Genomic DNA, 46,418 nt, shown 5'->3' on the forward strand with positions numbered 1-46,418 from the left:
AATTAAACTACACAATGGCAATTCAAATATGCAGGCATTATCTACGCCAGACATTTGTAACGATAGATGTTGAAGGTCTGATTAAGAAAGAACTATCGCCCCAAAGACCACACCGACAATATCAGCGTCGAGTAATAAAGAAACGATGGGTTAGTTTCGCATACCGTATAGGATAAAAAATTATTCAAATGAATATAGCTGGCAAAAAGCAGACTTTTAGTTTGTTTATTTGTTATGCGTAAATCTTGTGATTTTTCAAGAAAGCTAATCTGAACACTTATTACAATAATCGAAATTTTCTTAAGTTAATGCCATTACCTGAAACAGGGCTCCCTTTCCGCAATGCCAAAAACTTCCATCCTTACATCTGCTGCTTTTCCTTGTCCGCCAACGATACAGGAGCGTGTCACGCCCCTGTCCTATCGTAGTCAGAAAAGAACTACCAACGGAAATCCTCCGGTATTCCACGCCTGTCCAGATATTCCTGCCGGGCTTTTTCCCGTTCCTCCTCTGTCGGGGCAGTTTTGGATCTCGTATATAATTCCCGATCCACCATAGCATTCATTTTCTGCTCCAAACCTTTTTTTATTTTCTCAGCGCAGCTATCATCATCCAACAGATGGTAGCGAAGCAGTTTCATAAATAATTCCTGTGGAATCTGTACATTCTTCATTACTTGCTCCTTTCAAGGTGGCAAGATGCCCTGTTCTTAAGAAATAGTCATCTTGCCATCTTCCTTTTATTCTGACAACATCCAGAACCATTGATTGCCACGTTTTACAGAATCAATCTCCAGTTCCAGTTTTGCATTTCGCAGTGTTTTCTTCTTAATCCCACGCTTTTCAGCTTCTTCTTCAATCTTTCTCTGAGCCATACCACCGTTAGCCAGTATCTCCAGCAAGAACTCTTTCGCTTTCCGGCTTTTTTTCCCTCTGCTGTCACCACTGAGCAGATCATCTGCGCTGATGTCATATTCCCCGATCCATTCAAAACCCGTCTCCTTATCCAGACGGAATGCTATGGACTTTCCTTCCGGTGCAAGGGAGCTTTTCACGTGACATACCACACGGATTTCCGGTTCATCCTTAATTCGCCCCACGATTAGCACGCTTCTGGCTGCCGCCTGAAAATCTATAGAACCTAAACCACGGTAGGAAGACTTTCCGTTGCTGTTTTTGTTCATGTGCCCAATCAGAATGATTGCACAGTGATATTTCTCTGCAAGCACCGCCACACGTTTCATTAACGGGCGGATTTCATTTGCTCGGTGCATATCTACCTCTGCACCAAGAAACCCCTGTATCGGGTCTAAAACCACCAGACGGGCTTTTGTCTGCATAATAGCTTCCTCCAGTCGGATATCCAGCATAGTAAGTGGCTGCTCCCGGTCATCAATGACCATCACTCTGGAACATTCTGCACCAGCTGCCAGAAGCCTCGGCTTAATCGTATCTCCCAATCCATCCTCTGCAGTCTGGTAAATAACATTCACAGGCTCCATCGGACTTTCCGATAATTTTAAATCAGAATCAACAACCATTTCTGCTCCACTATTTTCCTCGGTTTCCTGTTCCTGCTCCGGCAGAATCTTTTCTCCTCTGGTCAATTTTGCAATGATCTGAAGCACCATCGTGGTCTTGCCTTCACCGGGATCTCCTTGAATAATCGTTACTTTTCCAAAAGGGATAAACGGATAAAACAGCCATTCAATCTGTTCCACCTCTACCGTTTCCATATTTATCAACTTTAGATCCGGCTCCATCCTTTTTGTTTCTGTTTTCTGTGTCACTAATCTGTTTGTTTCCATCCGTTCCTCCTTATTTTCCCGTTGAAAGGAACAGGAGATTTTGATAGAATACCCATAGAAAGTTTTGGTTTGAGTATTCTACCAAATCCCTGCCTTTAGGTGTTTGCCGACACTTAAAGGCTTTTTACTGTCCATCTTTCATTCCCTTCATCGTTACCGTAATTTGTTTAATCACATCCAATAAATCTTTTGGTACTTCCTCACCTCCTTTGATGCGCTGAAACTCCTCCAGAACTTTTGCCAGTTCCATTTTCAGTGCTTTATACACTCTTGGATTCCCTACTACGACAATTTCTTTTTCCTGCAGGCGCCGGACAATATATTCCTGCTTCGTAAGTCCGGATAATCTGACCAGCGTTTCAATCAATTCATCCTCTTCCGGTGATACCCGGAAAGCTACAGTCTTGTTCCTCCAACGTCCCTGACTGTCCCTGTTTTTTGCTGACATCTGTTTTCCTCCTCTACTTCGTAAATTCTTCAGTCTCAAACATTACATCCATCCGTTCCTGATCCAATCGGTCTACCATCTCTGTCTGCACGGATGGGAATAAATGTGCATACCGGTAAGTGATCTTTTCCGCAGAATGCCCTACACGTTTCCCGATTGCAAGAGCTGTAAATCCCATATTAATCAGCAGGGAAACATGGCTGTGACGGAGATCATGTACCCGGATTCTTTTTACCCCACTTTCCTTACAGCCACGATCCATCTCGTGGGAAAGATAATATTTCGTAACCGGGAAAATTCGGTCATCCGGTTGCAGGCTGTAATACTGTTTGAAAAAGTCCTGCATCTCGTCACATAAAAACTGGGGCATCTTTACAATCCGGTTGCTGTTCTTGGTCTTTGGGGTAGAGATCACATCCTCCCCCTCCAGGCGTTGATAAGACTTATTAATCCGCAGGGCTCTCTTCTCAAAATTGAAGTCCGAAGGAGAAAGGGCGAGAAGTTCGCCTTCACGGACTCCGCACCAGTAGAGCAGTTCAAATGCATAATAGGAAAGCGGTTTGTCCATCATTGCCTCGGAAAATTCTAGATACTCTTCTTTCGTCCAGAATTCCATTTCCTTACTTTCCTCTGCGCCCATTGTTCCTGCTTTATGCGCCGGATTAGCTGCCAGATCATAGAATTTCATTGCATGGTTGAAAATAGCGCTCAGCTGACCGTGAATAGTCTTCAAATACGTTGGTGAAATCGGTTTTCCTGCCTTATTTTTCAGTTTCCGAATGGTGTTCTGCCAATCAATCACATCTTTTGCAGTAATCTCTGACACTTTTCTCTGTCCTAAATAAGGAATAATCTTACTCCGAATGATCGTTTCTTTTGTCAGCCAGGTACTTCTCTTCATACCTGGCTTTACATCCTCCTCATATAATTTGCAGAAGTTTTCCATCGTCATATTGACACTTGCTCTTTTCTGGAGTTGGAACTGATTCTCCCATTCCATTGCCTCCCGCTTCGTTTTAAATCCACGCTTGCATTTCTGCTTGCGCTCTCCTGTCCAGTCCTGATACCTTGTCATAACGTACCATGTGTTATTGCTTTCATTCTTGTAAACTGCCATTCTTAGCCCCTCCCATCATATGATTTTGTTCCATAGAACTGCTGGTAAAAATACTTGCGGTCAACTCGACCGGGGATGGTCTGGCATCCCATCGCTTCCAGCTCCCTGTTCAGCCTTTTAATCAGCTTGTACGCATAGGATTCGGAAACTTCCAATGCCTCCATCACTTCATCCACTCTCATAAACATTTTTTCCATTGATAAATCCTCCTTTGTTTTTACTATACATTTCTGTATTGGTTATATGTTACTATACTTTTTTGTATTGGTCAAGCATCCGTAAATAAAAATTCTATACTTTTTTGTATCAGTTCTCCTTGTCGGCACTATACTTTTATGCTATACTTTTTCTATCAACAACAGATAGGAGCGATAGTTATGGCGATTGGTGAAAGAATCCATCATTTCAGACTTCTGCATGGGTTCACGCAGAAGTATCTTGGACAGCAGCTTGGCTTCAGCGATATGCAGGCAGATGTCCGTATTGCACAGTACGAAAAAGGGGCACGCAGCCCGAAAGAAAAATATCTCAATGCACTGGCTGATATTTTCGAGGTATCTCCCCATGCACTGGCTGTCCCGGATATTGACAGCTATGTAGGACTCATGCACACGCTGTTTGCACTAGAAGACCTCTACGGTCTGCATATCGGCGAGATTGATGGGGAACTCTGCCTGCGGCTTGATAAAACCAAGGGTACCACCTACCTTTCTATGTTTGATATGTTCCACGAATGGCAGGAACAATCTGCAAAACTGGAATCCGGGGAGATCACGAAAGAAGAATACGACCAATGGCGGTATAACTATCCCAACGTGAAAAAATAAAAAACCAGCAAAAAAAGGTCTCACCAAACTGATTTCACTCAATTCGGTAAGACCTTTTTATGTTGGTCAAAATAATATTTACCTGATAACCTTCGGCTCACGCAAGAATAAATGCATGGTTGCCAGTGTTATCATTTTGTTATCAAATAGAACCTTGATACCCCTCAAACGCCCTGTTTATGCGGGTTCGCAGATTTTTTTCATTATTCAAACTCCTCGGCGGATAATTTGCACTGGCTGCTTTTCTATGATTTTTATTGATTTTATTATTCTCATTTCTCAAAATTTCTTCTTGTATTTGTGTCAATCCAAATTTTTAGAGCCAAAAAAGAGCCAAAATATCATCAAAATTATTAAGTTTCTTCCTTTTTTTGAGCATACGCTTCCCAAAACTCACAGTCTTGTTGCAATCTATCTATTTTTTCTTTTAGCTGTTCGAGTTCTATATCACGATCTTTGCAGCATGTTGATGGAGGAATTACCTTCTTTAACCCACCATGATTTTTATCAGGATACAAATTATGCTGTGGATCAAACCAGATTACATAGAAGATATTATCGGAAAAAATCCCATGAATTCCTCCTTTACTTATGGATATTCTTATCTGCCACATATCTTCTAACAAGATATTAGGCGGAAGCTTGCATGGGGGCTTCGCATCTTCATGTCGATGAATCCGAAATGGAGATGTTTTTCCAGAATATTTCCCAGCATATATATCCTTTAGCTCTATTCCTGATACCTTTTGCATTGTATCAAATAAATCCGCAGCCCAATTTTGACATGTACCATCCAAATTAAAATATTCATTTTTTTCAACAGCTTCGAACGAAAACAAGACTTTTTCTTGCTTATTCTCTATTGCGATATTGTTTGGCGTAATTCTCGTCTCTTTTTTTGCTTTTGCCTGCGGTATTTTCTTCATTTATACCATCATCTTTCTGTAAAACGCTTTCATGCTTTCTTCAGATATCTCATTACTGCAATTTTCCCATGGTTTACAATCTCCCCTTGCCTCTATCCATGGAGTCTCTTGATGATTAATCCTTTCAAGATCATCTCCTGTTAAATGACCATAAGAAGCATATATTTCCTTTGCAAATGAAAGAAATTCCTCAGGAATTTCTTGAATATTAGTAAATTTAGGAATATCGCTATATCCATATTGTTTGTATTTTTGATATAACGCAGGTTGAACTGCTCCATGGACCCATGCTTGAAACTGCTCCGAAATCAAATTACAATCATAAAGTGCTAAATACCATGCTTTTGCATAATAACAAAGTTTTTGTAATTTTTTATTTGTCATTTTAGAAATTGACAAAAATGCTTTTGCCAATGCAAAAATATCCCCAGACTTGTTCATAGTAGTAAAGTCGTATTCCATTACATTGTTTTTCTTTTCTGTCTCTACTTGAATGTTATTATTATTTGCAGTAAACGAAAAAGAAATTTTAGGTTTCATTATTCATTTTTCCCCTTTACATAAATGCTTTTTTCTTTTAACAAATCGCCATCTACAGTTATTTTTATAGTATATTCACCAGAAACTTTTAAATTAACATTATTCCAATCCATAGCGATATTTATACCTTTATATTTTTGCGGCAAATTACTTTCTTCATTCATCGCTGGAAGTGGACTTTCTACATGTACTACATTTTCATCTGCAGGGCTTACAAAATCTACCATCAATTGATGCCCCGAAGAAGAATCAATATCCAACAAAGTAATGATAACAGAAAATGTAAACAGTCCTGGTATATATTCAGGAGTTAATGCAGTTAATATTGTCGTAGCACAGGCTCCTTGGCCTTCAATATTCGTTGCTCTAAGACAAAAAATCACATCCGATACATTTGCCATAATTTTTCCTCCATTCCTAAATATGAACTCTGCTTTAACATGGCATAGTAACAATGTTACTATAACCTTTAGTTCCGTTTTAAAACAAATTTAGTAAGTTTATATGGTAAAATATTATAATTAAAAACGTATGACGTCGCAAGTTATTAGGCCATTCTGACACATAACTTTCAATTAAATTTTTATGAAAATCTTCAACTATATATTTGTCTTTTACACTAAAAACTAACGTTTCTTATTACCCGTAATATTCATACCTTGAGAAATTTGTTTTTTAACCTCTGGCATCTTCATTGCCTCTGAAATGAGTGTATTCATCATATCACTGCCCAATTGATTTTCAAATTGTTTTTGTTGTAATTCCAGTTGATGTTTATGCTCCAACTCTAATTTATCAATTTCCAGTTTATGCTTTTCTTTTTCATTTTCCAAATCTAACTCATAAGTTTTTTCGAGTTTCCTAATATCTTCTTTACTCTGTCTTCTCGCAACTGCATAGCTTGTAAATCCAGAAATCAAAGCACAAACTACTGAAACTATGTACGGTAAATAATTTTCCATGCAAAATCACCTCGTATCACAAATATTTTTTAGAAACATAGGAACAGATATTACCTGCCCCTATGCTTCTCTTTCCTTTTCTGCTGTTTCAGTTCAAACTGCCGCTGTTTCTCTGCCTCTCGTTGTTCCCGGCTCACAGTCTTGCGCTCAGTTTTCAACTGCTCCTGTTGCAATTTCAAAGCCTGCTGCGATTTTGTACCTATTCCAGTATTCTGTACCTGTTTTCGAACTTCTCGCTGTATCCGTTTTGGATTACGCCCAGTCTCCTTTACATCAGTTGCCACAGCCGGACTAAATCTTAGCTGATAGTATTTTTTCAAGACAAAATCATATACCTCATAGTCTTTTGGTTCCGCCCCAAACGTAATCTTGCATACAGAGAGTTTTCCATCCGATATACATTCAAAAACACCTACCCAAAATGAGTCTTCAAAAAATACTGTCAATCTGCCTGATACTTTGTCCATGACAATTCCTCCTTAAATGATTGTGATGAACAAAGAACGGACGACCCTAAGGAGGGAGGGTTACTTACACCAGATGGTGCGGCCGGGCTACCTACCGACTCTATAAGAGATTATCTCTTACATTGCGTTTTTATCTTTGCCCTTTGATTTTACCACATAATCAACTTATTATCCACAAGAATCAAACCACGAAAGTACTCTAAATGTTTCTTCATCTCTCCCCTCTGTCTATCTTCCTTTTCTGCCTCTGCTTTTGCATTCTCTGTACTTCTTCCAGGCTTTTCTCCTTTTGAACAATCGATTTAACGGTATCTCGTCCTAACACCCGTTCTACCCGGTTAAAATCTCCCAGTCTTTCCTTCAGTGCCCTATTCTCATTCCAAAGTTCCTCTACACGATCTGTAAGAGAATTAACCTTACTCCATGCCCTCTCGTATGACCTCTGCATATCACTAAATCTTCTGGCAAGATCGAGGTAAGCCCGGTATATCGACCGCAGTACTGTCACAATCTTCTTAATCAGCGGCTTTGCCTTTTTCTCTCTATAGGATTTCCCCGTTTCCAGCGTTCCCGCCTCCGGCAATACCTCTTCCGGATCAGCAGTATATTTCTCTGCAAACCGCTCCATCTCTTTTACCATAGGGGCGATCTCCGTCAGCTTTTTCTCATATTGTGCCGCCATTTTCTTTGCCTGTTCTGCCTGCTTATCGGCTTTTTCACGGCTCTCCTGTGCTGAAAAGATATCTTTCTCAACGTTCTCCAACTGATCAAGATATTTTGCATTGACTTCCTGCATGATAACATTGTGCTCTTCTAACTCAGCTTTTTGTTTCTCAAGCGCAGACACTTCTTTTGCCCGTTCTTGTTTTTCAAAATCCAATAGAGACAGATGCTTTTCATGTGTGCCTTTCTGCGCCCACTCAATCCCATGCTCCAGCATAATTGAGGCAAGCTGCTGCTTTTCAGCCACCACCCACTGATTTAATTCTGTCTCACGTCTTGTTCCACCTTTAAAACCAAGGGCTGACAATGCCTGTTTCAAAGATACTCTCGTATCCAGCCCACGTTTACTTCCAGTTGTATATGGCACAAAATCTATATGCAGATGGGGCGTTGCCTCGTCCATATGGAGATGAGCCGAGAACACCCTTAATGTAGGATTTTTTCTCTGGAAATCCTGCATATATTCACCCAGTATCTTTGCCGCCAGCCGTCCTTCTTCTGTTTCCGCTCCCATTGTATCCCTATCGCCAATCTGCAGAATGATCTCATGAAATGGCTTCTCCTGTTTCCCAGCGCGGATTTTTTCATAATAGTCATCAATCCGGCGGTCGTTCCTCGTCTGTTTTTCATTATAACGGGCTAAAGCTTCATCAAATAATTCATGATAAACGTCTTTGATATTTTCATTGCAGTATTCCACATTCAGATAACTTCTCTCTGGATCTGTATTCTTCGCATGGAATTTTCTGCTGTTATGGTTGACAGAACCTTTCCCTGTCATAAAACTGATCGTTCTCTTCAATAACTCTCCTCTCTCCCTGTTCGGGTGTAATCAGCGCCGGATACGGCGCATAGGCTTTGTTACTTTCGCCGAAAGTAACGCAAAAGCACTTTTGACAGCCGTTCCGTCCATCAAAGGCTGCCTTTGCGCCCTCCGGGGGGGCAAGACGTCCGGGGGACGTCTGTTCTGCACCGACCGAAGCGGAGCGTAGACCTTTTCCGTCCTATGGACGGAGCGGCTGTTCCTGCCGCCCTGCTCCCGCTGCTATCGCTTTTCGTATTGCGGATACCACATTTGCCACTGTGCTTTCCTCCCATCCTGAAAGCCATACCAACGTCCGCATTTCTCCTTTTGTCAGTTCAATCTCTCCAAAAATTTCATTGAGCATAGCAATCTGTCTCGTCTCCATCTCATAAAATTTTTCATTGACATTCCGTGCTCCACGTTCCGGCTGGATAATCATAAAATCCCTCCTTCCGCCTTGTCCGCTATCACAGGAGCGTGCCACGCTCCTGTCTTATATCATCAAAGAAAACTTTACCAGCGGAAACTGTTCGGTATCCCCCGCCTGTCCAGATATTCCTGCCGAGCTTTCTCCCGTTCTTCCTCTGTTGGCGCAGTCTTAGACTTCCCATATAACTCACGTAACACCAGTGCATCCAGTTTTTTCTCCAATCCTATCTTTATCTCACCCTCATGGCTGTTGTCCTCCATCAGATGATAATGAATCAGTTGTACAAACAATTCCTGCGGTATCTGTACCTGTTTCATCCAAATCTCCTTTCAAGGTGGCAACATTACCCATTCCTAGAGAAATGGTAATCTTGCCATGTTGATTTATTGTTCCGGCAATACCCACGACCAGTGTCCGCCGGGTTTTATCGACTGGATGCCTAGAGCCTTCTTCGCATTCCAGAGTGTTTTCCCTTTAATGCCACGCCTTGCCGCCTCTTTAAGGATTACATTTTGTTCAACTGCCCCTTCCGCCAATATCTCCAGCAGGAACTCTTTCGCCTCTTTTATTTTCTGTCCACGGTTATTGCCGTTCAGCAGATCGTCCGCACTGATGTCATATTCCCCGCTCCACTCAAATCCGTTTTCTTTGTCCAAACGGAAGGCGATTGATTTTCCCTCTGGTGCAAGGGAGCTTTTTACATGGCAAACTACTCTTGTTTCCGGCTCGTTCTTCACACGCCCTACGATCAGAACGCTCCTTGCCGCAGCCTGAAAGTCAATGGAGCCAAGCCCCCTGTATGAAGATTTTCCGGTGCTGTTCTTGTTCATATGACCGATCAGGACAATCGCACAGTGATATTTTTCCGCCAGCACAGATACCCGTTTCATCAGTGGACGGATTTCATTTGCCCGGTGCATGTCTACTTCCGCTCCAAGAAAACTCTGAATCGGATCTAAGACTACAAGACGGGCGTCTGTCTGCTGGATTGCCTGTTCCAGACGTTCATCTAACATTGTCAACGGCTGTTCACTATCATCAATGACAAGCACTTTGGAACAGTCTGCCCCTGCCGCCAGAAGACGGGGCTTTATAGTATCTCCCAGCCCGTCTTCTGCAGTCTGGTAGATCACATTGACTGGCTCGTCTGCCTTTTCTGCGGGTTCTTCCTCTCCGTCTTTTATCGACAGCACAGGCTCGCCTTTTGTCAGCTTTGCTATGATCTGTAACACCATTGTTGTTTTCCCCTCTCCAGGATCTCCCTGTATGATTGTGACTTTCCCATACGGGATGAATGGATAGAGCAGCCATTCCACCTGCTCTACCGCTACGTTTTCCATGTTAATCAATCGTAGTTCAGTTTTTGATTTTTTATTCTGCATTTCAACCTCCCACTGTAAAAAATGATTGTCACAAATGGGAACCTCTGTTATACTCGTATTGTGATAGTTGATAACAGAAATTTCCCAGTTATCACAGCCCTAACAGTTGCCGCTGTCGGGGCTTTTTTCTTTGTCCTGCCACAGGTAACTTGCGCCATCCAGCAGCCAGATAATCGCCTTCAGCATATCCAAGCAGTCATTTTTCATGTCCTGCAATCCTTCTTCTGACAGTGTTATTTCTGCCTGTTCAAACTGATCTGTCACTTCACGAATATTTGTCTGCATAATCTTTAATTCCTCTACCAACCGATAGATCAGCTCTTTCTTTCCAACTACGCATACCCGGTTATAAATACAGGAACGTACAAAATAATCTCTTTTTGACATTCCACTTGCTAAAATCTTTGCTTCAATTTCTTCTCTTTCTCTGGTTGAAATCCGAAAGCTGATTGTCGGATACTTATGAACTCCGCTCATTCCTCGTCCTCCTTGTTATTTTCAATTTCCAGTCTGTCCGCAAGTTCTCCCTGTTTGTTGGGATATAAATGCGAATAGGTGTTTAGCGTGGTTTCAATTTTCTCATGCCCCAGCCGATCCGCAATCGCCAATGGAGTAAAGCCCATTTCCACAAGTAGAGAAGCATGTGAGTGGCGTAAATCATGCAGCCTTATCCGCTTTACACCGGAAGCCTTAATCCCTCTGATAATTTCATGTTCCATATAAGACTTTGTAAATCGGAACATTCTCTCATCCGCCATAATCCCGTATAGATGAGACATATAATCCCGTAATTCTTCTGCAAGAAATGGCGGTATCGTCACGATACGTTTGCTTTTTGGAGTCTTGGGTGGTGTGATAATATCCCTGCCGTCCAGACGCTGATATGATTTATTGATTGAAATTGTGCGTTTTTCCAAATCAATATCGTTATAGGTCAACGCAAGTAATTCTCCAATCCTCATGCCTGTCCAGTAAAGAAGTAGAAAAGCCATCCTTGCTTCCGGCTTATCTTCTACAGTTGCAAGAAATCGTTTAAACTCCTGCTTCGTCCAGAACTGTCTTTCTCCGGCGCAGCTTTTCCCTATGCTTCCAGCCTTTCTGCATGGATTATCCCGCAAATCGTAATATTTTACTGCATAGTTAAAAATAGCAGATAACTGATTGTTTACAGTTTTCAGATAGGTCTGCGAATATCCCTTTTTCATGAGAGCATTTTGCCATGCTCGTACATCCGAAGCCTTAATTTCATTCATCTTCTTATTTTTGAAATAAGGAATAATTTTCAGATCAATGATAAACTTCTTTGTCCTCATGGTATTTTCACGCAGCCGATGTTCCATATCTTCGTAATAAATCTGAACAAAGTTTTCAAAATTGATGTCCAGATTGCGCTGCTGTTGCTGAAGGAAATCTCGCTCCCATTGTTCTGCTTCCGCTTTTGTTCTAAAGCCTCTCTTGTTTTTCTTATGACTCACTCCCTGCCAGTCTTTGTAATAAAACTGACTGCGCCACATCTTACCGTCTCTTGTTGCCGGCATAAAAGACCTCCTCTCTACATTGTTACGGTCAAACCGTAAAACTTTTCTTCAAAATACTTTGTTGGAACTTTGCCGCAGATCGTCCGGTAACCTTTTTCTTTTAATTCTTCGTTTAATCCCCGTATAATCTTATAGGCATAACCTGTTGACACGCCAAGTATCTCCGCTGCTTCTTCCGCTGTTACATACATTTTTCTTGTTTTCTCCATTCAGTGTCCTCCTTATTTTTATTAGGCACATTTGTGCCTTGTTTCATCCTCATTATATAGGCTCTTTTGTGCCTTGTCAATATAGTTCCTAAATTTTTCTTCCCTATTTCGTTTGAATGTGATAGAATACAAATGTCCCTATTATTTATATTCACTCTGAAAGGAGTCACCTTATGACAGTAGGAGAAAAGATTAAAACATTCCGAAACATCCGAGGAATTTCACAGAATATGTTAGGACAACTGGCGGGCATAGACGGAACCACGATCCGTAAATATGAACTGGGCAGCCGTAATCCCAAGCCTGACCAGCTTTTAAAAATTGCAAACGCTTTAGGCGTAAGTATCAATGTTTTTACGGATTTTGATATAGAAACTGCTTCTGATGTGCTTACCTTACTTTTTAAAATGGACGATCAAATAGATATGGAGATTGACGGAGATAAAGATGAGGACGGAAATATCATTCCAGAGACAATCTATATCCGTTTTAAGCACCCGGCAATCAATGACCGACTGGCTAAATTTGCTAAAACAAAGAAATGGCAGGAAAATCTGCTTGCCTCCAAAGACGCATTTCCAAGTGAAGAAGCATTCCAGCAGGAAGTGGCACAGATGAACGAAACCTGTGAGCAAATCAAACAGCATTTAGTTGATACAAATATTGTCGTCAAAAAAGGCGTTTCTGGAATAGATGTAAAAGTATATCCTGAAAAATAATCGTCAAATTCTCTTGACTCTCACGTTGCGTGATATTGTATTCTTTTCTCAAGGAATAACAGATGTGGGCGCTCATTCCTGTTTTTCCCTGTAACGAGAGGAGCTGTTTTGATGAAAAGTATAAGTCAGGTTGCAAAGCTGACTGGCGTCAGCATACGTACACTTCAATACTATGATGAAATCGGACTGCTGAAACCAAGTGAACTCACTGCAGCCGGTTATCGAATGTATGACGATAACACATTGCAGATCTTACAACAAATCTTGTTTTTTAAGGAGCTGGGATTTCCACTAAAAGAAATAAAAGAGATTTTGGAGAAACCAGATTTTGACAGGATTGCTGCTTTTAAAAAGCAAAAAGAACTATTCCTGCTGAAACGGGATCGCCTTGACCGGCTTATACAGCTTCTCGAACGTCTTGAGAAAGGAGAACAATGTATGAGCTTTAAAGAATTTGATCTGTCGGATTACATCAACGCTTTGGAAGATTTCAAATCCAATCAGACCGAAACTGTCATTCAACACTGGGGAAGCATTGAAAATTTTGATATGTTCATCCAGAAAATCAGAGATGATGAAGAACATATGGCAAAACTCGCCATCCAGCAGTTTGGCAGTATTGAAAAATATACCGAAGAAATGAAGCATAATCTGGAGCATTTTTCTGAAATTATGGAGAACTGGTATTCACAGATACCGGAAGAAATGCGGACAGAAGACAAATTTCTTAAGCTGGCTTCTCACAAAGGGGAAGATGTAGCTTCGGAACCGGTTCAAAGCATTGTAGAGGAAATCATAGCCAACGCTCAGGCCACTGCCCCAAAACTTCTGATCGGAGGTGCAGAAAATTATTGCCGGATGATGATCGACACTTATTCTAATGATTATCTTAGCAAAGTATTTGACACAAAACATGGTGCAGGAAGCAGCGAATATATTGTGAAAGCCTTCCGCTATTATTCCGAAAATAACTGCACAGAAAACAATTAGAGCCATTTTAGAGCCAAAAGACATAAATTGACCCCGGAAATGCCCATTTTATCAGCATTTCCGGGGTTCTGTCTGTTACTCAAACTCGTCTCACAGGAGTTTAATTTCAATGCTTCTGATAGCGTTTACGCTACTTATTATCACTATATTCGCCAGATTCGCAGGCATCATTTTGACTGACATAAAAATTGTACTCAAAATGTACTCACATTAATTATCTATTGCAGCCATACTTTCCAACTGTTATAATCAGTGCATGGGTGCTACCATACAACGGTAGGCGGTTAGTCCTTCAGCAGAGGGACTGTGACCCTCTGATTACATAGAAACCCGAACGGGAATCCACTGGAAAGGAGGGCTAAGCCAATGAGTATTGTAGATTTTATAGCAGTAGTGGGCTTCGGCTTAACCTGCTTTAGTATCGGATACACATTCGGTAAGGATAATCATAAACCACAAAAATAGCCGCCCCAGTCTGGTAAACTAAGCGGCAATTTTTGTCTAACTTTATATCGGACTAACCGTCTATCGGTAGCACTCTTTTTCTATAATCATATTATCACGGTTCCATAGAAATGTCAAAATTTTTCTTTGCTTTGAGAATCATCTGCGGCTTCGATAATCTGTATTGCCTTTTTCGCTTCATCACCTTCCACCAATACATCCACACCATACATACCAAATCCCGGTGCACCATGCATAGCGACGCTTGCACTCGCTTCCTGTGAAAAAGCAGCAATTCCTTGTTCTTTTAAAAGTTCTATAATTCTTCCCGCTTCTACTATATCTTTAGCGTTGTAAATTTTTGTACTGCCTGTCTTTGTCGTTGGAATATCTCTTTGCTCCCCATTAACTGAAATCCGGCGTCTGTTCCGGTTAAAATATGATAATACTCTGAGAACAATAAATGCCACGATTGTAATTCCACCCAGAAAAAGTAAAGCGAAATATATCGTTTGCTTCTCGGTTGCCCCCATTCTTCTCAGGCAGATACCATAAAACACAGAGAAAATTCCTGCACAGATCACACTGGTAAGGAAATCTCTCCATAGTGCCTCTCTCGCAGACAAGCCTTTATCCCAAATGCCATTATGTACCATAATAAACGCATATACAATTCCGCCTACCAGAGCAATTAACGTTTCACCCAGCACCAGACGAAGATTTACTGCCAATAGAAGCTGTATGATAATAGCTCCAACACTGATCAGGAACATAGATGCAAAAGCAAGATTTCCGGCTTTTAAAGCTTTTTGCTTTACCCAATCTTCATAATCAGCTACTTTGTTTAATGTTTCTTTCATCTCTTTGTTCATGGTCGAACTCCTTTCTCCATCCAGGAGCTCTTTTATTTCAATGTCATAATAATCAGCAAGTTCAACCAATATACTTAGATCCGGCATATTCGATCCTGTCTCCCATCTGGAAACGGTTCTCGCCGATACGCCAAACTTTTCTGCAAGCTGTTCTTGTGTAAGATTTTTTTCCTTACGGCATTGTTTCAAAAAAGCTCCTATCTTTTTTGTGTCCATGTTTCTACCTCTCTTTCACCTACAGCTTACCAATTATTTCAAAAAATCCCACGACACAAACCGAGAATCACCTGATTTTCCACCAGACATTGCGTGTCTGGTACAGATTAATCCATTTCAAACAAAAAATTTTCGTAATCTTTTACGTAATATCTGATATTTTTCCGGCCTTTTTGAATAATGATATGTCCCTCTGCTTCCAGTCTTACTTTCTGTGTCTGGATACCTCCGGGATACTTTTCATTCAATTCACCATTTGCTTTCAGCGTTCTCCAGTAAGGAGTTTTATCTTTCAATCTCTGATGGCTTGCCCAGGCAGCAATAGATACAAAAATTCCGGCAGTTATAGGTTCTGTAAAATCTGCATCATTCTCTTTTGCAAAAAATTCTCTTATCTTTCCAACTGTAATCACTTTACCATATGGAATTTTTTTCATCACTTCATCATAAGCAATGGGCGGTGCAAAGTACATTTTGTTTCCACCATATTTTTCAATGCTCTTTACATCCGTGATTATCTGAAACTTTGGCATATCTTTATTATCCTGCAGCATTGCATTAAAATCCTTCTTATCTTCATTAGCCATATCCACCACCTCCTGATCTAAGAATATACATCTTTCCGATTTTATGCAATGAGACACTTTTGTAAATTTCTTATCATAACCAGAATTTATAACTCTTTCCTATGGTTTAAGTGAATGCCAATATGTCCTACCCCCAGTATTATTGTAGACACGAATAACATTGGGTTTCGTCCGTATATAGCAATCAAACAACACGCTATAACTGGAAGAGTAGCACCTGCAACAGGAATACCCATTATACTGCTATAAAAATCTTTCATCGTCTTTTCACTTTTAAAATATCGTATCCAATATAATTCATACATAATCATCAGCACAAATGCAGCAATTAACCAAATCATCCATGCTGTAATACCTTGAATATTAAAATCACTGAAAATCAGCAACAAACAAGTCACTAAAACTTCGCCGGCTCTCTCAAACAACAGCAAGATTTTGTTTTCATTATGTACATATTTTTCGTAATCCTTTGGCTGATTCTTCGTCCAATATAAGTTTGGAATCATCAACATGATAAGAAAAATCAATCCAATATATGAAAATCCCAAATGCATACATTCACCTCTTGATTCCCGATAATTTTCAGTTCTATAAACTGAATTACGATTTTTCATTTTGAAGAAAAATCTAAACAATCAATCGTTTTCTTAAATATCCGCTTTTCTTCATTCGTTCATATGTACCAAGTGTATCATTTTTATTTATAAACTCCAATGCTTCGTCATATTCCATTCCTAATATAAGTAAATTCATTCTTGCAGCATGCAAATAATTCTCGTACCATTCCCATTCTGGATTCCTAGACAATTCTCGAATTGTAGAGCGTGATACTATAGGATTTATTGCGTAATTATCTGGTTGACAAAAACTATTTACAATATTAATATTGTTCTCCATTACTTTTGTTTGTCCCACCATAGAACCACCCATACTATTCCATAGAGGAAAATGACCATACTTTCTTCGGAATGACTCAATTAATATGCCTTCTACTCTCTTTATATCATCTCGTCCTTGCTCACTTAACATATCCTCAATTGGAGAGTTCTGCTGCTTTGCAAATTTCTCATACACTTTTCTGTTTCTATGAACCAACGGTTGAGATAACGGCGATTGCACAAATATTGTGTAACCCAATCGTTCATTTCTTGAAAAATAATCTTCAATTTGTTTTTGTTTCGATCCCTCTTTAATTGGTAAAATCCCATTATGCTGTTTAAATCTTTCTGCTAGGTCGCCTGCTAATCCAATATAGAGAACTGCTTCCGCATAGTAATCCCAAAAACAATAAATTCCTGCCGAAGCCCAACCGTAGTTATCTGTCGGAGAACATAAATCATCGATAGCATCTGCCATTTCCAAGGTTTCTTCTTTTCTATACGCATCTATAATAACTGTTCCAAACATTACATATCTCCTTGCTAAACACCATCTGTCTTTTTCTCATTTTATCACACTCACATTCCAAACACCATTCTTATATTAGCAAAAGAACAGCCTTCCGACTGCTCTCTGTGCTTACTATAATGTAGCTAACTTACATATCGTTCGCATCCTATATATGTTTTTTCATATTCTCACAACTCCATTTCTTTGTGTTTGATTTTATTTTTCTTCTGCTGCATATTGTGCTCCTGGCTTCTTTCTCTGCCCCATTGCAGCCTGTCACTCAGTTTTCTCGGCATCTGCTCTTTTCGTTTTTGTTCTTCCAGTGCTTTTTCCTTCTGAATATCACGCCAAATTGCCGACTCTATAGTATCACTGCCAAATATCCGTAGTGCTCTTTTATATTTATCTGATATTACTTCCAGCTTATCTACATCATCACACAACTGATTGCACATATCCGCCACCTTATCAGCATCCTTTTCTAGATCATCATAATCTTTCTTCAACTGCTGATATTTATCTCTCCATTTTTCTGCTTCTCTGGAAAGTTCTATCACCTTTGCAGCTAATCCTGCAATATAATTCTTCATCTTAGCGAACAGAGGTTTAATCTTTTTATTGCGGTATGTAGACGCCAGTTCCAGTGCCCCGACTTCTGGCAACACTAATTTAATTTGCCCGGAATTCTTTAATTCCTTATCAATACTATTTATGATTGGCTGTAACTGATTCCGTTGCTTCTCCATATGCTTCAGTTCTTTGTCCGCCTGTTCTTTGCTTTCCCTGACTTGATCTCTGGCTTTTTCTGCATCAGCTTTTTCCTGATTAAGCGCCTTTATATCTGATTCTGTCGCTTCTACATCTGCTGTCAAATTTTCTATTTTCTGCTCCAGCTCCTTTATTTCTTTTGCACGTTCCTTCTTCTTAAAATTATACACATCCAGATGTTCTTCATGAGTTCCTTTCTGCTCCCATTCGATTTCATGCCGCTCCATAATCTCTGCCAGAACTTCTTTTTCATGATTGATCCATTGATTCAATTCTGTATCATGCTTGGCACCGCCTTGAAATCCAAGGCTTTTCAACGCCTGTTTCAACGAGACTCTTGTATCCATTCCTTTTCCCTTCCATCCGGTCACATAAGGTACAAAATCAATATGTAGATGTGGGGTAGCTTCGTCCTGATGCAGATAGCAGCAAAATACCCGGAGTGTTGGATTTCGTCTCTGAAAATCCTGCATATATTCATCCAATACTTTCACCGCAAGATCTCCCTCTGGTGTCCCGGCAGCCATATCTTTATTATTTCCAATCTGGAAAATTACTTCATGGAACAACTTCTCCTGCTTTCCATGCTGAATCTTATCATAATAATTCGTAATCTTCCGATCATTTCTTTTCCCGACATTATACCGTTCTACCGATTCATCAAACAGTTCTTTGTAAACATCCTTCAGATTTTCATCCCGGTAACAAATGTTCAGATATACTCTGTTCTGATTAACATTTTCTGCAATAAAATCCCTTCTGTTATGCGCAAGAGAACCTGTTCCTGTCATACCGCTGATTGTTCTTTTCATCATCCTATTTTTTCACCTCACATTCTCTAAATAGTGCCGGATACGGCACATAAATTGTATTCATGCCCGTTAGGGCGGTTTTGTTACTTTTGTCAAAAGTAACGCAAAGGCACTTTCGACAGCCGTACCGTCCATCAAAAGTACCCTTGCGCCCTGCCAGGAGCTTTTCTTCCCTTCGGTCGGTATGTCTGTGCCCTGTTATATCCTTGCCTGAATATATTCCAGGTCACCACGATACGGTGTGCCCACCAGATACCAGTTCCGCTCAGCATCCATTTCCATCCGGGTCTGTACCCATCTGCCATCCAGCAAAATCTGCAGGCATTCCCCACAATGCAATCCGGTATCAATCCATAAGTCCGATAACAAGATGCCATATCTTTCGCTACTACTGTTGTAACCAAGTCTTCCCTCTCTCATTGTCCAGTCTCCTTTCCAGATACATTCAAAATCCCTACCAAGGATGCCCTGAATCATGGCTTCCTTTCAGATGTCTTACAAAAACTTCCGTCCTCACATCTGCAACTTTTCCTTGTCTGCCATTTATACAGGAGCGTGCCACGCCCCTGTCATATGGCATCCAAAGAAGAATTACCATCGAAAGTCAGCCTGTATTCCTCGCCTGTCCAGATACTCCTGGCGAGCTTTTTCCCGTTCTTCCTCTGTTGGAGCGGTTTTTGATTTCGTATATAATTCACGTTCCACCATAGTGTTCATTTTCTGCTCCAATCCTTTTTTCACATCGTCGGCACAACTATCATCATCAAGCAGATGATATCGGAGCAGTTTCATAAATAATTGCTGCGGTACTTGTACATTTTTCATTCATAGCTCCTTTCAAGATAGCAAGATTCCCTGTTCTTAAAGAGATGGTAATCTTGCCATCTTCCCAATACTATTCAGGCAACATCCAGAACCACTGATTACCAATCTTCACAGACTCAATTTCCAGTTCCTTCTTCGCATTCCATAGTGTTTTCTTTTTAATCCCCCGACTTTCTGCTTCTTCTGCCACCTTTGTCTGGGCTACAGAACCGGATACCAAAATTTCCTTTAAAAATTCCTTTGCTTCGTGAATTTTCTGCCCCCGGTTGTCTCCGCTTAACAAATCATCTGCACTGATGTCATATTCCCCAATCCATTCAAATCCAGTATCTTTATCCAAACGAAATGCAATGGATTTTCCTTCCGGTGCAAGGGAACTTTTCACATGACACACCACACGAATTTCTGGTTCATCCTTGATTCTTCCGACAATCAGTACGCTTCTGGCTGCCGCTTGAAAATCAATAGAGCCAAGTCCACGGTATGACGATTTCCCATTACTGTTTTTGTTCATATGACCAATCAAAATAATCGCACAATGATATTTCTCAGCAAGCACCGCTACACGCTTCATCAAGGGGCGAATTTCATTTGCCCTGTGCATATCTACAGCAGCCCCCAGAAAACCCTGTATCGGGTCTAAAACTACAAGGCGTGCTTTTGTCTTTATGATAGCTTCTTCTAATCTGGCATCCATCATAGTCAACGCCTGATCGTTATCATCAATTACCATCACTCTGGAACAGTCTGCACCTGCTGAAAGAAGTCGAGGCTTAATGGTATCGCCCAACCCATCCTCTGCAGTCTGATAAATTACATTTACCGGCTCCAGATCCATTGTTTTTTCCTCCAAGGCTGGTTCATCACTGCCCGATGGTAATACTGCCTCGCCTTTTGTCAGCTTTGCAATAATCTGCAGCACCATTGTGGTCTTGCCCTCACCGGGATCTCCCTGCACGATCGTAACTTTCCCAAAGGGAATAAAGGGATAAAGCAGCCAATCTATTTTTTCTACCTCTACCTGTTCCATATTTATCAGTTTTAAATTCGGTTCATCTCTTCTGTTATCCAAAATTACCTCCATTTTCTGTTGAAAGAAAGTGGAGACTTTGGTAGAATAACCTTAGTATTTGATTTGGATTTTCTACCAAGTCTCCGCCTTTAGGTGTTTGCCGACACTTAAAGGCTTTTACTTTTCATCTTCCAATATCTCTGTTTTAAAATCACTTGCTTTCCATGTTACTGAACAATCATCACCAGTGATTTCAATTACCTGTTGCATTAATGCCCGGCAATCTGCCAGCACCTCATACAAATCCTCTGTTTCCAGATGTTCCAGACGTTCCCACAACCGCCTTATTTCAAGGCTTAACCGATCACTTTGATATTTACCAACCGCAATCTTTACTTCCTGATGTAGTACAGACTGAATGAAATATTTTCCTTTCGGCAGTCCACTCACTTTAATGCGCGCTTCTAATTCTCTGCGTTCCTCAGGTGTCATTCGAAAACAAACTGTCTGATTGCGTTTTCTATCTTTATCTAATCCACTCATTACAAATCCTCCCTGTATTCACTGTCCAGCCGTTCAGCCAGTTTTGTCTGCTTGTTTGGATAAAGATGTGCGTAGGTATTCAGCGTAGTTTCCACCTTTTCATGCCCGAGCCGATTTGCAATCTCCAGCGGTGAAAATCCCAGTTCAATCAGCATACTTGCATGGGAATGCCTTAAATCGTGTACTCTTATCCGTTTTACGCCACTTTCTTTAATTCCTCGCTGCATTTCATGCTCCAGATAATATTTTGTAATGGGAAACAGTCTGTCATCCTCCTGCAGGTCATATAAGCTGTCCATATAATCTTTGATATCTGCAGCCAGAAACTCTGGAATGGTAATCACTCTCTTGCTCTTCGATGTCTTTGGTGGTGTGATTACATCTTTCTTGCCAAGACGTTGGTATGATTTTGTGATGGAAATTGTTCTCTTTTCCAAATCTACATCTTTCGGATTCAGAGCTAGAAGTTCTCCCAAACGCATTCCCGTCCAGTACAAGATCATAAATGCCATATAAGAAAGCCTTTTATTCATAACACTGTCGATAAACTTTCTAAATTCCTCTCCTGTCCAGAAATCCATTTCTTCTGCCTTGCTCTTACCCATACTTCCGGCTTTTGCACAGGGATTGCTTTTCAAATCGTAATATCGAACCGCATAATTAAAGATTGCGCTCAACTGATTATTGATTGTTTTCAGATAAGTGGGTGAGTACCCCATTTTAATCAACTCATTCTGCCATTGCCGGATGTCAGCTGCAGTAATATCATTTACCCGCTTATTCCCGAAATACGGGAGAATTTTCAGCTCCACAATATACTTTTTCGTTCTCATGGTATGCTCCCGCAGACGAGTCTCCATATCTGCACAATATATCTTCCAAAAATCCTCAAACTTCATATCAAAGTCCGCTTTTTGCGTAATAAGGAAATTTCGAAGCCATTCCTCCGCCTCTCTTTTGGTCGCAAAACCTCTTTTAGTGGATTTCCGGCGTTTCCCCTGCCAATCCGTATAACGATACTGAATCAACCATTTTCCTGTTTTCTTGTCTTTTTCCGCTTTCATTCGACCACCTCCTATGCACTGAAACCATACCAGCGTTTTTCAAAATAGCGTCTGGGAACTTTGCCCGCAATCACCAGAAATCCCTCTTTTTCCAGTTCCTGATTCAGCTTACGAATAAGCTTGTAAGCATGACCTACAGAAACACCCAGCATTTCTGCGAGTTCATTTGCAGTAATATAAATCTTGTTGTTTTCTGCCATATATGCATCCTCCTTTTCTGTTTATAGCGTTATCGCTACTTTTTATACCTCCATTATATGTAGCGACTTCGCTATTGTCAAGTGTTTTGAAATGCCAGTAGAAAAATTATTTCAAACATGGTATAATGTAGCCATCTCGATACATGGAGGACGATAAGCATGACCATAGGAGAAAAAATCAAATACTGCAGAAAACAAATCGGAATCACGCAAGATAAACTGGCTGAGCTGACCGGTATCCATCCGGTTTCTATCCGAAAATACGAAACCAATAAAATGCAGCCACAACCTCCTCAGTTAGAGAAAATTGCAGTTGCACTCGGTGTCAGTTATAATGCTTTGAATGGCAGTGATACTGCCGGACTTCGTCTGGAAACAGTCGGTGATCTGATGGGCGTACTTATGGTGCTTTGTAATTCTGGTATCCTCCAGATCAGCGGAGAGCGAGGGGAAGACGAGATGTTAAAAGATGATACTGTATCCATCCATCTGAATCCGGTTCTTTCTTCTTATCTTGAAATCGGATATACGGCCAGAGGGAAGACACATACCCTGTCCTTGCAGGACGCTTTGTTGAATATCAGAAGTTATAAGGTGTTTAATGACTTGTTGAAATGGGAAAAGATGAATTACATCTACCAGAGTGCTTTGAAATCCGCTGGAGATAATCCAAATGAAGCTACACAGGCAGCTATAGATGAGATAGCCGAGACAAAAGAAAAAGTGGAATTGGAATTGCAGAGAAGTCAGATATTGCTTGACACTTCTGATGGCATTAAAGTGAAAGTAAATCCTAATTACTGATATTTCTTATTTAAAATATAGAGGAGACTAACATGAGCGAAAAGATTTTCAGAGATACCAGAATTCAAATTGGAATTCTAAAAAGCCGAGGAGTTATAATAAAAAATAAAAAATGGGCAAAACAAACTATACGAACAATAAATTATTATAATCTTGTTAATGGCTATAAAGAACCCTTTCTCCAAACGGGAACTACTTACGAAAAATATATTTCCGGTACTACCTTAGAAGAAATACATGCATTATATGAATTTGATCGAAAACTACGTATAATTACCATTGAGTATATACTTGAAGTAGAAAAACAAGCAAAATCTCTTATAGCTTATTCTTTTTCAAAAGCTCACGGACATAAGAATTATCTCAAACTTGAAAATTTTGATACCCAAGGAATCCAAAAATACAGTCAAGTATGTGATTTATTGAGTAACTTATATCGTAAAATCAATTCGAACATTGACAAAGATTTATCCATATCGCATTATGTCAACGGAAAAAATTATATTCCTTTATGGGTATTGGTTAATTCAATTTCCATGGGAGACATTAGTAAATTTTACTCTAATATGTTACAAAAAGAACGTGAGGACGTTGCACGTAGAATGAAATGGGGTCTGCGAGAAAACCAGTTAGCCAGTTGCTTATTTTTTCTTTCTACTTTTAGAAATCGTTGTGCACACGATGAACGAATGTATTCTTATTTATCATACGCCTATTTATGTAATAACAATTATTTTCATTATTTTCATATAAACACAAATAATACCAATAACTACTTTGCAGTGATGATTGCTTTTAAAATGGTACTTAGTAAAACGCGTTATAATGAATATATCAAGCAAATTGAAGATTTATTTGATGAATTGTCAAAGGATCTTTCAACTATTCCAATTAGAAAAATACGAAATATAATGGGAATTCCAAATAATTGGCGACGTTTAAAAACATTGAACTAATTCAATTTATAACTTGACAAAACGATGAGAATTCTGTATGATATATTCACTGATTAAGAATACTTTAGTCAGCATACAATATAATTGAAAGTACCTTGATGACCTACGTGGCTCAAGGGCATATTTTTTAGAGGAGTTGGTTTACCAGCTCCTCTATTATTTTCCGTTTTTGTACTCAATCTGTACTCAAACCACATCGTAAGAGCCCGGAAACCCGCATAAATGCTGGATTTCCGAGCTCCATTTTTTTATTCAAACTCAATCGTACCCGGTGGCTTACTGGTCAGATCGTAGAATATGCGGTTTACTCCTTTTACTTCGTTGATAATACGGTTCATCACCTTATTCAGCACCTCATACGGAATCTCGGATGCTTCTGCGGTCATAAAGTCGATGGTCTTTACGGCACGAAGTGCTACTGCATAATCGTATGTTCTGAAATCACCCATAACGCCTACGCTTCGCATATTGGTAAGGGCTGCGAAGTACTGGTTCGGCATCCAGGATGGCTCACTGCCGGTCTCTTCTTTGTAAGCGGCTGCGGCTTTGTCGATTTCTTCGCGGTAGATGAAATCAGCATCCTGTACGATGCGGACCTTCTCAGCGGTAACTTCACCAATAATACGGATTCCAAGTCCTGGGCCTGGGAATGGCTGACGGAATACCAGCTTCTCCGGAATTCCAAGCTCCAGTCCGGCTTTACGGACTTCGTCTTTGAAAAGGTCACGGAGTGGCTCAATGATCTCTTTGAAATCAACATGCTTTGGAAGTCCACCTACATTGTGGTGAGACTTAATTACTGCGGACTCTCCGCCAAGGCCACTCTCTACCACATCCGGATAGATAGTTCCCTGTGCCAGGAAATCAACAGCACCTATCTTCTTCGCTTCTTCTTCAAAGATACGGATAAATTCCTCGCCAATGATCTTACGCTTCGCCTCTGGCTCAGTAACTCCTGCAAGTTTATCATAATATCTCTGCTGTGCATTTACACGAATAAAGTTCAGGTCAAACTGTCCATTTGGACCAAATACGCCTTCTACTTCGTCTCCTTCATCTTTACGGAGAAGACCGTGGTCTACGAATACACAGGTCAGCTGTTTGCCAATCGCTCTGGAAAGAAGTCCTGCTGCCACGGAGGAATCAACACCGCCTGACAGTGCCAGAAGCACCTTGCCATCGCCCACTTTCTCACGGATTTCCTGGATCGTGTGCTCAACAAACGCATCCATTTTCCAATCTCCGGCACATTCACATACGCCCAGTACGAAATTAGATAACATGGTCTTTCCTTCTACTGTGTGAAGAACCTCCGGATGGAACTGGATCGCATACAGCTTTTTCTCTTCATTTTCTGCAACTGCTACCGGACAGTCTGCTGTATGCGCAGAAATCTCAAATCCCGGCGCCTGCTTTGAAATGTAATCGGTATGACTCATCCAGACAATTGTTTTCTCTGATACCCCTTTGAAAATTCTGGAGTCTGTTTTATCAACCAGCAGTTCTGTCTTGCCGTATTCGCTGACGTCTGCTTTCTCAACTTTACCGCCCAGCACATGCATCATAAGCTGTGCGCCGTAGCAAAGTCCAAGAACCGGAATACCAAGCTCAAACAGCTCCTTCTGGTAAGTAGGTGAATCCGCCTCGTAGCAGCTGTTCGGTCCGCCAGTGAGAATGATTCCCTTCGGATTCATGGCTTTGATCTTCTCAAGATCGGTCTTGTAAGAGTAGATTTCGCAATATACATTACATTCTCTGACACGTCTTGCAACCAGCTGATTGTACTGACCACCAAAATCAATGACAATAACTAATTCTTTCTTCAAGGTTATCCTCCTGTTTTCCCTATAAGTATCTTTAGAAGCTGCTATTCGTTGGTAACATCCCGCGAGGTGTTTTTTGTGACCAAAGCTCACAGAAAATCCGAGGTTCTCGGCGCGAAATCATGCGAATGCATGATTTCAGTGTATCGCGAAGCGTGTTGCTGTAAGCGTAGTAAATAGCAACCATTGTAATCGTTACTGCTCACTTGGAAAAAACTTTCCCGCAAACAGTAACCTTGAATCTTCTTCCCATTATAAATGAGTATCTCAACTTTTACAACGGCAAATTTTCTTCGCAGTATAAAATTTTTGTCGCATTGTTAATAAATATTCTCCACAAATCTCATTGCTAAAAAAATCATTATGTTATTATGCATTCAAAACCATTGCTAGTTTGTTCTAATATTTTCAATGGGATTTGTTATCTATAAATACAATTTCAAAAGGTGAACCAAATGGAACAGAAAAATGAAAAACAACCAAGCCTGCTAAAACAGCTGTTTGTTTTTGCGGGCAACTACAAGTACTTAAGCATTCTTTCCGTGTTTTTTGCCGGAATCAGTGCTCTGGCCGCACTTGTGCCATTTTATTGCATCTGTCGGATCATGCATAAAGTGCTTCGCGTAAAGCCTGATTTTTCCAAGGCTGAGGGAATCTTCTCCTATGGCTGGCACACAGTGGGCTTTGCTCTCCCTGGCATGCTTTTTGTTCTTTTATACCATCATCCCCCGACTCTGACCACCACTTTAATGAGGTATGCTTATGCCGGAGAACCACAGTTTCAGTTAAAAGATGCCCTCACCTTCTTCATGTACCTGCTGGTTGTGTCCGGAATGTACGATCCCAGGTTGCGCTGCAGGATCTTTCCGCGGTTATCTCAGCCGATACCCAGTGCAAACGTATGGATGAGATTCTTTCCTGCCAGAAACAGGCCGGTAAATCCACTATGGATAACAAGGGATATGACATCACTTTCGGAATTGCAGATTAAATCCTAATATTGCCCCTCTTCACGGCACATGAAAAGCAGTAATGATTAAACCTTCCTCAATGCTTTTCCTTCTTTTTCTCATCCCAATATACGCAGTCATCTCTTCCTGCCACGCTGGAATCAAATGGTGTTCCATCATTTTTTTTATAATGCTTTGTCGCCTTAAATACGCATTTCGCACCTATGAAAACAATGGGAACGTTGAAGTACACGATCAGAATATTTCCCAGATCAGAGAACGCCCAAAGGTTTCCAAGCTCCAGCCCTGCAAGGTTGCAAAGTATTCCAAATGCAGCCACAAACAGGGCGATGCAGCGCACAATGTTGATGCAGACTGCGTCTTTTCGGATACGGTTTGCTGCGATTTCGGAGAAACTGATCATTCCCAGAAGGCAGGTAAAAGCAAACAGTCCGAAGCATAAAGTCACCAGAAATGTCATGACCGCATTCATGGATGTGCCTGGTGTAAGCACTGCAATAGACTCTGTAAATTTCGGTAATTTATCAAGAGCCGCCCATGCCTCAGCGCCTTCGCCAGTCCAGCAGTGAGCCATAACTACTACGAAACCGGTCAGTGTACAGATTACAATGGTATCCAGGAAAACACCAAGAGAAGCCAGGATTCCCTGCTCGCAGGGATGTTTTGCATCTGCTGCTGCGGCTGACATTGTGATGGTTCCCTGTCCAGCCTCGTTTGACATCAGGCCTCGTTTCACACCCTGTGCCAAAACCGTTCCCATAGCTCCACCAAAGAATGCCTGTGGCTTAAATGCTCCGCCAAATACAGATGTGAAGAAGTATGGGATCTGTCCCACATTCAAAATGATCAGTACCACTACCACCAGGATATACAGCACTGCCATTACCGGTACCATCATGTCGGTCCATTTGGATACCTTTTTGATTCCGCCGAATGCGACAACTGCAGTAAGGATGATGATCAGCGCACCTGCAACATAGTAAAACAGGGAATCTGCTGCAATTGTTTTTCCCGTAAGGATTTCTGCCATTCTTCCTACAGAAGAAACTACATTAAAGCCCTGGGCTGGCAGGCAGCACAGCGCATAAAGAATGTAAAGAATGGACAAAAACACACCGATTCCAACGCTGTTTCCAAGAAGCTTTCTTCCATAAAATGGGAGTCCGCCTACGAACTCATCGTCTTTTTTCTCCTTAAAGATCTGCGCCAGAACGGCTTCCATATAGGCTACTGCCATCCCGAAAAATGCGGAGATCCACATCCAGAACAGGGCTCCCGGACCGCCTACTGCAATAGCGCCTGTAACGCCGATAATATTTCCGGGACCAACACGCATGGCTGCACTTAGCAGAAAGGCTGCCAGCGGAGTGATTCCTGTCTTAACGGAACGTTTCTCTGCGAGAAGGTGAATTCCTTTTTTGAAATATGTTACCTGGATAAATCCCAGCTTAATGGTGAAAAAAATGCCGGATCCAAGCAGCACGATGATTGCCAGTGAAATATTTCCCAAAATCGGAATATTCCGATACCATTCGCAATTCGTAGGAAAATCCCACAACAGATCCGACAGCGGACCTATAAACCCAAATACACCATTGATTGCCTCAAAAACACCTTGCATACTCATACCTCCCCTTTTACGGTCTGATTTCTGCTTTCCCCGCAATAAAAACCGTTTTGCCTGACAATTGTGTTTGCTAAATTAAGGTATCCTTCCTTCAACAGCAGTTACCTTAGTCATTTTAGCGGCAATTTTTTCAGACTATTCGCTTGTGTCTTCTTGCGACTTGCATTGTTACTTTCTATTATATAGAATTTTTCCATATAATCTATTGTTTTTTATGGGAGATATATTGCAAAAAGTGTTATATTTTCATTTTTCCACAGGCATTTTCCAAAATAGACATGTCACTAGCCCGCGACCTTACCATATCTGAGTTTATAAGTTCTTTAGATTTTCATCATACTTTTTTCAACTCCTTCTCACAGATTCATCACAAATTCTGCGTATATTAATAAACAAATAAAGCGAAAGCTTTTTTACATAGATTAGCAATCAACTTTTTCTTTTTCATACTTGCCGGACCAACAGGTCCGGCCCTCCTTCTTTTTAGGGGGATTTTTTTATGCACATAATTGCTATTTTGTGGGTTGGTCGTTACCCCGTACGCGATTTCACAATGTATATTCACCGCCGCGCGGAGCAACGTTCCGGCAAGCTAGCTGGTAACTACGACTAAGGCGCTCGGGAGAGCCCTCTCGCCTAAGTCTTCGTAACTATCGGATCTCGCCTCCACTAAAACCGCTCCTGAAATGCGCGGCTACATGAATATACATTGCAAAATCGCTGGTTACTGGCAGAGGGAAGAAAGAAACAGCCCCATCTTTACATTTATCCTGTAAAAATGGGGCTGCTAAATTAATATTATTTGCTTGAGGGTGTTTTATTATATTTCAGAAATCTTAAAGCTGATCTGGTTTCTCAACTGTATAGGCACTCTGATCCTGGATAACAGTTGCTCCGGACAGATCTGCAGTGTCGCTGTAGGAGCCAGTTGTGATGGTGTACCCGCTGTCGCCCTGTACGTAAACAGTTCCGTCTGTACCCTGAATGGTTACAGTTTTTCCTTCGCTGTCTATGATGGTTCCCTCATTTTCCAGAGAGGAAACGGTACTGTCACCAGTTACAGTCCAGGTGGAATCTGCGCTTACATACACGTTGCAGTATCCAGCTCCACCTTCGCCTGCATAGCTCTCATCATCCACAACAGCACCTGTCAGACTGCTGCCCTCTGTGAGATAGAAATCCAGGTTACTGATGGAATCCCAGATCACATTTCCCTGCATATCCTGGCTGATACCGGTAAAGTGGCAGTCAGCTCCGTTAGCTCCGGACTGTCCCCAGCCTCTCTGGTTGGTGTTGCCTGTGCACTGCAGGAAAAACTCATTATCATCATTGTAGGTAATATCTACATTGCTTAAAGTAATGGTACTCTCTGTATTGGTGGTATAGAATACACCGCCGTTCCCAGAAGTCAGACTGCCACCGTTCATCTGGAAAGTACTGTTGCCGACCTCAGAGTCACCAGACATGCTCTGGTAAAGAATTACCGTCCAGGTATTGTCATTCTGATCCAGATCACTCATGTTACCAGTCAGATCACAATCATACAGGTGAATGGAATTCAGACCTTCAATACAGATTGCCTCAGAACCATTTGCAGTCAGGCTTGCGTTGCTTACCGCAATATCTGCTGTACTGTAAATAGCAGGAGAACCAACACCGTTGGAAACATAATTTCCACCATCGATCACCATGGTTCCGCCGCCTCTGTCGCTTCGGATTGCTGCGGAGGACTCACCGTTCGTCTCCACATTCAGATCCCAGCCATAAAGAGTACCGCCGCCGGCTACATGAACACCACCTGAGGTATCCTGTGTGGTTTTCACAGTTGTACCAGAAGCATATACAGTTCCATCACCATATGCAAAAAGCCCTGCGCCGCCTGCTGCGTCTGTAGTCACGCTGCCGTCTTTCACATAAGCAGTACCATCTGTTGCCAGAACCGCTGCACCTACACCATAGAAACTGGAATTGTCTCCGCCCTTGCTGTCCTCAGAAGTTCTTGTAATGGTATCATTGTCAAGAGTAACGCTTGCACCGGAAGAGATCAGTGCTGCATTCTCGTCAGTTCCAGTTGATTCAATTGTCTCATTTGATACAGTTGTATCTTCTGTATACTCATTTGCTGCAGTATAACTGTCCACACCCTGGGACTGTCCACCAGGACCTCCCTGTCCTGGAGCACCCTGTCCATCACCGCCAGGCTGACCCTGACCGCCCATTTCCATAGACATTACCGTAATGGAAGCAGCATTTCCATCCTCATCTAAAGTGATAGAAACGATATCCCCTTCCTGAATGTCAGAAAGTGAAATCTCCTCAGCCTCTGCTGACTGTCCGTCACTGTCTGGTGCTCCGCCATTCTGATCTCCATCTGGCTTCTCCGGTGCCTCTCCATCCTGACTATTTCCGCCAGGCTGACCATCCGGCGCACCGCCATTCTGTCCATCTCCGCCAGGCTGCATACCGCCTGCCTGCTTTGTGATCACTGTATCTGCAGTAATTGTGATCGTCTGCTCCTCGCCAGTCAGATCCAACATAGAAGGTGCCTCACCACCCTGGCCGTTTCCATCCGGTGCTCCGCCATTCTGTCCATCTCCACCAGGCTGGCCCATCTCTTTCATAGTCCCAACCGCAATGGTAATCTCCGAATCAGAAACCGACTTAACCTCACCAAGTACCACATTCTCCTGACTCTCATCGCCATTCTCACCCGAAGCATCCGCCTCACCACTTTCATCATTCGCTGCATCCGCAGCCGCCTCCGTCTTACTATCCTCCGCATAAACCATAGCCGGAACAGAAGTTGTTGCTACCATAATTCCCATTAAAACTGCTAAATATCTACGTTTCATACCCATTCATTTCCTTTCTATATTCATATTCCCTGACCCCTCCGAAGCCCTCATTTCCTTCCCCGTCCGGATCATTTTGTTTTTGTGTTCCTTATGTCTAATAATATACAGACAAAATGTGTTCAATTAATGGGAAATCTGTGTTCATTCTAAGGTCGACCCCGTAACAAACTGTGAACTCCCCCCTCTAGTTCCCAGGCGCTGCGTCACTCCCTCCCGCCCACCACCTACTCCCCCCGCAGCCGCCGTCCTGTTTTTCCCCCCCCCCAGCCAGTACACAGTGAGAGGAAGGGGTGGCTGGCTGGGGGCTTTGCCAAAATGGGCGTTTGACGAGTATAGCGTCAGGGAGAATTGCACTGTCTGAGCCCTGCAAGGGCGAGTTTGCAATTCTCCCTGACAATAGGCGACGCAGTCAAACGCCCATTTTGGCATCGCTCCCAGCCGGCCACCCCTTCCTCTCACGTCCCTCCCCACAAAAAAAACAGGGCGCCATCACGCACCCTGCTTCATTCTCTTAATAACCTTAAGTCTGGTAAATTCCTCTCTTTCCTTCTCCTCCAAAGCATTGGAAATATCCTTCGTCAGAGCCTCAAACTTCGGAATCGTAATATTCTTCAGCGCATTCGCCCTCTTCTGCGTCTTCTTAATATTGCTAGCCAGCCGAATCGCCGAATTTTCAATCATAGACAGCTTAATGGAAAGCTCCTTCACTCTCTCAAAAGCCGCCTTCGCCTCATCCAGAGACATCTTCGTACTATAATAAGCATATGTCGGCACATTTCCCGACTTATCATACTCCACCAGCGGAATCTCCGTACCCATAACACTACGTGTCTTAATACGAATAGAATTCTCCACCGGCACCGTATGGGAAATCTGATCCACAAACGCGATACCCATCTCCATATTCGCTTTCTGCAAAGCCTCATACGCAGTTCGGAACGTCTCATCAATCTGTCCCTGGATATCCTTCGCCTGATCAACCAAATTCATCATCTCACGAATCAGAATATTACGCTTCTTATCCATCAGTTCATAACCCTGACGGGAAAGAGCAAGTGAATTCTTAGCCAGAATTAAATTACCCTTGGTAGGAAAGGTATTCGGATCCATTCAAGTCACCTCACTCTTTATTTGGTAGTCTCGTGATAATACTGATCCAGAATCTTGGTATCAATACGGTCAAGCTCATCCTTCGGAAGCATACCAAGAAGCTCCCAGCCCTTATTCAGAGTATCGATAATACTTCTGTTCTCTGTATCTGTCTGACCGACAAACTCAGCCTCAAATGCCTTACCAAACTGCAGATACTTCTTATCCAGAGGAGAAAGCTCATCCTCACCAATAACAGAAGCAAGGGCTCTGGCATCTCCAACCTTTGCATAACAGGAAAACAGCTGGTTGGCAACGTCCTGATGGTCCGCTCTTGTGAAGCCCTCACCAATACCATCCTTCATCAGACGGGAAAGAGACGGCAGAACATTGATTGGCGGGTAAATACCCTGTCCATGAAGCTGTCTGTCCAGAACAATCTGACCCTCAGTAATGTAACCGGTAAGGTCAGGGATCGGATGGGTAATATCATCATTAGGCATGGTCAGAATCGGGATCTGTGTAACAGAACCTGTACCACCGGAAACAATACCTGCACGCTCATATAAAGTAGCAAGCTCACTGTAAAGATATCCAGGATAACCTTTACGGGAAGGAATCTCACCTTTGGAAGAAGAAACCTCACGCATTGCCTCACAGAAAGAAGTGATATCTGTAAGAATAACCAGAATATGCATACCTTTTTCAAAAGCAAGATACTCTGCTGCAGTCAGGGCGATCTTCGGAGTCAGAAGACGCTCAACAGTAGGGTCATTTGCCAGGTTCAGGAACATAACAACGTGATCGGAAGCACCGCTCTCCTCAAAGGTTCTGCGGAAAAACTCTGCAACATCATACTTAACACCCATTGCAGCAAACACAATGGCGAAATTCTCATCAGAATCAGCGCCCAGAGAAGCCTGACGCACGATCTGTGCAGCCAGCTTATCATGAGGAAGACCGTTTCCAGAGAAAATCGGAAGCTTCTGTCCACGGATCAGGGTGGTCAGACCATCAATTGCGGAAATACCGGTATTGATGTAGTTACGCGGATACTCACGGGTAACCGGGTTCAGTGGCAGTCCATTGATGTTCAGGCTCACCTCCGGTGTGATCTCACCAAGACCATCGATAGGCTGTCCAATACCGTTAAAGGTACGTCCCAGGATTTCCGGGGAAAGCCCGATTTCCATAGGATGACCACTAAGACGTGTATGAGTGTTTCCAAGGGACATATTATCTGTACCCTCGAAAACCTGAATTACTGCTTTATCTTCGTATATTTCAATGATACGGCCAAGCTTTTCGGTACCGTCATCCATACGGAAGGAGACGATTTCCTCATAGGAAGCGTTTTTAACGCCTTCCAGAACTACAAGAGGGCCGTTTATTTCACTAAGGCCTAAATATTCGATTGCCATAAAAAACTTACCTCCCTATCAGCCGTTTCTCTCTAATACGTTATCGTAGAATCTGTCGATGTCAGCCTTATACTGGTCAAACATCTCAGGTTTGTTATTCGGAACATCATATTTGATAGCAATGACACGCTCAAAAATATTATCCTCCTTCAGTACGGAAACCGGCATTCCCTGATTTACAAGGGAGCGGCACTTCTCGTACAGATAAAGGATGATCTCCATCATATTGAACTGCTTGCTCATCGGTACACAGGTATCCTCTGCATGGAACGCATTCTGCTGAAGGAATCCAAGACGGATAACCCTTGCGATCTCCAGAGTCAGCTTCTGATCATCCGGAAGAACATCACTACCGATCAGCTTAACGATTTCCATCAGAGAGCTCTCCTGGTTCAGAATCGCCATCAGCTGATTACGGTCGCTTACAAATTTAGCGGAAACATTATCTCTGTACCATGGGCTTAAATCCTCCAGGTACTCACTATAGCTTGTGAGCCAGTGGATAGCCGGGAAATGACGGGCATAAGCCAGAGATTTATCCAGTCCCCAGAAGCAGCGGACGAAACGCTTGGTATTCTGTGTAACAGGCTCGGAGAAATCACCACCCTGTGGGGAAACCGCACCGATAATAGATACGGAACCTTCGGTTCCATTTAAGTTCTGCATCATACCAGCTCGCTCATAGAAAGCGGAAAGCTTGGAAGCCAGATAAGCCGGGAAACCTTCCTCGGCAGGCATTTCCTCCAGACGTCCGGATAACTCTCGAAGAGCCTCGGCCCAACGGGAAGTGGAGTCTGCCATGATGGCAACGTCATAACCCATGTCACGATAATACTCAGCCAGTGTAACACCTGTATAAATAGAAGCCTCACGGGCTGCAACAGGCATGTTTGATGTATTGGCAATCAGAGTGGTACGGTCCATCATCAGGTTTCCGGATTTCGGGTCGATCAGTTTACTGAAGTCCTCAAGGACCTGTGTCATCTCGTTTCCACGCTCACCACATCCAATATAGATGATGATATCTGCATCAGACCACTTTGCAATCTGGTGCTGTGTCATGGTTTTTCCAGTACCGAAACCTCCAGGGATCGCAGCTGTACCACCTTTTGCAATTGGGAAAAGGGTATCCAGGATACGCTGTCCGGTTACCAGCGGTACGCTTGCAGGGAAACGTTTGTAGGTAGGTCTTGGCACACGGATGGGCCATTTCTGTGCAAGAGCGATGTCACGCTCGCTGCCGTCAGAAAGACGAACCGTTACAATCGGATCAAGAATAGTATATGCTCCGTCCGGAACTGCCTTGATAACCTCAGCCTCTCCGATTGTTGGCGGAACCATGGATTTATGAAGAATGGAAGCTGTTTCCTGAGTCTCGGCAATGATAGTACCTGCACTTACCATATCTCCAACTTTAACAGTTACATGAACATCCCATTTCTTAGCAGTATCAAGGGAATCAACACTGACACCACGAGAAATATATTTTCCGGAGGATTTTGCAATCTCCTCCAGAGGACGCTGGATACCATCGAAAATGTTATGAATGATTCCAGGTCCCAGAAGAACGGAAATAGCATCGCCTGTTCCCATTACTGTATCGCCTGGCTTCAGTCCTGTTGTCTCCTCGAAAACCTGTACGGTAGTCATGCCCTTTTTCAGACCAATGACCTCACCGACCAGCTTCTCAGGTCCAACATAAACCATCTCGGAAATCTTAAATCCCGGGTCGCCTTTCAGATAAATAACAGGACCGTTAACGCCGTAGATAATACCTGTTTTATTCATGGCTCAGCCCTCCGTCAAATTTGAATTCTTTTTTCAGCTTCTCATAAGCGCTCATGAAAGAATTGTCGATCAGGATATTTTTCGCCGGGATGGTAGCTTTGATACCGCCCATAAACGGCTCCTTGGAAATCTCAACTGTAAATCCTGTCTTTGCAACGATAGAACGCTGTAATGCTGTATCTTCCGGGGAAAGATAGATGCAGATTTCATCATTTCCCGCAAATTCTCTTGCCTTCTGGATTCTTGTACAAAGATAATCCTGATATTCAGGGCTCTCCATAAAGTCCTCCAGATGATTCTTAACCTCTACAAAAAGCTCATTTCTAAGCTCATTCTGTTTGGCTGTCCAGTCACGTCTTAAAGTCAGCTGCTCAGCAGAAAGTGCCTTGTTTACCTCGCGGGTAGCATTTTCTGTCTCTGCCTTGATCTGTGCCTCGGCATCCATTTTTCTTGATTCTTTATGCTTTTCAAGCATTTCTTCCAGATTCTTCTTATGGGCTTCCAGTGTATTCTCAGCCTCTGTCTGGGCTTCCTGTACGGAAGTGTCATAGAAATGCTGCAGTTTTTCTTCAATTGTCATGCTTGGTCTTCTCCTGCCTATAACTTTAAGCCAATGGCTTCGTTAACATATCCGGTAATAAAATCAGGTTTGCGGCCTGTACCATGCCTGTCAGGGATTTCGATGATCAAAGGCGTTTTATGGTTCAGCTTTACATCGTCCACGATCTGGGGAAACTCCCGGCCGAATTTCTCGGTCAGGAGAAGGATCCCGATTTCTTTGTTGGCGATCGCTTTTTCCAGGGCGTCCTTCAGTTCGTCACGCTCATGGACTACAACGCCTTCCACACCTGCCAGTCTCATCCCTGTGCAGGTATCGATGTTGTCACTGATCAAAAACATTTTCATAATTATAATTTACCGATGATCATGAAGGAAATGATCAGACCATAAAGAGCAACACCTTCGGCAAGACCTACGAAGATAAGAGATTTACCAAGAATGCTCTGATCCTCGCTGATTGCACCAAGAGCTGCACTTGCCGCACTGGCTACGGCAATACCACCACCGATACAGGAAAGACCTGTAACAAGAGCTGCTGCAATATATCCAAGACCTGTTGCAATACCTGCATCAGCGCCTGTTGCCGCCTGTACAGAAGAGCTTCCTGCAAACATAACCATTGCTGCTACTAACATGGTACCAAAGAAGAAAAATGCATTTGTTGCGATTGTTGCTTTGTAACGTCCACGGCTCTTCTCGCCGATGAAATAATAACCAAATGGAACGATAATGCTTAATACAAGCGCTACTGCTAAGATAATCTGTGTCATAACTGTCATGATAATTGACCTCCTCGTGTTTTAACATTTGTAATGTCACCGCTTATCGTCGGGACATGTGATAAACATTTCACAGAATATATTTTATAATCACTACCAGACGGCAGTCTATTTCGCCTCCGCATCAGAACGGAAAGGCTCGAATTTTCTTCCGCTTCCCTTGTAGAAACGGCTGAACATCTCGTAATACTCAAGTCTCAGTACCTGAATACCAACAATCAGTCCCTCAAGAGCACATACGAAAATATTTCCAAGAACGATTGCTACCCAGTTCGGGTTTCCATTCTCCGCACCTGCCAGCATCAGCACAACCTGCATCATAGCTGCATGGCTGACTGCATAAGCTCCGATACGCACAAAGGAAAGCGTGTTGGAGAAGTAGCTCAGAAGGACCTCGAACATCTCGAAAAATCCCTGGACAATAAACATTCCCACACCGCCGTCTAAAGCTGCCGGCTTCTTTTCCACAAGGTTTGTAAGAGGCTCTTTTAAGAACATTACAAGCAGCGGAAGGATAAACATAATGCAAAGAACGATACTGCCTGGAAGTTTATGACCTGTCATAAACAGAGCAAGTACAACAACTGCGGAGCCATAGAATACAAGACCGGCAACTGAGTTTGTATCAAACCATGTCTTTTCTGTATCCTTTGCCTTCAGGGAATTCATAATATTAAAAATCATACACAGAAGAATGATTCCCATACCAAAGCCGATGGCAATAATAAATACGGTATTCAGTTTTCCAATAAAAGGTACTTCCATCATGGCATCCATCGGCCGCAGCCATACAGGCTCTATAATATCCTCAAATCCAAAAAAGCTGCCAAACATGAAACCGAAGAATGTGGAAAAAATACCTGCACAGCTGATGATTCCCGCAAGATCAATATGCTTGAACTTGTAAAGAAGGAATCCTCCAATCAGTAGAACCAGTCCCTGGCCGGCATCTCCGAACATTGCTCCGAAAATAAAGGAATAAGTAAGGGCAATAAACCAGGTTGGATCCATTTCTCCGTAGGCCGGAAGGCCATACATTTTGGTGTACATTTCGAAAGGCTTGAAAAGCTTGGGATTCTTCAGCTTGGTAGGCGGTGTCTTATGGGCATCCTCCTGCTCATTCTCATCAATCAGACAGAAAATACGGGAATCTCCGGAAATATCATTCTGGAAAGCTTTGGCATCCTTCTCTGTCATCCAGCCACAAAGGATATAAAATGGTTCCTTCGGCTTATAATCGGCTGCTGCCTCTCCCTTATTGTCCCCATGTGTGCATGCTGCCAGTTTACGGATATCAAAGTTCCTTGAAAACTGGGAAAGTGTATGTTTGCAGGAAACAATGTCGGATGCATTTTTTCTGAAGAAAGCTTTTCTTGCCGCTTTGTTCGCATCAAGATCTGCAATTGTTTTCTTGTACTGCGCCTCAAGTGCTGTGTATGCAGCTTTGGCAGTTCCATCATACTGATCCGGTACAAAGATTTTTTCAAAGTGCATAGCAGAATATACGGCATGGATCCGCTGTGCTTCATGAGCGGGGACAAAATAAATTCCCCAGATATAACGGTCATCCTCATCACATTTAATGAAAATCGTATCCAGATTGTCATAAATGTAGGTTTTAAATTTTTCGAAATAATCTTTCTCGATCCGTCCAAAACGATAATGGATATAACGCATTTTCAGGATTGACTGCACATCAAAGTCTACATTTCGGAAAGGATAGATAATACGAAGTGATTCTGCCAGAGAATCACGTTTCTCTTCCAGTTCCTGACGGGTCTTGTTAAGGACATCCGCTTCATCTTTGATCTGCTGTACGAAAGAGAGAGCTTTTTCGATTGGAAGCTTCTTCGCAGAAGCCTGCTCCGGGTTCTCAACCTCTTCATAGAAGCTTCCGACTGTGCTTAAAGCTTCTTTATAAGGATTGATTTCAAGATAAGGAGAAAGATTCTTCACATCTGTGAGCTCAGTAAGAGCATTCTCCAGATGAATCTCATACCGGCTGAGGTAATTATTTACAACTCGGTCGATATCCTCTCTTGGCCCGGTAATGCTGACAAATTTCATTTTCTCAATCACATTGCTACCTCCGGGTTACTAATTGTTGTGAACATAACGCATTGCCTCGTCCGGATCAACCTGGTAACGAACACACTCCAGTGCGATGGTCAGACGGTTTACCTCATGCTCTTTGTGGTAAAGATAAGAATACAAAACAGCTACTGAATAAGGATCCTTGCGAGCCTCTTTCTCAAGCACGGTACGGAGCAGACTATTATAAAGCTCCTCCATGGAGATCAGGTTCAGCTGCTGATATTTCCTGCCATACCAGGTACGGGAAAAGATCTGCTCACCCTCTTCTTTGCTGGTAGCTTCCACCAGAGCTGTGATTTCTTCTTTCTTTAGTTTATAATTCACGGGAATCAGCTGTGCGTAGATGGCTGCCGGCTCCATTTTGTAATAACGCTTGGACCGCAAGATAAACTGCAGGTTCAGCATATCAAACTTCTCACCATAAGCCTTGGTGATCTCGTCCAGATCGTTTCCCTTGAATAACTTTTTGCGGACACTCCAAATCTGATTAAAATAATAAAGATCAAGAGCCATTCCGTAGTCAAATAAAAGTCCATTGCCGTTCTCATATACGCTCTGAAGGGGAGCGTAGAATTCATTGCCCTTCAGGGCTGTCATGAACTCATCCATATTTCCGGCACCTGCCACTCTGTCAATATCCAGCTTGGAATGATGCAGGAAAAAGTCGCGGTAAGGACTCATATCCACAGGATTGGTGCTTCTGTGATCGAAAAGATTCGTTAAAATCTCTTTCAGAACACGGATCTCGTAGCGCTTGGAATAAAGTGCCAGGAATTTGCGCTGTTCCTTGTTTGCAAAATTGTAAATGCGGGAGAAATTTCCGAAAATAGATTTCTTCAGAAGCTTCTCAATCTCGCCTCGGTGAAGGTTGTTCTCATCAAGGTCTGACCATTTACTGACATATTCCGGCGTTTTCTTTAAATAGGAAACTACCTGTGGAACGTCCGAAAAACGGACGATTTCCTGAAGCTGTTCATCTGTCACCAGATGGCTGCTCATAGCGCGTATTTTCGTGGAAATTCCGCTGTAGGAAAGAACGCTTCCCATTACATCACTTCCTCCTGAATGATCTTTTCAAAAATTTCTCTGGAAAGGCGTTCGTGATTCTTCTCGTAATAAGCGTCAAGCTGACTTAAGGATTTCTGGGTGTCCTCACGCAGGGATGACAGGCGCTTATCCTTCTCACCTTCAAGATTCCGGCGAATTTCCTTAATCTGCTCTTCCGTCTGTTTCTCCAGCTGGGTGTCGAATTCCTTGGACTGCCTTTCCATCTCAGCTGAAAGAGCTTTCTTCTTCTGCACAGCATCCTTCATAATGCTCTCTGCAGTGGTCTCTATCTCGGACAACTTACCGATTATCTGTTCCATTTTTCCCCTCCTTTTTCAAGTTTTAAGTATCTTACACCCATTTTGATGAAAATACCAGTCAAACTTTGCCTAAAATTTTCACAAAAATTCAATACAATTCCATATGATTTGACTAAAAATTAACAATCTTCTCAAATTCTATCATAGCAAAAATATATAGCCAGTACACGTATTAATTATAATTGGAAGAAAGTGCATATTTGTGCGTTGTTTTCACCTATCGTTCCCCTTTATCCTTCCTTCCCAGGAGCTCATTTTCAGTCAAATTTGGTCAGAAATTGTTTCTGTGACGGTGTTTTTTGTTTTATTTATCACGGACATGGGTAGAAAATCGTGATATCAATATTATTGCGGAAAACTGGGAAATCATGTATAGTAGTTTTGTTATTAAGAATAGATACGATCTTAGCTGACTTAATCAGCTTTTAAACAGTTATAAAAGCATTTACAGGAGGAACTCATGCGACTTAGAAATATACCTGGCGCAAAAGACGCCATTGAAGAAAGTATTTACGTAATCCAGAATCCCCAGGAAAATAAGGGCAGCTGGGACAAAGTCTTCCCTCAGGATCAGCTCATCCACCTGGAAGTTGGCATGGGAAAAGGCCGCTTCCTTATGGATATGGCCAGGCTTCACCCGGAGATCAACTACATCGGGATTGAAATGTACGACAGCGTACTCCTCCGCGCCATCCAGAAAAAAGAAGCCCTGGCAGAAGAAGGTCAGGAGCTTTCCAACCTGAAATTCATGCGCATGGACGCCCGCCTGCTTCCGGACGTTTTTGAGAAAGGGGAGGTTGACAGAATCTACCTGAACTTTTCTGACCCATGGCCCAAGGCGCGCCACGCTTCCCGCCGCCTTACTTCCCGGGAATTCCTTGCCCGCTACAACAAGATTCTGAAAGAAGACGGAACCATCGAGTTCAAAACTGACAACCGAGGCCTGTTCGACTTTTCCCTGGAAGAAGTTCCGGAAGCCGGATGGAAACTGGAGGCACACACCTTTGACCTGCATCATAATGAAGAAATGATGATTGGAAATGTAATGACCGAATATGAAGAAAAATTTTCCTCTATGGGAAATCCGATCTGTAAGATGATCATTCGTCGTTAAATGTTTCACCTTGCTGTATTTCTTTTCATATTATAAGGAAGAAATATCTGGCAGGAGTTTTTTATATGAAGCGAACCAGATCTTTGCAAAAATTTGCTGCTCAATTTGGCTATGAACATAAAAACAGAAGCAATCCCTTCTCCAGCATAAAAAAGCATGCCAATGAACTGTCCAAACTGCTGGACAGCATGTTTCCCAAGGACAAAAACGACAAAGAAAAATCATAGAGGTACCTGATTAAAAATGATAGAATGGAAAAAATTCTTCTGGCCCACTACCCTGGATAAGGGAATGACGCTTTACCAAAACAAACGGGTAATTAACATAACCGAAAATAATGACAAATACACAGCAAGTGTTCTTGACACCAAAAGATATGAAGTTTCTTTTTCGATAAGAGATAGAAAAATAAAAGGAACCCGCTGCCAATGTCCCATGTCTAAAGGCATGGGACTTTGTGAACATGTTGCTGCTGTTTTATACGCTGTAGAAAACAAGGAAGAAGACCTGGAAAAGCAACGCTTAGAAGAAGCCCGGAAGCATGCTGAACAATACAAAAAGGAAGCCGAACAAATGAAAAAAGACGAACTGAAGAAATTGCTGGAAGAAGCCCGGAAAACCGCAGCGGACGCACAACGCCTCATAGACGAATCAAAAAAGACTCAGGAAGAGAAAAAACGTCGTCAGGAAGAAGCTAAAAAGAAAGAAATGGAAGAGCGCCGCCTGAAACGAGAACAGGAAAAAGCAAAAAGACGTGCCGCCCAGCAGAAACAGGAAGAACTGGAACGCCAGCGTCAGGAGAAGCTGCGTGCAGAACGTGAAGCCAAAGAACGGCAGCTTTTCGAAGAGCGCAAACGTCAGGAAGAGCTGGAAAAACAAAAGCGTAACGAAACGTACCAGCTTCTTGGCGGTTTCCCAAATGACAGTGACGCAGACGACGATTCCTCATTAGAAGGAAATATCCAACAGCTGGAAAATTACAGCTATTTTGACGGCAACAAAATTCTCGAATCCTTAAAACTCACTGCCAAAGACCGAAAAAGCGGGGAAGCCATCTATCGCCAGGGGAAAATGAATGTCTCTGACATTTCCTGCGGTTACGACAGGATGAACGGTCAGCGCCTTGGCCAGGTGGAGGCAACTTTCCAAACTGGCAGAAATAATTTTGATGTCACACTCCTTTTTTCCCACGAAGAAGTGACTTACGCAAGATGCGGATGTCCGGAATGCAGCAGGAAATACTGGGGCTGGTACTCTGATAAGTCCAAATGCCAGTATACCGCTGCTCTGGCTTTTTATGTTCGGGATTATGTAAGCCACAATAATTTTTCAGATGCCACAGACATGAACGGAGACTATCTGCTAAACTCCTACCGCATGGGACAGATCAAAAATGGCCAGAAAGAAACGCCGGCCCAGGTTTCTCCAAGCGTTTCCCTGATTCCAAGGCTGACTCAGAATGGCAATAAACTTTCCGTTTCTTTTAAAGTAGGAACTTCCAAAATGTTTGTGGTAAAAAAACTGGATGACTTCTGCCGCCAGGTTCGCAACGGTGAGATCGTTCAGTATGGAACCAGCACCCAGATCAGCCACAAAACGCAGGATTTCACAGAGGAGAGCCGTAAATGGATCCGCTATATTGACCGGATCGTCCGCGAGGAAGAGCAGTTTGTAGACAAAATCCAGAATTCCGGCATCTATTTGCCTCAAAAATTTAATGTTGGAAATTCTCTGGATCTTTTTGGCTGGCGTCTGGACAGTTTTTATGACAATGTCGGCATTGAGAAAATAGATTTTGAAGATAAAACTCCGGATGTAGCCCGTAAAAAAGCCCAGCTTCACTGCAAAACAGTGAATCCACGGATTTCCATACGGATTCTGGATGCCTCTAAGGATAAAAAGCAGTTTGACGGTGTCACAGTAAAGGGATACATCCCAGAGCTTTTTCAGGGTATGGACTCTTCATACTTTATTCAGGATGACAGCTTCTGCAAAACAGAACCGGCCTTTATGGAAAAGGTCCGTCCATTGACAGCGCTTTCCAGAAATGGAGAATTCCACTTCCAGATGGGACGTAATACATTGTCTAATTTTTATCACAATGTGCTGCCTCAGCTTCAGGAGGTGGCGGATATTACGGAGGAAAATCCGGAGAAATTCAGGCAGTACCTCACCCCTGAAGCGCACTTCGTATTTTATCTGGACATGGAAAATGATAACGTTATCTGCAAGGTAAGCGCCTTTTATGGAAAAAAGGAATTCTCTGTAGGAAAGCTTTTACTTCATGAGAACATCTCCCCAGACCAGCAGTTCCGTGATTTTCCTCTGGAAAACAACATTCTGGATCAGACAATGGAATGGCTGCCTTACTATGATCCCGACTTTGACGTACTTCACTGCAATCATGACGAAGAACTGAGCTATCAGATCATGGAGTCCGGAACTGCCGCCCTCATGGAGCTTGGCGAAGTACGCTGCACCAACCGGTTCCGCAGCCGACATACCTTAAAGACTGTAAAGGTTTCCGTTGGGGTGTCCGTGTCCGGCGGACTCCTGGATCTGAATATTTCCACGGATGATATCTCCAGCCAGGAGCTTCTGGATATCCTGAAAAGCTATCAGCTGAAGAAAAAATATTACAAGCTGAAAAGCGGCGAATTCATCAATCTCCAGGAGCAGAATCTGGAAATGCTGGCAGGACTGATGAAAACACTTCATCTCACTCCAAAAGAATTTGTCAAAGGAAAAATGCACATTCCCGCATACCGCACCTTATATCTGGACCAGATGCTGGAAAACAACGAAAACATATACACCAACCGTGACCGTCATTTCCGCGAAATTGTAAAAGGTTTCAAGACCATCAATGATGCGGATTTCGAAGAGCCGGAAAGTCTTTCCAAAATCATGCGAAAATACCAGAAAAACGGCTACAAATGGCTGCGCACCCTGGAAGCATGGAAATTCGGCGGAATTCTGGCTGATGACATGGGACTTGGAAAAACCTTACAGGTGATTGCAGTCCTTCTTGCAGCGAAGCTGGAGGGCAAAACCGGCACATCCCTGGTAGTGGCTCCTGCCGCCCTTGTTTTCAACTGGGGTGAAGAGCTTGCCAGATTTGCCCCGGAGCTGAAAGTTTCCCTGATTACAGGAAGTCATTCTGAACGTCAGATGCGACTTCAGACATATACAGACTTCGACGTTCTGGTTACCTCTTACGATCTTTTGAAAAGAGATATTGACCAGTATGAGGAAAAAGAATTTTTATACCAGATCATTGATGAGGCGCAGTATATCAAGAATCATACAACTGCAGCAGCCAAATCCGTAAAGGTAATCCACAGCCAGACCCGCTATGCACTCACAGGTACTCCAATTGAGAACCGTCTCAGCGAACTTTGGAGCATTTTCGACTATTTGATGCCAGGATTCCTTTATGGTTACGATACATTTAAAAAAGAGTTTGAAACTCCAATCGTAAAAAACAATGATGAAGCTGCTATGACACGTTTGCAGAAAATAGTTGCTCCATTTGTCCTGCGCCGTCTGAAAGAGGATGTTCTGAAAGACCTTCCGGAAAAGCTGGAGGAAATCCGCTATGTAAAATTTGACGACACCCAGCAGAAGCTGTATGACGCCCAGGTTGTACATATGAAAGAAAAAATCGCCCAGCAGGATGAGGGCGAATTTAACAAGAGCAAATTATGGATCCTGGCTGAACTGACAAAGCTGCGGCAGATCTGCTGCTCTCCTTCTCTGTGTTTTGAAAATTACCGCGGCGAATCTGCCAAGGCTGAGAGCTGTATGCAGCTGATCCAGAGTGCTATTGATGGTGGGCACCGTATGCTTTTATTTTCCCAGTTTACTTCCATGCTGGCTCTTCTTCAGGCAGCACTGGAAAAAGAGGGAATCCCTTATTACATCATCACAGGTGAAACCTCCAAGCAGAAACGCCAGGAGCTTGTGAAACAGTTTAATTCTGATACCACTCCTGTATTCCTCATCTCCCTGAAGGCAGGTGGCGTGGGACTGAACCTGACAGGTGCAGATGTGGTTATCCACTATGATCCCTGGTGGAATCAGGCCGTCCAGAACCAGGCCACTGATCGCGCCCACCGCATCGGTCAGACGAAGAAAGTTACCGTGTACAAGCTCATCGCCCGCAATACCATTGAAGAAAAGATTCAAAAGCTCCAGGAAACCAAACAGGATCTCGCCGAGCAGATCATCAGTGGTGACATGGGGCAGCTTGGCAGCATGAGCAGAGAGGATATTCTGGAATTGCTGTAGAATAAAGTATTATTGCTATTTTGTGGGTTGGTCGTTACCCCGTACGCGATTTCACAATGTATATTCACCGCCGCGCGGAGCAACGTTCCTGAAATGCGCGGCTACGTGAATATACATTGCAAAATCGCTGGTTACTGGCAGTGGGAAGAAAGAAACAGTAACGACAACAACGGGGGGGTGACGTAGTTGGTATCCCGCATATTTACTAGCTTTTCTAACCTATCGTATCCAAAAGGTATCGGGAAACCAACACATGT

50 protein-coding genes (1 of these 50 running past the window's edge) are annotated in these 46,418 nt (G+C 42.5%); 10 read left to right on the plus strand and 40 right to left on the minus strand.

All coding sequences use genetic code 11. From position 1 onward, the window contains the following. Positions 1 to 176 carry the 3' portion of an IS4 family transposase gene (locus LIQ05_RS06440; RefSeq protein WP_226819523.1) on the plus strand. 1,123 nt of this gene lie to the left of the window's left edge, so 176 of the gene's 1,299 nt are visible here — the last part of the coding sequence; its start codon lies beyond the left edge, outside the window; the stop codon is at positions 174 to 176. A gap of 263 nt (positions 177 to 439) precedes the next feature. Here LIQ05_RS06440 and LIQ05_RS06445 read toward each other — a convergent pair whose 3' ends face one another. From LIQ05_RS06445 to LIQ05_RS06465, 5 genes are all read right to left on the minus strand, one after another. After that, the gene (locus tag LIQ05_RS06445) at positions 440 to 673 is read right to left on the minus strand and encodes a complexin-2 (protein WP_226819525.1); all 234 of its coding nucleotides are present in this window, start codon (positions 671 to 673) and stop codon (positions 440 to 442) included. Between the two features lie 66 nt (positions 674 to 739). Beyond that, positions 740 to 1,807, minus strand: a complete 1,068-nt coding sequence (locus tag LIQ05_RS06450) for an AAA family ATPase (protein WP_226819527.1) — start codon at positions 1,805 to 1,807, stop codon at positions 740 to 742. 124 nt (positions 1,808 to 1,931) lie between these two features. Then, positions 1,932 to 2,255 carry a plasmid mobilization protein gene (locus LIQ05_RS06455; protein ID WP_226819529.1) on the minus strand — a complete coding sequence of 108 codons (324 nt, stop codon included), beginning with the start codon at positions 2,253 to 2,255 and terminating at the stop codon, positions 1,932 to 1,934. 13 nt (positions 2,256 to 2,268) lie between these two features. Further along, positions 2,269 to 3,372, minus strand: coding sequence for a site-specific integrase (locus LIQ05_RS06460; RefSeq protein ID WP_226819531.1), 1,104 nt, complete (start codon positions 3,370 to 3,372; stop codon positions 2,269 to 2,271). A gap of 2 nt (positions 3,373 to 3,374) precedes the next feature. Then, on the minus strand, positions 3,375 to 3,569 hold the full coding sequence (locus LIQ05_RS06465) for a DNA-binding protein (RefSeq protein ID WP_132094110.1): 195 nt from the start codon (positions 3,567 to 3,569) through the stop codon (positions 3,375 to 3,377). Between the two features lie 180 nt (positions 3,570 to 3,749). Here LIQ05_RS06465 and LIQ05_RS06470 point away from each other — a divergent pair, with 180 nt between their 5' ends. After that, positions 3,750 to 4,199, plus strand: a complete 450-nt coding sequence (locus tag LIQ05_RS06470) for a helix-turn-helix domain-containing protein (RefSeq protein WP_226819533.1) — start codon at positions 3,750 to 3,752, stop codon at positions 4,197 to 4,199. 353 nt (positions 4,200 to 4,552) lie between these two features. Here the strand turns inward: LIQ05_RS06470 and LIQ05_RS06475 are convergent, their stop codons facing one another. The 12 genes from LIQ05_RS06475 to LIQ05_RS06530 all read right to left on the minus strand — a co-directional run bounded on the left by LIQ05_RS06475 (position 4,553) and on the right by LIQ05_RS06530 (position 12,181). Continuing rightward, positions 4,553 to 5,125, minus strand: coding sequence for a hypothetical protein (locus LIQ05_RS06475; protein ID WP_226819535.1), 573 nt, complete (start codon positions 5,123 to 5,125; stop codon positions 4,553 to 4,555). Further along, a complete protein-coding gene (locus tag LIQ05_RS06480; RefSeq protein WP_226819537.1) occupies positions 5,126 to 5,665 on the minus strand; it encodes a Panacea domain-containing protein in 540 nt (179 codons plus the stop codon). Further along, positions 5,665 to 6,066, minus strand: a complete 402-nt coding sequence (locus tag LIQ05_RS06485) for a DUF6941 family protein (protein ID WP_226819539.1) — start codon at positions 6,064 to 6,066, stop codon at positions 5,665 to 5,667. Before LIQ05_RS06485 ends, LIQ05_RS06480 begins: the two co-directional genes overlap by 1 nt. A 225-nt stretch (positions 6,067 to 6,291) precedes the next feature. Further along, positions 6,292 to 6,627: a hypothetical protein gene (locus LIQ05_RS06490; protein ID WP_226819541.1), complete on the minus strand. Its 336-nt coding sequence runs from the start codon at positions 6,625 to 6,627 to the stop codon at positions 6,292 to 6,294. Positions 6,628 to 6,677: 50 nt separating this feature from the next. Then, the gene (locus LIQ05_RS06495) at positions 6,678 to 7,094 is read right to left on the minus strand and encodes a YjdF family protein (protein WP_226819543.1); all 417 of its coding nucleotides are present in this window, start codon (positions 7,092 to 7,094) and stop codon (positions 6,678 to 6,680) included. Positions 7,095 to 7,305: 211 nt separating this feature from the next. Then, a complete protein-coding gene (locus LIQ05_RS06500; protein ID WP_226819580.1) occupies positions 7,306 to 8,598 on the minus strand; it encodes a plasmid recombination protein in 1,293 nt (430 codons plus the stop codon). Positions 8,599 to 8,821: 223 nt separating this feature from the next. Then, positions 8,822 to 9,061: a hypothetical protein gene (locus tag LIQ05_RS06505; protein ID WP_226819545.1), complete on the minus strand. Its 240-nt coding sequence runs from the start codon at positions 9,059 to 9,061 to the stop codon at positions 8,822 to 8,824. 74 nt (positions 9,062 to 9,135) lie between these two features. Next, a complete protein-coding gene (locus tag LIQ05_RS06510; protein ID WP_226819547.1) occupies positions 9,136 to 9,369 on the minus strand; it encodes a complexin-2 in 234 nt (77 codons plus the stop codon). Positions 9,370 to 9,435: 66 nt separating this feature from the next. Beyond that, positions 9,436 to 10,434, minus strand: a complete 999-nt coding sequence (locus LIQ05_RS06515; protein ID WP_226819549.1) for an AAA family ATPase — start codon at positions 10,432 to 10,434, stop codon at positions 9,436 to 9,438. Positions 10,435 to 10,533: 99 nt separating this feature from the next. Next, on the minus strand, positions 10,534 to 10,911 hold the full coding sequence (locus LIQ05_RS06520) for a plasmid mobilization protein (RefSeq protein ID WP_226819550.1): 378 nt from the start codon (positions 10,909 to 10,911) through the stop codon (positions 10,534 to 10,536). Next, the gene (locus tag LIQ05_RS06525) at positions 10,908 to 11,972 is read right to left on the minus strand and encodes a site-specific integrase (protein WP_226819551.1); all 1,065 of its coding nucleotides are present in this window, start codon (positions 11,970 to 11,972) and stop codon (positions 10,908 to 10,910) included. Before LIQ05_RS06525 ends, LIQ05_RS06520 begins: the two co-directional genes overlap by 4 nt. 14 nt (positions 11,973 to 11,986) lie before the next feature. Continuing rightward, entirely contained in the window at positions 11,987 to 12,181 is a 195-nt protein-coding gene (locus LIQ05_RS06530) for an ICEBs1 excisionase (protein ID WP_087213505.1), read from the minus strand. 173 nt (positions 12,182 to 12,354) lie between these two features. On the opposite strand from LIQ05_RS06530, the gene LIQ05_RS06535 reads away from it, so the two are divergent. Both LIQ05_RS06535 and LIQ05_RS06540 read left to right on the plus strand, forming a co-directional pair. After that, positions 12,355 to 12,900 (plus strand): helix-turn-helix domain-containing protein, encoded by a 546-nt coding sequence (locus tag LIQ05_RS06535; protein ID WP_226819552.1) that lies wholly within the window; start codon positions 12,355 to 12,357, stop codon positions 12,898 to 12,900. 111 nt (positions 12,901 to 13,011) lie between these two features. Then, positions 13,012 to 13,890, plus strand: a complete 879-nt coding sequence (locus tag LIQ05_RS06540) for a MerR family transcriptional regulator (RefSeq protein WP_226819553.1) — start codon at positions 13,012 to 13,014, stop codon at positions 13,888 to 13,890. 578 nt (positions 13,891 to 14,468) lie between these two features. Here the strand turns inward: LIQ05_RS06540 and LIQ05_RS06545 are convergent. From LIQ05_RS06545 to LIQ05_RS06595, 11 genes are all read right to left on the minus strand, one after another. After that, positions 14,469 to 15,422 (minus strand): helix-turn-helix domain-containing protein, encoded by a 954-nt coding sequence (locus LIQ05_RS06545; RefSeq protein ID WP_019163205.1) that lies wholly within the window; start codon positions 15,420 to 15,422, stop codon positions 14,469 to 14,471. Between the two features lie 107 nt (positions 15,423 to 15,529). Next, a complete protein-coding gene (locus tag LIQ05_RS06550; protein WP_226819554.1) occupies positions 15,530 to 16,009 on the minus strand; it encodes an MGMT family protein in 480 nt (159 codons plus the stop codon). An 86-nt stretch (positions 16,010 to 16,095) separates the two neighbouring features. Beyond that, positions 16,096 to 16,563, minus strand: coding sequence for a hypothetical protein (locus tag LIQ05_RS06555; RefSeq protein WP_118314506.1), 468 nt, complete (start codon positions 16,561 to 16,563; stop codon positions 16,096 to 16,098). Positions 16,564 to 16,636: 73 nt separating this feature from the next. Then, on the minus strand, positions 16,637 to 17,416 hold the full coding sequence (locus LIQ05_RS06560) for a hypothetical protein (RefSeq protein WP_226819555.1): 780 nt from the start codon (positions 17,414 to 17,416) through the stop codon (positions 16,637 to 16,639). 170 nt (positions 17,417 to 17,586) lie between these two features. Beyond that, on the minus strand, positions 17,587 to 18,981 hold the full coding sequence (locus tag LIQ05_RS06565) for a plasmid recombination protein (RefSeq protein ID WP_226819556.1): 1,395 nt from the start codon (positions 18,979 to 18,981) through the stop codon (positions 17,587 to 17,589). A 195-nt stretch (positions 18,982 to 19,176) separates the two neighbouring features. Continuing rightward, positions 19,177 to 19,398, minus strand: coding sequence for a DUF5348 domain-containing protein (locus LIQ05_RS06570; RefSeq protein ID WP_154314976.1), 222 nt, complete (start codon positions 19,396 to 19,398; stop codon positions 19,177 to 19,179). Positions 19,399 to 19,569: 171 nt separating this feature from the next. After that, complete coding sequence (locus LIQ05_RS06575; protein WP_118314504.1) at positions 19,570 to 19,803, minus strand: complexin-2; 234 nt, start codon at positions 19,801 to 19,803, stop codon at positions 19,570 to 19,572. A gap of 70 nt (positions 19,804 to 19,873) precedes the next feature. Continuing rightward, complete coding sequence (locus LIQ05_RS06580) at positions 19,874 to 20,887, minus strand: AAA family ATPase (RefSeq protein WP_154314975.1); 1,014 nt, start codon at positions 20,885 to 20,887, stop codon at positions 19,874 to 19,876. 105 nt (positions 20,888 to 20,992) lie between these two features. Beyond that, positions 20,993 to 21,358, minus strand: coding sequence for a plasmid mobilization protein (locus LIQ05_RS06585; protein ID WP_226819557.1), 366 nt, complete (start codon positions 21,356 to 21,358; stop codon positions 20,993 to 20,995). Continuing rightward, positions 21,358 to 22,422 carry a site-specific integrase gene (locus LIQ05_RS06590; protein ID WP_226819558.1) on the minus strand — a complete coding sequence of 355 codons (1,065 nt, stop codon included), beginning with the start codon at positions 22,420 to 22,422 and terminating at the stop codon, positions 21,358 to 21,360. Before LIQ05_RS06590 ends, LIQ05_RS06585 begins: the two co-directional genes overlap by 1 nt. An 11-nt stretch (positions 22,423 to 22,433) precedes the next feature. Continuing rightward, positions 22,434 to 22,622 (minus strand): helix-turn-helix transcriptional regulator, encoded by a 189-nt coding sequence (locus LIQ05_RS06595; RefSeq protein WP_117449617.1) that lies wholly within the window; start codon positions 22,620 to 22,622, stop codon positions 22,434 to 22,436. Positions 22,623 to 22,781: 159 nt separating this feature from the next. On the opposite strand from LIQ05_RS06595, the gene LIQ05_RS06600 reads away from it, so the two are divergent. Next, positions 22,782 to 23,426: a helix-turn-helix domain-containing protein gene (locus tag LIQ05_RS06600; RefSeq protein ID WP_173905316.1), complete on the plus strand. Its 645-nt coding sequence runs from the start codon at positions 22,782 to 22,784 to the stop codon at positions 23,424 to 23,426. Positions 23,427 to 23,458: 32 nt separating this feature from the next. After that, positions 23,459 to 24,382 carry an Abi family protein gene (locus LIQ05_RS06605; protein WP_226819559.1) on the plus strand — a complete coding sequence of 308 codons (924 nt, stop codon included), beginning with the start codon at positions 23,459 to 23,461 and terminating at the stop codon, positions 24,380 to 24,382. A 248-nt stretch (positions 24,383 to 24,630) separates the two neighbouring features. Here the strand turns inward: LIQ05_RS06605 and guaA are convergent, their stop codons facing one another. Continuing rightward, the gene (guaA, locus tag LIQ05_RS06610; protein WP_226819560.1) at positions 24,631 to 26,208 is read right to left on the minus strand and encodes a glutamine-hydrolyzing GMP synthase; all 1,578 of its coding nucleotides are present in this window, start codon (positions 26,206 to 26,208) and stop codon (positions 24,631 to 24,633) included. A gap of 452 nt (positions 26,209 to 26,660) precedes the next feature. Here guaA and LIQ05_RS06615 point away from each other — a divergent pair, with 452 nt between their 5' ends. Next, the gene (locus LIQ05_RS06615; protein WP_226819561.1) at positions 26,661 to 27,203 is read left to right on the plus strand and encodes a hypothetical protein; all 543 of its coding nucleotides are present in this window, start codon (positions 26,661 to 26,663) and stop codon (positions 27,201 to 27,203) included. A 49-nt stretch (positions 27,204 to 27,252) separates the two neighbouring features. Here the strand turns inward: LIQ05_RS06615 and LIQ05_RS06620 are convergent, their stop codons facing one another. From LIQ05_RS06620 to LIQ05_RS06670, 11 genes are all read right to left on the minus strand, one after another. After that, positions 27,253 to 28,797 carry an alanine/glycine:cation symporter family protein gene (locus LIQ05_RS06620; protein ID WP_226819562.1) on the minus strand — a complete coding sequence of 515 codons (1,545 nt, stop codon included), beginning with the start codon at positions 28,795 to 28,797 and terminating at the stop codon, positions 27,253 to 27,255. Between the two features lie 842 nt (positions 28,798 to 29,639). Beyond that, positions 29,640 to 31,655, minus strand: a complete 2,016-nt coding sequence (locus LIQ05_RS06625) for a hypothetical protein (protein WP_226819563.1) — start codon at positions 31,653 to 31,655, stop codon at positions 29,640 to 29,642. Between the two features lie 492 nt (positions 31,656 to 32,147). Next, the gene (locus tag LIQ05_RS06630) at positions 32,148 to 32,768 is read right to left on the minus strand and encodes a V-type ATP synthase subunit D (RefSeq protein ID WP_118579368.1); all 621 of its coding nucleotides are present in this window, start codon (positions 32,766 to 32,768) and stop codon (positions 32,148 to 32,150) included. A 17-nt stretch (positions 32,769 to 32,785) separates the two neighbouring features. After that, positions 32,786 to 34,168 carry a V-type ATP synthase subunit B gene (locus tag LIQ05_RS06635; RefSeq protein WP_118579365.1) on the minus strand — a complete coding sequence of 461 codons (1,383 nt, stop codon included), beginning with the start codon at positions 34,166 to 34,168 and terminating at the stop codon, positions 32,786 to 32,788. Positions 34,169 to 34,186: 18 nt separating this feature from the next. Beyond that, the gene (locus tag LIQ05_RS06640) at positions 34,187 to 35,956 is read right to left on the minus strand and encodes a V-type ATP synthase subunit A (protein ID WP_148462112.1); all 1,770 of its coding nucleotides are present in this window, start codon (positions 35,954 to 35,956) and stop codon (positions 34,187 to 34,189) included. Beyond that, positions 35,949 to 36,536: a V-type ATP synthase subunit E gene (locus LIQ05_RS06645; RefSeq protein WP_226819564.1), complete on the minus strand. Its 588-nt coding sequence runs from the start codon at positions 36,534 to 36,536 to the stop codon at positions 35,949 to 35,951. Before LIQ05_RS06645 ends, LIQ05_RS06640 begins: the two co-directional genes overlap by 8 nt. 17 nt (positions 36,537 to 36,553) lie before the next feature. Next, complete coding sequence (locus LIQ05_RS06650) at positions 36,554 to 36,862, minus strand: V-type ATP synthase subunit F (protein ID WP_117851005.1); 309 nt, start codon at positions 36,860 to 36,862, stop codon at positions 36,554 to 36,556. A gap of 2 nt (positions 36,863 to 36,864) precedes the next feature. Next, the gene (locus LIQ05_RS06655) at positions 36,865 to 37,296 is read right to left on the minus strand and encodes an ATP synthase subunit C (RefSeq protein ID WP_226819565.1); all 432 of its coding nucleotides are present in this window, start codon (positions 37,294 to 37,296) and stop codon (positions 36,865 to 36,867) included. Between the two features lie 108 nt (positions 37,297 to 37,404). After that, on the minus strand, positions 37,405 to 39,375 hold the full coding sequence (locus LIQ05_RS06660) for a V-type ATP synthase subunit I (protein WP_226819566.1): 1,971 nt from the start codon (positions 39,373 to 39,375) through the stop codon (positions 37,405 to 37,407). An 18-nt stretch (positions 39,376 to 39,393) separates the two neighbouring features. Further along, positions 39,394 to 40,437, minus strand: a complete 1,044-nt coding sequence (locus tag LIQ05_RS06665) for a V0D/AC39 family V-type ATPase subunit (RefSeq protein ID WP_226819567.1) — start codon at positions 40,435 to 40,437, stop codon at positions 39,394 to 39,396. Beyond that, entirely contained in the window at positions 40,437 to 40,757 is a 321-nt protein-coding gene (locus tag LIQ05_RS06670) for a hypothetical protein (protein WP_226819568.1), read from the minus strand. Before LIQ05_RS06670 ends, LIQ05_RS06665 begins: the two co-directional genes overlap by 1 nt. 460 nt (positions 40,758 to 41,217) lie before the next feature. Here LIQ05_RS06670 and trmB point away from each other — a divergent pair, with 460 nt between their 5' ends. The 3 genes from trmB (at position 41,218) to LIQ05_RS06685 (ending at position 46,161) form a co-directional block, all read left to right on the plus strand. Next, a complete protein-coding gene (trmB, locus tag LIQ05_RS06675) occupies positions 41,218 to 41,871 on the plus strand; it encodes a tRNA (guanosine(46)-N7)-methyltransferase TrmB (RefSeq protein ID WP_226819569.1) in 654 nt (217 codons plus the stop codon). A gap of 65 nt (positions 41,872 to 41,936) precedes the next feature. Beyond that, complete coding sequence (locus tag LIQ05_RS06680) at positions 41,937 to 42,098, plus strand: hypothetical protein (RefSeq protein WP_173716921.1); 162 nt, start codon at positions 41,937 to 41,939, stop codon at positions 42,096 to 42,098. Between the two features lie 64 nt (positions 42,099 to 42,162). After that, positions 42,163 to 46,161 carry an SNF2-related protein gene (locus tag LIQ05_RS06685; protein WP_226819581.1) on the plus strand — a complete coding sequence of 1,333 codons (3,999 nt, stop codon included), beginning with the start codon at positions 42,163 to 42,165 and terminating at the stop codon, positions 46,159 to 46,161. The last annotated feature ends 257 nt before the right edge of the window (positions 46,162 to 46,418 follow it).

This window comes from Blautia glucerasea, from assembly GCF_020537505.1.
Lineage (GTDB): Bacteria > Bacillota > Clostridia > Lachnospirales > Lachnospiraceae > Blautia_A.

Coding starts and splice junctions, on each gene's coding strand:
- LIQ05_RS06530 (WP_087213505.1), bottom strand. CDS start 12,181: ATGGAGAAAACAAGAAAAATGTATGTAACAGCGGAAGAAGCAGCGGAG.
- LIQ05_RS06450 (WP_226819527.1), bottom strand. CDS start 1,807: ATGGAAACAAACAGATTAGTGACACAGAAAACAGAAACAAAAAGGATG.
- LIQ05_RS06465 (WP_132094110.1), bottom strand. CDS start 3,569: ATGGAAAAAATGTTTATGAGAGTGGATGAAGTGATGGAGGCATTGGAA.
- LIQ05_RS06545 (WP_019163205.1), bottom strand. CDS start 15,422: ATGGACACAAAAAAGATAGGAGCTTTTTTGAAACAATGCCGTAAGGAA.
- LIQ05_RS06645 (WP_226819564.1), bottom strand. CDS start 36,536: ATGACAATTGAAGAAAAACTGCAGCATTTCTATGACACTTCCGTACAG.
- LIQ05_RS06565 (WP_226819556.1), bottom strand. CDS start 18,981: ATGATGAAAAGAACAATCAGCGGTATGACAGGAACAGGTTCTCTTGCG.
- LIQ05_RS06550 (WP_226819554.1), bottom strand. CDS start 16,009: ATGGCTAATGAAGATAAGAAGGATTTTAATGCAATGCTGCAGGATAAT.
- LIQ05_RS06480 (WP_226819537.1), bottom strand. CDS start 5,665: ATGAAACCTAAAATTTCTTTTTCGTTTACTGCAAATAATAATAACATT.
- LIQ05_RS06515 (WP_226819549.1), bottom strand. CDS start 10,434: ATGCAGAATAAAAAATCAAAAACTGAACTACGATTGATTAACATGGAA.
- LIQ05_RS06490 (WP_226819541.1), bottom strand. CDS start 6,627: ATGGAAAATTATTTACCGTACATAGTTTCAGTAGTTTGTGCTTTGATT.
- LIQ05_RS06475 (WP_226819535.1), bottom strand. CDS start 5,125: ATGAAGAAAATACCGCAGGCAAAAGCAAAAAAAGAGACGAGAATTACG.
- LIQ05_RS06510 (WP_226819547.1), bottom strand. CDS start 9,369: ATGAAACAGGTACAGATACCGCAGGAATTGTTTGTACAACTGATTCAT.
- LIQ05_RS06605 (WP_226819559.1), top strand. CDS start 23,459: ATGAGCGAAAAGATTTTCAGAGATACCAGAATTCAAATTGGAATTCTA.
- LIQ05_RS06500 (WP_226819580.1), bottom strand. CDS start 8,598: ATGACAGGGAAAGGTTCTGTCAACCATAACAGCAGAAAATTCCATGCG.
- LIQ05_RS06600 (WP_173905316.1), top strand. CDS start 22,782: ATGACCATAGGAGAAAAAATCAAATACTGCAGAAAACAAATCGGAATC.
- LIQ05_RS06620 (WP_226819562.1), bottom strand. CDS start 28,797: ATGCAAGGTGTTTTTGAGGCAATCAATGGTGTATTTGGGTTTATAGGT.
- LIQ05_RS06540 (WP_226819553.1), top strand. CDS start 13,012: ATGAAAAGTATAAGTCAGGTTGCAAAGCTGACTGGCGTCAGCATACGT.
- LIQ05_RS06505 (WP_226819545.1), bottom strand. CDS start 9,061: ATGATTATCCAGCCGGAACGTGGAGCACGGAATGTCAATGAAAAATTT.
- LIQ05_RS06485 (WP_226819539.1), bottom strand. CDS start 6,066: ATGGCAAATGTATCGGATGTGATTTTTTGTCTTAGAGCAACGAATATT.
- LIQ05_RS06575 (WP_118314504.1), bottom strand. CDS start 19,803: ATGAAAAATGTACAAGTACCGCAGCAATTATTTATGAAACTGCTCCGA.
- LIQ05_RS06685 (WP_226819581.1), top strand. CDS start 42,163: ATGACGCTTTACCAAAACAAACGGGTAATTAACATAACCGAAAATAAT.
- LIQ05_RS06590 (WP_226819558.1), bottom strand. CDS start 22,422: ATGAAAGCGGAAAAAGACAAGAAAACAGGAAAATGGTTGATTCAGTAT.
- LIQ05_RS06525 (WP_226819551.1), bottom strand. CDS start 11,972: ATGCCGGCAACAAGAGACGGTAAGATGTGGCGCAGTCAGTTTTATTAC.
- LIQ05_RS06635 (WP_118579365.1), bottom strand. CDS start 34,168: ATGGCAATCGAATATTTAGGCCTTAGTGAAATAAACGGCCCTCTTGTA.
- LIQ05_RS06520 (WP_226819550.1), bottom strand. CDS start 10,911: ATGAGCGGAGTTCATAAGTATCCGACAATCAGCTTTCGGATTTCAACC.
- LIQ05_RS06615 (WP_226819561.1), top strand. CDS start 26,661: ATGGAACAGAAAAATGAAAAACAACCAAGCCTGCTAAAACAGCTGTTT.
- LIQ05_RS06560 (WP_226819555.1), bottom strand. CDS start 17,416: ATGTTTGGAACAGTTATTATAGATGCGTATAGAAAAGAAGAAACCTTG.
- LIQ05_RS06650 (WP_117851005.1), bottom strand. CDS start 36,862: ATGAAAATGTTTTTGATCAGTGACAACATCGATACCTGCACAGGGATG.
- LIQ05_RS06580 (WP_154314975.1), bottom strand. CDS start 20,887: ATGGAGGTAATTTTGGATAACAGAAGAGATGAACCGAATTTAAAACTG.
- LIQ05_RS06470 (WP_226819533.1), top strand. CDS start 3,750: ATGGCGATTGGTGAAAGAATCCATCATTTCAGACTTCTGCATGGGTTC.
- LIQ05_RS06555 (WP_118314506.1), bottom strand. CDS start 16,563: ATGCATTTGGGATTTTCATATATTGGATTGATTTTTCTTATCATGTTG.
- LIQ05_RS06595 (WP_117449617.1), bottom strand. CDS start 22,622: ATGGCAGAAAACAACAAGATTTATATTACTGCAAATGAACTCGCAGAA.
- LIQ05_RS06680 (WP_173716921.1), top strand. CDS start 41,937: ATGAAGCGAACCAGATCTTTGCAAAAATTTGCTGCTCAATTTGGCTAT.
- trmB (WP_226819569.1), top strand. CDS start 41,218: ATGCGACTTAGAAATATACCTGGCGCAAAAGACGCCATTGAAGAAAGT.
- LIQ05_RS06655 (WP_226819565.1), bottom strand. CDS start 37,296: ATGACAGTTATGACACAGATTATCTTAGCAGTAGCGCTTGTATTAAGC.
- LIQ05_RS06535 (WP_226819552.1), top strand. CDS start 12,355: ATGACAGTAGGAGAAAAGATTAAAACATTCCGAAACATCCGAGGAATT.
- LIQ05_RS06665 (WP_226819567.1), bottom strand. CDS start 40,437: ATGGGAAGCGTTCTTTCCTACAGCGGAATTTCCACGAAAATACGCGCT.
- LIQ05_RS06460 (WP_226819531.1), bottom strand. CDS start 3,372: ATGGCAGTTTACAAGAATGAAAGCAATAACACATGGTACGTTATGACA.
- LIQ05_RS06495 (WP_226819543.1), bottom strand. CDS start 7,094: ATGGACAAAGTATCAGGCAGATTGACAGTATTTTTTGAAGACTCATTT.
- LIQ05_RS06570 (WP_154314976.1), bottom strand. CDS start 19,398: ATGAGAGAGGGAAGACTTGGTTACAACAGTAGTAGCGAAAGATATGGC.
- LIQ05_RS06630 (WP_118579368.1), bottom strand. CDS start 32,768: ATGGATCCGAATACCTTTCCTACCAAGGGTAATTTAATTCTGGCTAAG.
- LIQ05_RS06640 (WP_148462112.1), bottom strand. CDS start 35,956: ATGAATAAAACAGGTATTATCTACGGCGTTAACGGTCCTGTTATTTAT.
- LIQ05_RS06445 (WP_226819525.1), bottom strand. CDS start 673: ATGAAGAATGTACAGATTCCACAGGAATTATTTATGAAACTGCTTCGC.
- LIQ05_RS06585 (WP_226819557.1), bottom strand. CDS start 21,358: ATGAGTGGATTAGATAAAGATAGAAAACGCAATCAGACAGTTTGTTTT.
- LIQ05_RS06670 (WP_226819568.1), bottom strand. CDS start 40,757: ATGGAACAGATAATCGGTAAGTTGTCCGAGATAGAGACCACTGCAGAG.
- LIQ05_RS06625 (WP_226819563.1), bottom strand. CDS start 31,655: ATGAAACGTAGATATTTAGCAGTTTTAATGGGAATTATGGTAGCAACA.
- LIQ05_RS06455 (WP_226819529.1), bottom strand. CDS start 2,255: ATGTCAGCAAAAAACAGGGACAGTCAGGGACGTTGGAGGAACAAGACT.